The 48,159-nt window shown below is 39.4% G+C and carries 57 protein-coding genes and 4 pseudogenes; 6 read left to right on the forward strand and 55 right to left on the reverse strand.

Going from position 1 to position 48,159, the window contains the following annotated elements:
• Nucleotides 1–425: 425 nt before the first annotated feature.
• On the reverse strand, nt 426–1,469 hold the full coding sequence (locus LFLEISCH_RS06790) for an Mrp/NBP35 family ATP-binding protein (RefSeq protein WP_007474643.1): 1,044 nt from the start codon (nt 1,467–1,469) through the stop codon (nt 426–428).
• A 139-nt stretch (nt 1,470–1,608) separates the two neighbouring features.
• Here LFLEISCH_RS06790 and LFLEISCH_RS06795 point away from each other — a divergent pair, with 139 nt between their 5' ends.
• On the forward strand, nt 1,609–2,061 hold the full coding sequence (locus LFLEISCH_RS06795; protein WP_007474645.1) for a VOC family protein: 453 nt from the start codon (nt 1,609–1,611) through the stop codon (nt 2,059–2,061).
• A gap of 144 nt (nt 2,062–2,205) precedes the next feature.
• On the opposite strand, the gene LFLEISCH_RS06800 is transcribed toward LFLEISCH_RS06795, so the two are convergent.
• The 41 genes and pseudogenes from LFLEISCH_RS06800 to pplA all read right to left on the reverse strand — a co-directional run bounded on the left by LFLEISCH_RS06800 (nt 2,206) and on the right by pplA (nt 27,840).
• The gene (locus LFLEISCH_RS06800; RefSeq protein WP_007474647.1) at nt 2,206–3,126 is read right to left on the reverse strand and encodes a cation diffusion facilitator family transporter; all 921 of its coding nucleotides are present in this window, start codon (nt 3,124–3,126) and stop codon (nt 2,206–2,208) included.
• A gap of 353 nt (nt 3,127–3,479) precedes the next feature.
• Entirely contained in the window at nt 3,480–3,872 is a 393-nt protein-coding gene (rpsI, locus tag LFLEISCH_RS06805; RefSeq protein WP_007474648.1) for a 30S ribosomal protein S9, read from the reverse strand.
• Between the two features lie 22 nt (nt 3,873–3,894).
• The gene (gene rplM, locus LFLEISCH_RS06810; protein ID WP_007474651.1) at nt 3,895–4,332 is read right to left on the reverse strand and encodes a 50S ribosomal protein L13; all 438 of its coding nucleotides are present in this window, start codon (nt 4,330–4,332) and stop codon (nt 3,895–3,897) included.
• Between the two features lie 227 nt (nt 4,333–4,559).
• Nucleotides 4,560–5,306, reverse strand: a complete 747-nt coding sequence (gene truA, locus LFLEISCH_RS06815; RefSeq protein ID WP_007474652.1) for a tRNA pseudouridine(38-40) synthase TruA — start codon at nt 5,304–5,306, stop codon at nt 4,560–4,562.
• An 11-nt stretch (nt 5,307–5,317) separates the two neighbouring features.
• On the reverse strand, nt 5,318–6,115 hold the full coding sequence (locus LFLEISCH_RS06820) for an energy-coupling factor transporter transmembrane component T family protein (protein WP_040504795.1): 798 nt from the start codon (nt 6,113–6,115) through the stop codon (nt 5,318–5,320).
• Nucleotides 6,112–6,984 (reverse strand): energy-coupling factor ABC transporter ATP-binding protein, encoded by an 873-nt coding sequence (locus tag LFLEISCH_RS06825; protein ID WP_007474655.1) that lies wholly within the window; start codon nt 6,982–6,984, stop codon nt 6,112–6,114. The genes LFLEISCH_RS06820 and LFLEISCH_RS06825 overlap by 4 nt, the downstream gene beginning before the upstream one ends.
• Entirely contained in the window at nt 6,960–7,799 is an 840-nt protein-coding gene (locus LFLEISCH_RS06830; protein ID WP_007474657.1) for an energy-coupling factor ABC transporter ATP-binding protein, read from the reverse strand. Before LFLEISCH_RS06830 ends, LFLEISCH_RS06825 begins: the two co-directional genes overlap by 25 nt.
• Before the next feature lie 311 nt (nt 7,800–8,110).
• A pseudogene (rplQ, locus tag LFLEISCH_RS06835) lies at nt 8,111–8,524 on the reverse strand (50S ribosomal protein L17).
• Between the two features lie 23 nt (nt 8,525–8,547).
• Nucleotides 8,548–9,492: a DNA-directed RNA polymerase subunit alpha gene (locus LFLEISCH_RS06840; RefSeq protein ID WP_007474660.1), complete on the reverse strand. Its 945-nt coding sequence runs from the start codon at nt 9,490–9,492 to the stop codon at nt 8,548–8,550.
• A 102-nt stretch (nt 9,493–9,594) separates the two neighbouring features.
• Nucleotides 9,595–9,984: a 30S ribosomal protein S11 gene (rpsK, locus tag LFLEISCH_RS06845; RefSeq protein ID WP_007474662.1), complete on the reverse strand. Its 390-nt coding sequence runs from the start codon at nt 9,982–9,984 to the stop codon at nt 9,595–9,597.
• A 27-nt stretch (nt 9,985–10,011) separates the two neighbouring features.
• Entirely contained in the window at nt 10,012–10,377 is a 366-nt protein-coding gene (gene rpsM / locus LFLEISCH_RS06850; protein WP_007474664.1) for a 30S ribosomal protein S13, read from the reverse strand.
• A 21-nt stretch (nt 10,378–10,398) separates the two neighbouring features.
• Nucleotides 10,399–10,512, reverse strand: a complete 114-nt coding sequence (rpmJ, locus tag LFLEISCH_RS06855; RefSeq protein WP_003720928.1) for a 50S ribosomal protein L36 — start codon at nt 10,510–10,512, stop codon at nt 10,399–10,401.
• A 103-nt stretch (nt 10,513–10,615) separates the two neighbouring features.
• Nucleotides 10,616–10,834: a translation initiation factor IF-1 gene (infA, locus tag LFLEISCH_RS06860; RefSeq protein ID WP_003720929.1), complete on the reverse strand. Its 219-nt coding sequence runs from the start codon at nt 10,832–10,834 to the stop codon at nt 10,616–10,618.
• Nucleotides 10,835–11,180: 346 nt separating this feature from the next.
• On the reverse strand, nt 11,181–11,828 hold the full coding sequence (locus LFLEISCH_RS06865; protein ID WP_007474787.1) for an adenylate kinase: 648 nt from the start codon (nt 11,826–11,828) through the stop codon (nt 11,181–11,183).
• Nucleotides 11,829–11,892: 64 nt separating this feature from the next.
• Nucleotides 11,893–13,188 (reverse strand): preprotein translocase subunit SecY, encoded by a 1,296-nt coding sequence (secY, locus tag LFLEISCH_RS06870; RefSeq protein ID WP_007474789.1) that lies wholly within the window; start codon nt 13,186–13,188, stop codon nt 11,893–11,895.
• Nucleotides 13,188–13,628: a 50S ribosomal protein L15 gene (gene rplO, locus LFLEISCH_RS06875; protein ID WP_007474791.1), complete on the reverse strand. Its 441-nt coding sequence runs from the start codon at nt 13,626–13,628 to the stop codon at nt 13,188–13,190. The genes secY and rplO overlap by 1 nt, the downstream gene beginning before the upstream one ends.
• A 48-nt stretch (nt 13,629–13,676) precedes the next feature.
• A complete protein-coding gene (gene rpmD / locus LFLEISCH_RS06880) occupies nt 13,677–13,856 on the reverse strand; it encodes a 50S ribosomal protein L30 (RefSeq protein ID WP_007474793.1) in 180 nt (59 codons plus the stop codon).
• 16 nt (nt 13,857–13,872) lie between these two features.
• Nucleotides 13,873–14,376: a 30S ribosomal protein S5 gene (gene rpsE / locus LFLEISCH_RS06885; protein WP_007474795.1), complete on the reverse strand. Its 504-nt coding sequence runs from the start codon at nt 14,374–14,376 to the stop codon at nt 13,873–13,875.
• A 21-nt stretch (nt 14,377–14,397) separates the two neighbouring features.
• The gene (gene rplR, locus LFLEISCH_RS06890; protein ID WP_007474797.1) at nt 14,398–14,757 is read right to left on the reverse strand and encodes a 50S ribosomal protein L18; all 360 of its coding nucleotides are present in this window, start codon (nt 14,755–14,757) and stop codon (nt 14,398–14,400) included.
• A 34-nt stretch (nt 14,758–14,791) separates the two neighbouring features.
• Nucleotides 14,792–15,327 (reverse strand): annotated as a pseudogene (rplF, locus tag LFLEISCH_RS06895) (50S ribosomal protein L6).
• Nucleotides 15,328–15,356: 29 nt separating this feature from the next.
• Nucleotides 15,357–15,755 carry a 30S ribosomal protein S8 gene (rpsH, locus tag LFLEISCH_RS06900; protein ID WP_007474801.1) on the reverse strand — a complete coding sequence of 133 codons (399 nt, stop codon included), beginning with the start codon at nt 15,753–15,755 and terminating at the stop codon, nt 15,357–15,359.
• Between the two features lie 31 nt (nt 15,756–15,786).
• Nucleotides 15,787–15,972 (reverse strand): type Z 30S ribosomal protein S14, encoded by a 186-nt coding sequence (locus tag LFLEISCH_RS06905; protein WP_007474803.1) that lies wholly within the window; start codon nt 15,970–15,972, stop codon nt 15,787–15,789.
• Between the two features lie 28 nt (nt 15,973–16,000).
• Nucleotides 16,001–16,540, reverse strand: a complete 540-nt coding sequence (gene rplE / locus LFLEISCH_RS06910) for a 50S ribosomal protein L5 (protein WP_007474805.1) — start codon at nt 16,538–16,540, stop codon at nt 16,001–16,003.
• A gap of 26 nt (nt 16,541–16,566) precedes the next feature.
• Nucleotides 16,567–16,878 carry a 50S ribosomal protein L24 gene (gene rplX / locus LFLEISCH_RS06915; protein WP_007474807.1) on the reverse strand — a complete coding sequence of 104 codons (312 nt, stop codon included), beginning with the start codon at nt 16,876–16,878 and terminating at the stop codon, nt 16,567–16,569.
• Between the two features lie 35 nt (nt 16,879–16,913).
• Nucleotides 16,914–17,282, reverse strand: coding sequence for a 50S ribosomal protein L14 (gene rplN / locus LFLEISCH_RS06920; RefSeq protein ID WP_003723686.1), 369 nt, complete (start codon nt 17,280–17,282; stop codon nt 16,914–16,916).
• A gap of 60 nt (nt 17,283–17,342) precedes the next feature.
• Nucleotides 17,343–17,606: a 30S ribosomal protein S17 gene (gene rpsQ / locus LFLEISCH_RS06925; RefSeq protein ID WP_007474818.1), complete on the reverse strand. Its 264-nt coding sequence runs from the start codon at nt 17,604–17,606 to the stop codon at nt 17,343–17,345.
• Nucleotides 17,607–17,634: 28 nt separating this feature from the next.
• The gene (gene rpmC, locus LFLEISCH_RS06930; RefSeq protein ID WP_007474820.1) at nt 17,635–17,826 is read right to left on the reverse strand and encodes a 50S ribosomal protein L29; all 192 of its coding nucleotides are present in this window, start codon (nt 17,824–17,826) and stop codon (nt 17,635–17,637) included.
• Entirely contained in the window at nt 17,816–18,250 is a 435-nt protein-coding gene (gene rplP, locus LFLEISCH_RS06935) for a 50S ribosomal protein L16 (RefSeq protein WP_007474821.1), read from the reverse strand. The genes rpmC and rplP overlap by 11 nt, the downstream gene beginning before the upstream one ends.
• 2 nt (nt 18,251–18,252) lie before the next feature.
• Nucleotides 18,253–18,909, reverse strand: coding sequence for a 30S ribosomal protein S3 (gene rpsC, locus LFLEISCH_RS06940; protein ID WP_007474823.1), 657 nt, complete (start codon nt 18,907–18,909; stop codon nt 18,253–18,255).
• A 2-nt stretch (nt 18,910–18,911) separates the two neighbouring features.
• The gene (gene rplV / locus LFLEISCH_RS06945) at nt 18,912–19,268 is read right to left on the reverse strand and encodes a 50S ribosomal protein L22 (protein WP_007474825.1); all 357 of its coding nucleotides are present in this window, start codon (nt 19,266–19,268) and stop codon (nt 18,912–18,914) included.
• 20 nt (nt 19,269–19,288) lie between these two features.
• Nucleotides 19,289–19,567, reverse strand: coding sequence for a 30S ribosomal protein S19 (gene rpsS, locus LFLEISCH_RS06950; protein ID WP_007474827.1), 279 nt, complete (start codon nt 19,565–19,567; stop codon nt 19,289–19,291).
• Between the two features lie 89 nt (nt 19,568–19,656).
• Nucleotides 19,657–20,490, reverse strand: a complete 834-nt coding sequence (gene rplB, locus LFLEISCH_RS06955) for a 50S ribosomal protein L2 (RefSeq protein ID WP_007474829.1) — start codon at nt 20,488–20,490, stop codon at nt 19,657–19,659.
• Nucleotides 20,491–20,533: 43 nt separating this feature from the next.
• Entirely contained in the window at nt 20,534–20,818 is a 285-nt protein-coding gene (gene rplW, locus LFLEISCH_RS06960; protein ID WP_007474831.1) for a 50S ribosomal protein L23, read from the reverse strand.
• Nucleotides 20,818–21,441 carry a 50S ribosomal protein L4 gene (gene rplD / locus LFLEISCH_RS06965; RefSeq protein WP_007474833.1) on the reverse strand — a complete coding sequence of 208 codons (624 nt, stop codon included), beginning with the start codon at nt 21,439–21,441 and terminating at the stop codon, nt 20,818–20,820. Before rplD ends, rplW begins: the two co-directional genes overlap by 1 nt.
• Before the next feature lie 25 nt (nt 21,442–21,466).
• A complete protein-coding gene (gene rplC / locus LFLEISCH_RS06970) occupies nt 21,467–22,096 on the reverse strand; it encodes a 50S ribosomal protein L3 (RefSeq protein ID WP_007474834.1) in 630 nt (209 codons plus the stop codon).
• A 59-nt stretch (nt 22,097–22,155) separates the two neighbouring features.
• Nucleotides 22,156–22,464, reverse strand: a complete 309-nt coding sequence (gene rpsJ, locus LFLEISCH_RS06975; protein WP_007474836.1) for a 30S ribosomal protein S10 — start codon at nt 22,462–22,464, stop codon at nt 22,156–22,158.
• 528 nt (nt 22,465–22,992) lie between these two features.
• Nucleotides 22,993–23,667 (reverse strand): hypothetical protein, encoded by a 675-nt coding sequence (locus LFLEISCH_RS06985; protein ID WP_007474841.1) that lies wholly within the window; start codon nt 23,665–23,667, stop codon nt 22,993–22,995.
• A 296-nt stretch (nt 23,668–23,963) separates the two neighbouring features.
• Nucleotides 23,964–24,761 carry an FAD export ECF transporter transmembrane subunit FmnA gene (fmnA, locus tag LFLEISCH_RS06990; protein WP_007474843.1) on the reverse strand — a complete coding sequence of 266 codons (798 nt, stop codon included), beginning with the start codon at nt 24,759–24,761 and terminating at the stop codon, nt 23,964–23,966.
• Between the two features lie 21 nt (nt 24,762–24,782).
• Complete coding sequence (menA, locus tag LFLEISCH_RS06995) at nt 24,783–25,742, reverse strand: 1,4-dihydroxy-2-naphthoate polyprenyltransferase (RefSeq protein WP_007474845.1); 960 nt, start codon at nt 25,740–25,742, stop codon at nt 24,783–24,785.
• Complete coding sequence (locus LFLEISCH_RS07000) at nt 25,743–26,816, reverse strand: FAD:protein FMN transferase (RefSeq protein ID WP_007474847.1); 1,074 nt, start codon at nt 26,814–26,816, stop codon at nt 25,743–25,745.
• A 124-nt stretch (nt 26,817–26,940) separates the two neighbouring features.
• A complete protein-coding gene (gene pplA, locus LFLEISCH_RS07005; protein WP_007474849.1) occupies nt 26,941–27,840 on the reverse strand; it encodes an extracellular electron transfer flavoprotein PplA in 900 nt (299 codons plus the stop codon).
• Nucleotides 27,841–28,276: 436 nt separating this feature from the next.
• On the opposite strand from pplA, the gene LFLEISCH_RS07010 reads away from it, so the two are divergent.
• The 5 genes and pseudogenes from LFLEISCH_RS07010 (at nt 28,277) to LFLEISCH_RS07030 (ending at nt 33,648) form a co-directional block, all read left to right on the forward strand.
• The gene (locus LFLEISCH_RS07010; RefSeq protein ID WP_007474851.1) at nt 28,277–30,166 is read left to right on the forward strand and encodes an FAD-dependent oxidoreductase; all 1,890 of its coding nucleotides are present in this window, start codon (nt 28,277–28,279) and stop codon (nt 30,164–30,166) included.
• Nucleotides 30,167–30,292: 126 nt separating this feature from the next.
• A complete protein-coding gene (locus tag LFLEISCH_RS07015; RefSeq protein WP_007474854.1) occupies nt 30,293–30,721 on the forward strand; it encodes a NusG domain II-containing protein in 429 nt (142 codons plus the stop codon).
• A 28-nt stretch (nt 30,722–30,749) separates the two neighbouring features.
• On the forward strand, nt 30,750–31,292 hold the full coding sequence (gene eetB / locus LFLEISCH_RS07020; RefSeq protein WP_007474856.1) for a flavinylation system FAD exporter subunit EetB: 543 nt from the start codon (nt 30,750–30,752) through the stop codon (nt 31,290–31,292).
• A 15-nt stretch (nt 31,293–31,307) separates the two neighbouring features.
• Nucleotides 31,308–32,288, forward strand: a complete 981-nt coding sequence (locus tag LFLEISCH_RS07025; RefSeq protein WP_007474858.1) for a polyprenyl synthetase family protein — start codon at nt 31,308–31,310, stop codon at nt 32,286–32,288.
• Nucleotides 32,289–32,338: 50 nt separating this feature from the next.
• Nucleotides 32,339–33,648, forward strand: a pseudogene (locus tag LFLEISCH_RS07030) (metallophosphoesterase).
• Between the two features lie 22 nt (nt 33,649–33,670).
• Here the strand turns inward: LFLEISCH_RS07030 and LFLEISCH_RS07035 are convergent.
• The 13 genes and pseudogenes from LFLEISCH_RS07035 to LFLEISCH_RS16365 all read right to left on the reverse strand — a co-directional run bounded on the left by LFLEISCH_RS07035 (nt 33,671) and on the right by LFLEISCH_RS16365 (nt 47,889).
• Complete coding sequence (locus tag LFLEISCH_RS07035; RefSeq protein ID WP_007474859.1) at nt 33,671–35,131, reverse strand: right-handed parallel beta-helix repeat-containing protein; 1,461 nt, start codon at nt 35,129–35,131, stop codon at nt 33,671–33,673.
• A gap of 181 nt (nt 35,132–35,312) precedes the next feature.
• Entirely contained in the window at nt 35,313–36,311 is a 999-nt protein-coding gene (locus LFLEISCH_RS07040) for a DUF4003 family protein (RefSeq protein WP_007474862.1), read from the reverse strand.
• A gap of 177 nt (nt 36,312–36,488) precedes the next feature.
• Entirely contained in the window at nt 36,489–37,676 is a 1,188-nt protein-coding gene (gene tuf / locus LFLEISCH_RS07045; RefSeq protein WP_007474864.1) for an elongation factor Tu, read from the reverse strand.
• A gap of 134 nt (nt 37,677–37,810) precedes the next feature.
• Nucleotides 37,811–39,898 (reverse strand): elongation factor G, encoded by a 2,088-nt coding sequence (gene fusA, locus LFLEISCH_RS07050; protein WP_007474866.1) that lies wholly within the window; start codon nt 39,896–39,898, stop codon nt 37,811–37,813.
• A 78-nt stretch (nt 39,899–39,976) separates the two neighbouring features.
• The gene (gene rpsG, locus LFLEISCH_RS07055) at nt 39,977–40,447 is read right to left on the reverse strand and encodes a 30S ribosomal protein S7 (RefSeq protein WP_007474868.1); all 471 of its coding nucleotides are present in this window, start codon (nt 40,445–40,447) and stop codon (nt 39,977–39,979) included.
• A 37-nt stretch (nt 40,448–40,484) separates the two neighbouring features.
• Nucleotides 40,485–40,904 carry a 30S ribosomal protein S12 gene (gene rpsL, locus LFLEISCH_RS07060; protein WP_007474870.1) on the reverse strand — a complete coding sequence of 140 codons (420 nt, stop codon included), beginning with the start codon at nt 40,902–40,904 and terminating at the stop codon, nt 40,485–40,487.
• Nucleotides 40,905–41,330: 426 nt separating this feature from the next.
• Entirely contained in the window at nt 41,331–42,104 is a 774-nt protein-coding gene (locus LFLEISCH_RS07065; RefSeq protein ID WP_007474872.1) for a sugar phosphate isomerase/epimerase family protein, read from the reverse strand.
• The gene (locus tag LFLEISCH_RS07070; protein ID WP_007474874.1) at nt 42,101–43,063 is read right to left on the reverse strand and encodes an aldo/keto reductase; all 963 of its coding nucleotides are present in this window, start codon (nt 43,061–43,063) and stop codon (nt 42,101–42,103) included. Before LFLEISCH_RS07070 ends, LFLEISCH_RS07065 begins: the two co-directional genes overlap by 4 nt.
• A 59-nt stretch (nt 43,064–43,122) precedes the next feature.
• Complete coding sequence (locus tag LFLEISCH_RS07075; protein WP_007474876.1) at nt 43,123–43,845, reverse strand: glucosamine-6-phosphate deaminase; 723 nt, start codon at nt 43,843–43,845, stop codon at nt 43,123–43,125.
• Between the two features lie 13 nt (nt 43,846–43,858).
• Nucleotides 43,859–45,181 carry a PTS sugar transporter subunit IIC gene (locus tag LFLEISCH_RS07080; protein ID WP_007474879.1) on the reverse strand — a complete coding sequence of 441 codons (1,323 nt, stop codon included), beginning with the start codon at nt 45,179–45,181 and terminating at the stop codon, nt 43,859–43,861.
• A gap of 18 nt (nt 45,182–45,199) precedes the next feature.
• Nucleotides 45,200–45,535, reverse strand: a complete 336-nt coding sequence (locus tag LFLEISCH_RS07085) for a PTS sugar transporter subunit IIB (RefSeq protein ID WP_007474881.1) — start codon at nt 45,533–45,535, stop codon at nt 45,200–45,202.
• The gene (locus tag LFLEISCH_RS07090; RefSeq protein ID WP_007474883.1) at nt 45,532–45,861 is read right to left on the reverse strand and encodes a PTS sugar transporter subunit IIA; all 330 of its coding nucleotides are present in this window, start codon (nt 45,859–45,861) and stop codon (nt 45,532–45,534) included. Before LFLEISCH_RS07090 ends, LFLEISCH_RS07085 begins: the two co-directional genes overlap by 4 nt.
• A gap of 14 nt (nt 45,862–45,875) precedes the next feature.
• Nucleotides 45,876–47,889 (reverse strand): annotated as a pseudogene (locus tag LFLEISCH_RS16365) (BglG family transcription antiterminator).
• Between the last annotated feature and the right edge of the window lie 270 nt (nt 47,890–48,159).

The raw sequence follows: 48,159 nt of genomic DNA on the forward strand, positions 1-48,159 counted from the left end.
TTTGGTTTCGGTTCGACTTGCATGTATTAGGCACGCCGCCAGGCGTTCGTCCTGAGCCAGGATCAAACTCATCTTTAAAATGTAAATCGAATTTGAATACTTATTCAACACTGTGAATAAGTTTCCTTAGCATCACAAATTGACTTTGCTAGCTTCTTACTAGTTTTTTTGGAAACATCTTTTTGTTTCCTGTCCTATGAATTGATTGGTGAAACATCTGTTTCATCGCTTTTTCATCTTCGTTCTGTTCAGTTTTCAAAGGTCATTCTTTCTTTCGTCTCATGCGCGTTTAACGCATCAGCAACGTTTATAAATATACCAACTTTTTATGCATTCGTCAATAGTTTTTCAAAAGTTTTTCTATTTTATTTTAAAAAAGCTTTTTATTGTTGTATAAATCTATGAATACCAAGCTAGAATGCATATTATTTTTCCGGGACTTCATTGGTGGTGTGGAGAACTTTTTTTGCTAGCATGGTGTATTCGGCGTATAGAATGTCGTCTGGTTCATAGATGCCGTCAATATAGCCAGACGCGTTTTTTTGCGGTTGGGCCATCTCGAGTTGCGCAAGTAGCGGTGTTTTTAGGTCATTCGCTACTTTCTGGCCACCGCCTGCGCCAAATAATTGAATCGCCTGGCCACTGATATTTAGGGCTGTCATATTTTCAATGACCCCTAAAATGTGATGGCCATTTTTCTCGGCCATGTAGCCTGCACGAGACGCCACTTGGGCTGCTGCAAAATGGGGTGTTGTAATGATTAATTCATAGCAAGTCGGGAGAAGCGTATGGATATCAAGCGCAACGTCACCGGTTCCTGGCGGCAAATCGATTAATAAAAAGTCAAGTTCGCCCCATTTTACTTCTTCAAGAAACATTTTCACCATTTTACCAAGCATAGGCCCGCGCCAAATGACAGGCTCGCCTTTTTCTACAAAAAATTCCATTGAAATCATCTTGACACCATGCGTTTCTACAGGGATGATAAAACTTCCTTCTTTACGCGGGGCTGACATATCGCCGAATAAGACAGGCAGACTAAAACCATAAATGTCAGCATCTAGCACGCCCACTTTTTTCCCTTCTCTAGCAAGAGCCGTTGCTAAATTAGCCGCAACAGTGGATTTTCCGACCCCACCTTTCCCGCTTGCAATGGCTATAAATTTTGTTTTGCTTCCTTCAGCTAGAATATTATCACGCGCTTCTAGAATTCGTTCAATCGTCGCGGCTGGCAAATAATCAAGCTCTAAATCAATATTTTCAAAACTAAACTGCCCTAAAAGCTCTTTTATATTTTGGGTAAAAGCAGCTGTTTCAATTTCCGGGTCCGCTAACGCTAGCCGAATTCTAACGCCATCTGGTTTGACGACCTCTATTTCAACAATTCCATCTGTTTCTTCTAACGTCGCCTCCAAAACCGGATCTACTAGACGTCCTAATAACTTTCCAACTTGCTGCTCATTCAACATACTTTTCCCCTCCACCAAAATGTATACGATTACACTATTATACCACAGCCAAACTAGTACTTAAAATTTTTTACCTAAAGCGAGTTTTTCTTTGAATAAATGATGGACACAGGGTAAACTGATGGAAAGGAGTGATAAAATGGCACAAATTTATCCATATTTGTCTTTTGAAAATGCAAAAGAAGCTTTAGCATATTATGAAGAATTTTTCGGGGCAACAAACATCAGACGAGTAAAAGTAGAACCAAGTCAAGCAGAAGAATTTAACATTCCTCTTGAAAAGCTTGACGACACAACCATGCATGCAGAATTCACTGTTTTAGGCGCTGAGCTTTATTGTTCTGATTCATTCGGAAATGACGTTTCGCCGTCCAAACAAATTTCAATCATGCTCGATGTTAATTGGGAAGACGAACAAGCTTTAAAAGAATCAAACGAATTTTTTGAGAAACTAGAAAAATCTGGGCAAGTAAAAATTTCAATGCCTTACGAGGAACAATTCTGGGGCGGAAAAATGGGGCAATTCGATGATAAATATGGTATCACTTGGATGCTTCACGCACAACCTTATTCAGAAGTAGGAAAAGCATAAAAGCAGCGGGCACATGACCCGCTGCTTTTTTATGATATGACGCATCAAGGAATTGCACCCCGGCATTCTAATCTGTAGATTCTCGAATGGTTGCCACTAGGCTACGCCAAATATATTGTACCCCGCGAAATTTTTTTCTAAACATTAATTGCAATGTTCGTGGTTATGGCGCTGCTCCATTTGAATCGTACAATGCGAAATTTGAAAGCTTTCCGCTAATCCGGCCTGAATTTTTTCCAAAAGAAAATCTCTATCAACACCTTCTGCCACTTGCAAATGCACCGTAAGCGAAGGAAAATCCGAGGTAATCGACCATACATGCAAATCATGCACAGAGATAACACCTTTTTGCTCTTGTAAAAAAGCTTGAATTTGTTCAAAATCCACGTTTGCTGGTTTTCCTTCCATTAAAACATCAACGGAATCACGGAAAACACGAATACCACTAACTAAAATCAGTACCGCTACGATGACACTCGCAATCGGGTCCGCAATATTCCATCCGAAGAAAATGATGAGGAGTGCCGCAATAATCGCGCCGACAGAGCCAAGTAAGTCTCCTAATACGTGCAGAAATGCACTGCGCATATTTAAATTTTCACTTGTATCCCCACCTTTCATCAAAATAAAAGCAACTAAAATATTGATAATCAGGCCGATTACGGAAATTGTCATCATGCCCGCACCTACAACTTCCGGTGGCGCAAAAAAGCGATGATAGGCTTCATAAAAGATATAGAGTGAAATCACGATAAGCGTGAGACCATTTAAAAATGCGGCTAATATTTCAAAACGTTTATAACCATAAGTCTTCTCATTATTCGCCTTTTTCTCGCCAAATTTAAATGCGAGTAGACTAAGTCCCAGTGCAGCAGCATCGCTAAGCATATGCCCAGCATCTGATAAAAGAGCTAAACTATTGGTTAAAATCCCACCAATCACTTCCACAATCATAAAAGTTGCGATGAGAAGAAACGAAATAAAAAGTGTTTTTTTGTTGGCATTGTGCGCATGATTGTGATTATGACCATGGCTGTGGTCGTGTGTGTGGTTATGACTTGACATTAAATCACTTCCCTTTTTATTATATGTATATATTAGCATATAAACATTTTAGTGGCAAGAAAAACCTTGAAGTCTAAAAAGAATTTCAAGGTTTTATCTAAGGTTATTTTAGTTGGAATTTTTCAATGATACAATCTATTAAAAAATTAGTTCTTCTATCAATATCTGAAATGAGCCATGTATCTTTATTCCCAATCTCTTCCCCTTCCTCAATTAGTGACTCATTTAAAAATATTTTAGTCCGTAAACCTGTGAAATTATCATCGCCCTTATAATCTCTCTTATCGTACTACTATTTACCATACAAAAAACCCGCTCTCCTAAAATAGGAAGCGGGTTTAAAACGCATAAGATTAACGTTTTGAGAACTGTGGTGCACGACGTGCGCCTTTAAGTCCGTATTTTTTACGTTCTTTCATACGTGGGTCACGAGTAAGTAGTCCAGCAGATTTAAGAGCAGGACGGTACTCAGGAGCCACTTGTAATAGTGCACGTGCAACGCCGTGACGGATGGCACCAGCTTGACCAGTGTATCCACCACCGTGAACGTTTACTAATACATCGTAGTTACCTAAAGTTTCAGTTGCTACTAAAGGTTGTTTGATTACTTCACGTAGTGCAGCGAATGGGATGTAATCTTCCCAATCACGATTATTGATAACAACTTTGCCGTCGCCAGGTACTAAACGTACACGAGCTACTGAGCTTTTACGACGACCAGTTCCGTAATATTGTACTTCTGCCACTATAAATTCCCTCCTTTAATAATTAACCGCGTAGTTCGTATACTTCTGGTTGTTGAGCTGCATGTTCATGCTCGCTTCCACCGTATACGTGTAATTTTTTAAATTGCCCGCGCCCAAGAGAATTTTTTGGAAGCATACCTTTTACAGATAGCTCGATTAATTTCTCAGGATTGTTCGCACGCATTTCGCCTGCAGTACGAGATTTCAAACCGCCTGGATATTGAGAATGACGGTAATAAATTTTGTCAGTTGCTTTTTTACCAGTAAGACCAACCTTACCAGCGTTAATTACAATTACAAAGTCTCCAGTATCAACATGTGGAGTAAATTGTGGTTTAGTTTTACCACGAAGAATTGATGCTACTTCGCTAGATAAACGACCTAGTGAAACACCTTCAGCGTCGATCACGTACCATTTACGTTCTACTTCGCCTGGTTTCGCCATATAAGTTGTACGCATGAGTTACCCTCCTAATAAATTAAAAATTGCGCCCGGAACCGTTCCTTGTTCCGAAACTTGATTAAATTTTTCTTACTATTGTTTTATTCAACACAACAACCTTCCGGGGCATATTGTGGGGTAAACAATACCATAATCCATAATACAATTTTTATAGTTAAAAGTCAATAAATTTTCGAAAAAAAACGGCTGAAGAAACTTTCCTTCGACCGATTGTTACTTATTTACTATTTATAAAATACTTCTTGTAAATACAAGCCTTCCGGAGGTGCCGTTTTACTTCTGAGCGACTCGCGGTTTCGAGCTTCAAACGCTCGTAAAATATCTGGTTCCCCTAGCTTATTTTGGCCAACATCCAGAAGTACGCCAGTTAAAATTCGAACCATATTATATAAAAAACCACTTCCGCGATAGGCGATCATTAATGTCGTCTCATCCACTTCCGTTATTTCAATTTGATAAATCGTACGTACTTTGCTTTCTTGAACCGCTCTAGCAGAACAAAAACTAGTGAAGTCATGCTCTCCGATAAGCAATTTTGCAGCAGATTTCATTTTTTCCACATTTAGCTGATACGGGAAATGTAGCGCAAAATTCCTTTTAAACGGATTGAAAATTTTTGAGCGATCAATCATATAACGATATTCTTTCCCCGTTACATCAAAGCGAGCATGAAAATCATCCGCCACTTTTTCTACAGAATGAAAGCTAATATCTCGAGGCGTTCCCATTTGAAGAGCAATACGGAATTTTTCAGGCTCGATATTTAGCGGCGAATCAAAATGAATGACTTGTCCTACTGCATGTACGCCTGTATCCGTTCTGCCAGACGCTGTAATTCTCGAAAAATCGCCTTTATGCATCTTTTTAAGCGCCTTTTCGATTTCTTCTTGTACTGTGCGCCCGTTTGGTTGCACTTGATAGCCAACAAAACCACTACCGTCATACGCAAAAACCGCTTTATATCGCGTCACAAAAACGCCCCCTAATTTCTAAGTAATAGTAAAAGTCCTGTTAATACCACAAGCGAAAGCAGAAGTATCGTGTCAGAAAATCGCCATTTCAATAACCTGAATTTTGTGCGCCCATGCCCGCCGCGATAGCCACGCGCTTCCATAGCGATAGCCAAATCCTCTGCTCGCTTAAAGGCACTAATAAAAAGTGGAATAAGGAGCGGGACAATCGCACGAATTCGGTCACTAATTTTCCCGCTTGTAAACTCCACACCACGGGCTTTTTGCGCCTTCATGATTTTCTCCGTTTCATCCATCAGCGTAGGAATAAAACGAAGCGATATACTTAACATTAACGCCAGCTCATGGACCGGTAAACGTACAATCCGAAAAGGCGCCAAAATTTTCTCAAGACCATCCGTAAGCTCAATTGGACTCGTCGTAAGCGTTAGCAGTGTTGTCATAAAAACAATTAGCACAAAGCGGCAAAACATTTTAACCCCGTTCATAAGCCCGAGCATCGTAATTTTAATCGGACCAAACGAAAAGAGCACTTCTCCTCCTTGTGTAAAAAAAACTTGAAGTAATAATGTTAAAAGAATAAGCCACATAATCGGTTGCAAGCCTTTTAAAAAGAAGAGAAAAGGAACTTTCGAGGTCAAAACTAAATAGAGCACATAGACAAATAATATCGCATAGGTCATCCAATTATTCGCCAAAAAAACGATGACAATAAAAGCCATAACAGCCGTAATTTTAGCGCGCGGATCAATTTTATGCAGCCACGAATCGCCTGGAATATAACGCCCTAAAATCATTTTATCCATCATAAGCCAGACGCATCCTTACCTAAAAACGGTAAAATTTCATGCAATAATTCATCCATATTTAAACATATTTTAGACAATTTCACGTTAAATTTTCGTTCAAAATCCCGTTGAAACCTAACCACTTCCGGGACTAAAAGCCCCAAATTAAGTAGCTTTTCCGACTCCGCAAAAATTTCACGAGGCTCACCAATTTGATTAACCGTGCCGTCTTTCATGAGAACAATTTTCTCCGCATAACGCGCCGCATCTTCCATACTATGAGTGACTAGAATGGTCGTTAAATTTTTTTGCTCATGCAAATCATAAAACATCTCCATAATTTCACTTCGGCCATGCGGGTCTAGCCCTGCTGTCGGTTCATCTAAAACCAGCACTTCCGGATCCATTGCAAGTACACCCGCTATGGCCACACGCCGTTTTTGTCCACCCGAAAGTTCAAACGGCGAGCGCTCCAAAATCGCTTCTGACAGGCCAACTTCTTGAATAACTTCACGCGCACGTTTTTCAGCCTCTTCTTTGGTAGCCCCAAAATTAAGCGGTCCAAAAATAATGTCTTTTAAAACGGTCTCCTCAAATAATTGTGCTTCTGGGAACTGAAATACAATGCCTACACGGCGACGGATATCGCGTAATTTTTTTTGCTTTACACCGGCAATCATTTCACGATCAAAAAGCGTTATTTTTCCCTCAGTAGGGAGAAGAAGGGCATTTAAATGTTGGACGAGCGTTGATTTCCCGGACCCGGTATGTCCAATCACTGCTGTATAACTGCCTGTTTCAAAGGTCACATTCACATCCGTTAGCGCACGTTTTTCGAAAGGGCTATTTTTTTGATAACAGTATCCTACTTGCTCGAGTTTGATTCCCATAATAAATTTAACAGCTCTCCTTCCGATAAAACTGGCTCATCAATTGATATACCGTGACTTTTTAACTCGTCTTCTAACGAGACAATAAATGGCACGCCTAGACCTATTCGTTTCATTTCCTCAGTATCTTTAAAAATTTCTTTTGGGGTTCCTTCCTTGAAACGCTCCCCTTCATTCATCACAATTACACGATCAGCATACAGTACCTCATCTAGGTCATGCGTAATGGAAATAACCGTAATATCTTCCTTTTCTCTCAGCCTTCGAATGGTTTCCATCACTTCAGAACGACCTCTAGGGTCAAGCATGGAGGTAGCTTCATCAAGAATAATGACATCGGGTCTAAGGGCTAAAACGCCAGCAATCGCCACACGCTGTTTCTGACCGCCAGATAGTCGCGCCGGTTCGTGCAATTTATACTCTTCCATGCCCACTTCATGCAAAGCTTCTTTCACACGCTTCACCATATCATCATGTGGAATACCGTGATTCTCCAAACCAAAAGCCACATCATCTTGGACCGTTGCGCCAACAAATTGGTTATCCGGATTTTGAAACACCATCCCCACTTGTCTTCGAATGTCCCAAATTGTCTTTTCCGACAAAACATAATGCCCAATTTTAATTAAACCCTTTTCAGGAAAAAGCAGGCCGTTCAAAAGCCTCGCAAGCGTTGATTTCCCGGAGCCATTATGCCCAACAAGCGCCAACCATTCACCTTTTCCCACTGAAAAAGTGACATCATTCACCGCATAACTCGCCTCATCATCATATTTATAAAAAACGTGATCAATCTTCACAAAATCTTCTGCCATTATTCGCACCTCTCTTCTACAGGCTACACCTTATTCATTATAGTATAAAGCAGCACTTCACGCAAAGCCTCTTTTTGTAAAAAAGGGAGTCTTAAAAATCCGCCACATCCCCTACACCCCCGCCACTCTCCCGCCATCAAAATTGCTTTTTGGGAAAAACAAAAAAAACTCAAAGCGATGACTTTGAGTCCGGACAGAAATAAAAAAAAGCCTGCGCCCTCTTCGTTTTAAACAAAAGAAGGCGCACAGAGCTAGACAAGACAAGTTTCCTTGCTTATCATGACACTCTACTTGCTTTCATACATTTACTATTAAACTAACTCGATAATTACCATTGGTGCACCGTCACCACGACGAGGACCTTTTTTTATAAATACGAGTATATCCACCTTGACGATCAGCATAACGAGGTGCTACATCATCAAATAGTTTTTGAAGCGCGTATACCGCTTGGTTCTTGGTTTTTTCTTCACAGTTTCACCGTTTTTAGTTACGTCAACTTGTTTAACATCAGCAACTTCATGGCGAACAAAAGCAGCAGCTTGACGACGAGCGTGCAAGTCACCTTTTTTACCGGAAGTAATAAGTTTTTCAACAACTTTACGAATCTCTTTAGCGCGAGCTTCAGTTGTTTCGATACGTTCATGTACGATTAAATCCGTTGCAAGATCACGTAGTAACGCTTTACGTTGTGAGCTAGTACGGCCTAATTTTCTGTAACCCATGGAATTCCCTCCTTACTTTTCTATCAGTTTTCGTTTCTTAGACCTAAGCCAAGGTCAGCAAGTTTAACTTTAACTTCCTCAAGAGATTTACGACCCAAGTTACGAACTTTCATCATATCATCTTCTGATTTGTCAGCTAATTCTTGTACAGTGTTAATTCCAGCGCGTTTTAGACAGTTATAAGAACGAACGGATAGATCCAATTCTTCAATTGTCATTTCAAGCACTTTCTCTTTATGGCTTTCTTCTTTTTCAATCATGATTTCCGCTTTTTGAGCTTCATCTGTTAAGTTAACAAAGATACTCAAATGCTCAGAAAGAATTTTCGCACCAAGCGATACAGCTTCTTCTGGGCTAATGCTTCCATCTGTTAAAACGTCAAAAGTCAGCTTATCATAATTTGTCGATTGACCTACACGTGTATTTTCAACTTGATAATTCACGCGAATCACCGGAGAGAAAATAGAGTCTATTGGCAATACACCAATAGGCATACTTTCACGTTTGTTTTGATCAGCCGGTGTATAACCGCGACCACGAGTTGCATTTAAGCGTACGTGAAATTTAGCATTGTCGCTTAATGTTGCAATGTGAAGATCTGGATTTAAAATTTCAACATCACTGTCATAATTAATATCCCCAGCCGTTACGACACCAGGACCTTGCATATCTATTTCCAATGTTTTTTCTTCATCAGAGTAAACTTTAAGTGCAAGTTTTTTGATATTTAAAATCATTGTTGTCACATCTTCAACTACACCTTCAATAACAGAAAACTCATGCAATGCACCATCAATTTGAATCGAAGTGACTGCAGCACCTGGTAGTGAAGATAATAGAATACGACGTAAGGAGTTACCCAAAGTTGTACCATATCCACGCTCAAGTGGTTCTACAACAAACTTTCCATACTTGGCATCATCGCTGATCTCAATCGTCTCGATTTTTGGCTTTTCAATTTCGATCATTCAAATTTACCCTCCTTCAAAACGTCTTATTTCCTAAATCTAGTCGAACCTCTTTACAAGTTTAACAATCGAAGTATAAAGTGGCATAAGAAATACGACTACTTACACACGACGACGTTTTGGAGGACGACAACCATTGTGAGGAACTGGAGTTACATCTTTAATTGCTGTAACTTCTAGGCCTGCTGCTTGAAGAGCACGAATAGCTGCTTCACGACCAGCACCTGGACCTTTAACAGTTACTTCTAAAGTTTTTAAACCATGTTCTTGAGCTGATTTAGCTGCACTTTCAGCTGCCATTTGAGCTGCAAAAGGAGTAGATTTACGAGAACCTTTAAATCCTAAAGCACCAGCGCTAGACCAAGCTAAAGCATTACCATGTGTGTCAGTAATCATTACAATCGTATTATTAAATGTAGAACGAATGTGTGCAATACCGCTTTCGATATTCTTTTTCACACGACGTTTACGAGTATTTGTTTTACGTGCCATTCACTTACTACCTCCTTTACTAACTTATTATTTCTTCTTACCTGCAACAGTCTTAGAAGGACCTTTACGAGTACGAGCATTATTTTTAGTATTTTGTCCACGAACTGGAAGCCCACGACGGTGACGCATACCACGGTAAGAACCGATTTCAATTAGACGTTTAATGTTTAAGTTTACTTCACGACGAAGATCACCTTCTACTTTAATACGGTCAACAATTTCACGGATTTTACCTAATTCTTCTTCTGTTAAATCACGAGTACGAGTATCTTCTGAAACGCCTGCTTCTTTCAAAACTTGGATAGCAGTTTGTTTACCAATACCATAAATGTAAGTCAGGGAAATAACAATACGTTTTTCACGTGGAACGTCCACACCTGCAATACGTGCCATTTAGTCAAGCACCTCCTTATATTATCCTTGTTTTTGCTTATGTTTAGGGTTTTCACAAATTACCATTACTTTACCTTTACGACGAATAACTTTACATTTTTCGCACATTGGTTTCACAGATGGTCTTACTTTCATATTCCATATACCTCCTTGTTTATTAGAGAAAATGTCTCTATAAACCGATACTTACTAAGCTGGCGAACCAGACCGGTATATAAATTCAATTTCAGCGTGCAAATTATTTAAAACGATAAGTGATTCTTCCACGAGTTAAATCATACGGGGAAAGCTCAACTGTCACTTTGTCCCCAGGTAAAATACGGATGTAGTGCATACGAATTTTACCAGAAACAGTGGCAAGCACTTTATGACCATTTTCGAGTTCAACATTGAACATCGCGTTTGGTAAAGTTTCTTGAACAACGCCTTCCACTTCGATTACATCTTCTTTAGCCATATGTTCGCTACCTCCTTCTCGGTTACTAGACCACTTGGTTACTAATATTTTATCAGTGTAAAACTTGATTACATGAAAAAACGGTAAACAAGCCAAAACTCGTCGCATATTTGCAACGTTTTTGGTGTTTTTAGACAACCCACAAAGTGAATCCGTAATGCCGAGGTTTTGAGTAAACAAACTCAAAGTTAAAGCTCGATATAATCTTTCGGATGATCTTCAAATGGTTCTCTCGTTCATCATGATTTGCTATGATGCTTTAATTCCACTGCCAATTATCCATTATACTACAATCCAATTGAATTTGCACGTATTAATTGATAGCAGGGTCAAGCTCTTTCCACGCTTAGAAAGAAGCAAGAATTTTGTCCACATCCGCAAAAACGTCGTTGATATCTTGTTCACCGTTTACGCTGTGAAGCTTACCTGTTTCTTTGTAGAAATTAAGAAGAGGTTCAGTTTGTTTCATATTGACATTCAGGCGATTTTCAACAGTTTCTTTTTTATCATCTTCACGTTGATAAAGTTCGGTTCCATCTACATCGCATTTACCTGCAACTTTAGGTGGGTTATAAATTTCATGATACGTACGGCCACAAGTCTTACAAATCCAACGGCCTGTGAGGCGTTTCATTAAAATTTCTTTATCGACGTTAATATTGATAACTGCATCAAGTTCTGTTCCAAAATCTTTCAATATATTCCCTAACTCTTCAGCTTGAGCCACTGTACGTGGGAAGCCATCTAATAGAAAACCTTTTTTTGCATCATCTTGCGCTAAACGCTCGCGAACAATACCATTTGTTACATCATCAGGAACTAAATCACCTTTATCCATAAAAGATTTTGCTTTTAGTCCTAATTCTGTTTCATTTTTCATCGCTTGGCGGAACATATCCCCTGTAGAAATATGAGGGATATTATATTTTTCAACAATTTTCTCAGCTTGAGTACCTTTACCAGCTCCTGGTAGTCCCATTAATACTAATTTCAACTGTTTCGCTCCTCGGCTACGCGCAGGGGCCCTGCTAGGTCAATCCTAAGCAAGTGCCTGCGTGTTATTTGATGAATCCTCGATAATTCCGCTTAACAAGTTGACCTTCAAGTTGTTTCGTTGTATCAAGAGCTACACCGATTACAATTAGAAGACTTGTACCACCGATTGCGAGCGTTTGAGGAAGACCAAAAGCGGTCGTACCGATAGTCGGAATTACAGCAACTGCCGCTAGGAAAAGGGCACCAACAAATGTTAGACGGTACAGTACCGAAGTAAGATATGCTTGTGTCTCTCTACCCGGACGTTTACTAGGGATATATCCACCTTGCTTCTTCAAATTGTCAGCCACTTTTTCAGGGTTAACTTGAATGAAAGCATAGAAATAAGTGAATGCGATAATAAGTGCTACATATAAAATCATACCGATTGGTTTCGTATAATCAAAAACATTTTTAAGCACGGCTACAACTTGATTACTACTATCAAAGAAAGTAAGAATCGTTTGTGGTGTAATAATAAACGCACTCGCAAAGATTACTGGAATAACCCCAGCAGAGTTAAGTTTAAGTGGCAAATGAGTTGCCTGTGCACCAGCTTGTTTATTGCCTGCAACACGTTTTGAATATTGAATCGGGATTTTACGTAAAGCTTGTTGGAAGTAGATTACTACTACTACGATTAGAAGTGCAGCTAATGCAATTCCAGCAAGAACTAAAATATGAAGGAAAAGCTGATCGCCAGCCCCTTCGATTTGTTGTACATAAACTTGACGAACACCGTCAGGAATACGCGCAACGATACCTGCAAAGATAATAATGGATACACCATTACCAACACCTTTGACGGTAATTTGTTCCCCTAACCACATAAGGAACATTGTACCGGTTGTTAGTACAATCGCAATTGTGATGTACATTGGAATTGACGCATTAAAAATCAAAGTAGACCCAGAAAGTCTGTTAAAGCCATAAGCCATACCAAACGCTTCGACTAAACCTAAAATGATAGTTAAGTAACGAGTAAGTTGATTGAGTTTTTTACGACCCATTTCCCCTTGCTTCGCCCATTCCGTAAGTTTCGGAACAACATCCATTTGTAATAGTTGAACGATGATGGATGCCGTAATGTACGGCATAACACCCATTGCTAAAACGGAAAAGTTTTTTAAGGCCCCACCGTTAAAGGTATTTAGAAAGCCGAAAATCCCGCCTTCCATCGTTTGTTGCAATGCAGCAGCATTCACCCCAGGCACGGGTACGAATGTTCCTACACGGAAAATGATTAACATTGCAATTGTGAAAAGAATTTTTTTACGGATATCAGCTACTCTAAAGAAGTTGACTAACGTCGAAAACATTAGATCACCTCAGTTTTCCCACCAGCTGCTTCGATAGCTTCCTTAGCTGCTGTGGAAAATTTATTTGCTTTCACTGTAAGTTTTTTCTCAATTGATCCATTTGAAAGAATCTTGATACCAGATTTTGCATTACGCACAATACCAGTTTCAATTAATAATTCAGGTGTTACTTCTGTACCATCTTCAAAGCGATTTAAAACATCTAAATTCACAACTGCGAATTCTTTACGGTTGATGTTCGTAAATCCACGTTTTGGTATACGGCGGAATAATGGTAGTTGTCCACCTTCAAAACCTAAACGTACACCGCCGCCGGAACGAGCTTTTTGCCCTTTATGTCCACGACCGGAAGTTTTACCGTTACCAGAGCCTGTACCACGACCAACACGATTACGCTCTTTACGAGAACCTTCAGCAGGTTTAAGTTCGTGTAGTTTCATGTCAAGCACCTCCTCCTAATTCTAGTTTATTACAATAAAAAATTTCGCTTAAACTTCTTTAACGTCCAGAAGATGACTAACTTTGTTAATCATCCCACGAATTGCAGGATTATCTTCTTTAACGACAACGGAATTTGTTTTACCAAGACCTAAAGCTTGAACAGTTTTACGTTGTGGTTCGGGACGACCGATTAAGCTACGTTTTAGAGTGATTTCTAATTTAGCCATAATGATAATTCCCTCCTTATCCTAGCAATTCTTCTACAGTTTTGCCGCGAAGTTTTGCAACTTCTTCAGCTTTTTTAAGTTGTTTGATACCGTCAATTGTAGCACGAACCATGTTGATAGGTGTATTTGATCCAAGTGATTTGGATGATACATCTGCAACACCAGCAAGCTCAAGTACGGCACGAACAGGACCACCAGCAGTTACACCAGAACCGGCGCTTGCAGGTTTAAGAAGGATTTCTCCTCCACCGAAGTGACCTACAACTGTATGTGGAATTGTTGTATCAACAGTTGGTACGAATACCATGTTTTTCTTAGCGTCTTCAACAGCTTTACGAATAGCATCTGGAACTTCTTGTGCTTTACCAGTACCGAAGCCCACGTGACCGTTTTTATCACCAACAACAACAAGTGCTGTGAAGCGGAAACGACGACCACCTTTAACTACTTTAGCAACACGGTTGATTGTAACAACGCGTTCTTCTAAATCTAATTTGTTTCCATCAATAATTTCAGCCATGCAAGGTTTCCCTCCTTCTTATTAGAATTGTAATCCGTTTTCACGTGCAGCTTCAGCAAGAGCTTTTACGCGACCATGATATAAGTAACCTCCGCGGTCAAATACAACAGCAGAAATACCTTTTTCAGAAGCACGTTTTGCGACTAATTCGCCAACTTTGCTAGCAGCGTCAACTTTTGATTCGCTAGCTGCGAAATCTTTATCTAAATTCGATGCACTTACAAGTGTTACGCCATTTACATCATCAATTAATTGAGCATAAATGTTTTTATTAGAACGGAAAACGTTTAAACGTGGACGACTTTCAGTTCCAGTAATTTTAGCACGAACACGAGCATGTCTCTTTTTACGAACTTTATTTTTGTCGATTTTGGTAATCACACGACTCACCTCTTCTCTAATAGCCTATGCGGCATTATTTACCAGTTTTACCTTCTTTACGGCGTACATATTCGCTTCATAACGGATACCTTTACCTTTATACGGTTCAGGCGGACGTACAGCGCGAATATTAGCAGCTAATTCACCAACGTGTTCTTTATTGAAGCCTTTAACGATAATTTTCGTATTAGCAGGAACATCAATTTCTACACCTTTTGGCGCTTCGAATTCTACTGGATGAGAGTAACCTACGTTAAGAACAAGCTTTGAACCTTGTTTTTGTGCACGGTAACCGACACCGATTAATTCTAAAGTTTTTTCGTAACCTTCAGATACTCCGACAACCATATTATTTAAGATTGCACGAGTCGTACCATGAAGAGCACGATGAGTTTTATTATCAGATGGACGGGAAATATTAATTTCGCTTCCTTCAATATCAATTTTAATGTCTGGGTTAAACTCTTTAACAAGTTCACCTTTGGGACCTTTAACTGTAGCCTTACCTCCGTCAAGTGTAACAGTTACACCAGCAGGAATTGTAATAGGCTTTTTACCGATACGGGACATTTATCGCACCTCCTTGTGTTATATATTTCTTACCAAACGTATGCTAGAACTTCTCCGCCAACTTGTTTAGCGCGAGCTTCTTTGTCAGTTAAAACGCCTTGAGAAGTTGATACGATTGCGATACCAAGACCATTAAGGACTTTAGGCACCTCATTTGATTTAGCGTATACACGCAGACCTGGTTTACTGATACGTTTCAAACCAGTGATTACACGTTCGCCAGACGGACTATATTTTAAGAAAACACGAATAGTGCCTTGTTTGTCGTCTTCGATATACTCAACATCGCGTACAAAACCTTCACGTTTCAGGATTTCAGCGATTTCTTTCTTGATTTTAGACGCAGGTAATTCTAATTTATCATGCTTTACCATGTTCGCATTACGGATACGAGTTAGAAAATCTGCAATTGGATCTGTCATCACCATGTGTAATTACCCTCCTTCCTTAAACTTTAACTTACCAGCTTGCTTTTTTAACGCCGGGAATTTGACCTTTATAGGCAAGTTCACGGAAACAAATACGGCATAATTTGAATTTGCGAATAACGGAATGTGGACGTCCACAACGTTCGCAACGAGTATACGCTTGAACTGCGAATTTTGGTTCGCGTTTTTGCTTAGCGATCATTGACTTTTTAGCCACGTTTTCGCCTCCCTACTTTTATTATTGATTATTTTTGAAACGGCATTCCAGCAAGAGATAATAACTCGCGGGATTCTTCATCAGTTTTGGCAGTTGTAACAATAACTACATCCATACCTCGAACTTTAGATACTTGATCATAATCAATTTCAGGGAAAATTAATTGTTCTCTCACACCCAGCGTATAGTTTCCACGGCCGTCGAAAGCTTTTTTCGAAACACCACGGAAGTCACGTACACGTGGAAGTGAAACAGTAATTAATTTGTCTAAGAAATCATACATACGCTCACCACGAAGCGTTACTTTAGCACCGATTGGCATTCCTTCACGAAGACGGAAACCAGCGATAGAGTTTTTTGCTTTTGTGATTACAGGTTTTTGACCAGTGATTAAAGCTAATTCTTCAACAGCACTGTCTAAAACTTTAGCGTTTGCTACTGCGTCACCAACACCAGTGTTGATTACGATTTTTTCAATTTTTGGTACTTCCATTACGGAAGAATAGTTAAACTTGCTCATCATAGCAGGAACAATTTCCTTAAGATAGCGATCTTTAAGGCGATTCATGTAATGTTGCCTCCTTCCTCAAATACTTATTTATCGATTACTTCACCGGATTTTTTAGCTACACGTACTTTTTTATCGCCTTTTACTTCATAGCCTACACGAGTAGGTTCACCAGTTTTAGGGTCGATAAGCATTACGTTAGATACGTGAATTGGTGCCTCAACATTCAAGATTCCACCTTGTGGATTGATGTTGGAAGGTTTCGTATGTTTTTTCACCATGTTAATTCCTTCAACAATTACACGATCTTTTTTTGGAAATGCAGCAAGGATTTTGCCGGATTTGCCTTTATCTTTACCAGTAATAACTTGTACTTTATCACCTTTTTTGACATGCATAAGTCTTAGCACCTCCTTGGTTTGAAACTTGTTTTTTAAAGAACTTCTGGAGCTAAAGAAACGATCTTCATAAAGTTGTTTTCACGAAGTTCGCGAGCAACAGGTCCAAAAATACGTGTTCCACGAGGACTTTTATCATCACGGATAATGACACATGCATTTTCATCAAATTTGATGTAAGAACCATCTTGACGACGTGCTCCACTCTTAGTACGAACGATTACTGCTTTAACAACTTCACCTTTTTTGACAACGCCGCCTGGTGTTGCTTGTTTAACGGTACACACGACAACATCGCCAATGTTAGCAGTTTTGCGTCCTGATCCACCTAGCACTTTAATAGTTAGCACTTCACGCGCGCCAGAGTTATCAGCCACTTTCATACGACTTTCTTGTTGAATCATTAGGACACCCTCCTTCCAGAATAACGGGTAAGAAATAATTTCTTATTTTTATAATAAACGTTAGATAATTACTGCTTCTTCTACTACATCAATTAAACGGAAGCGTTTAGTTGCGGATAGTGGACGAGTTTCCATGATACGAACGATATCGCCAGCTTTAGCAGTGTTATTTTCATCATGCGCTTTGAACTTTTTCGAATACTTAACGCGTTTACCATACAAACCATGCTTTTTGTATGTTTCAACTACTACAGTGATTGTTTTATCCATTTTGTCGGATACTACGCGGCCTGTATAGATTTTACGTTGATTACGATCAGCCATGCATTAAAACCTCCTTACGATTTTCTTTTTAAGCAAGTTCTCTTTCTTTAACAATTGTTTTCATACGCGCGATAGACTTACGTACTTCTCTAATACGTGCAGTGTTTTCCAATTGTCCTGTAGCTAATTGAAAGCGCAGGTTGAAAAGCTCTTCTTTTAGCGCTTTTTCTTGATCTTTAATTTCGGTAGTGGATAATTCACGAATATCATTAGCTTTCATTTGCTTCACCACCAATTTCTTCACGTTTTACGATCTTAGTTTTGACCGGCAGTTTGTGTGACGCAAGACGTAACGCTTCACGCGCAACTTCTTCAGGTACACCTGCGATTTCGAACATAATTTTGCCACGTTTAACTGGACTTACCCAGCCTTCCGGAGCACCTTTACCTTTACCCATCCGAACCCCGATTGGTTTAGAAGTGTAAGATTTATGAGGGAAAATTTTAATCCAAACTTTACCGCCACGTTTCATGTAACGCGTCATAGCGATACGAGCAGCTTCGATTTGACGGTTAGTAATCCAAGAAGCTTCCACTGCTTGAAGACCATATTCACCAAATGCTACTTCAGTTCCGCCTTTTGCACGTCCACGCATGTTACCACGAAACTCACGACGATATTTAACTCGTTTTGGAACTAACATTATTATTTTCCTCCTTCCACATTGTTTTTCTTCGTAGGAAGGACTTCACCGCGATAAATCCAAACTTTAACGCCTAATTTACCGTAAGTTGTGTCAGCTTCTTCCCATGCGTAGTCAATATCTGCACGCAATGTATGAAGAGGTACTGTTCCTTCGCTATAGTGTTCAGCACGAGCGATATCTGCTCCGCCAAGACGACCAGAAACTTGAGTTTTAATTCCTTTTGCTCCTGCACGCATAGTACGTTGAATAGCTTGTTTTTGCGCACGACGGAAAGAAACACGTCCTTCAAGTTGTCTAGCAATATTTTCTGCAACAAGTTTAGCGTCTAAATCAGCACGTTTAATTTCAACGATATTGATGTGTACGCGTTTGCCTGTTAATTCGTTTAGTGATTTACGAAGTGCTTCAACTTCAGAACCACCTTTACCAATTACCATACCAGGTTTAGCAGTGTGAATTGTAATGTTTACACGATTAGCTGCACGTTCGATTTCAACGCGTGAAACAGAAGCATCAGCAAGACGTTTTGCGATAAAATCACGAATGCGTAAATCTTCATGTAAGAAGTCCGCATATTCTTTTTCAGCGTACCATTTAGAATCCCAGTCACGAATGACACCGATACGCATACCTATTGGATGTACTTTTTGACCCAACGTTATCCCTCCTTCACTTCTGATACCACAACAGTGATGTGGCTAGTACGTTTATTAATTGCACTTGCACGACCTTGTGCACGTGGACGGAAACGTTTAAGTGTTGGACCTTCATCTACGAAAGCTTCAGATACAACTAAACTATTCACGTCTAAATCATAATTATGCTCAGCGTTAGCCATAGCAGATTTTAATACTTTTTCAATAATTGGTGAAGCCGCTTTTGGAGTAAACTTCAAAATTGCGATTGCTTCGCCTACTTGCTTACCTCGGATTAAATCAATAACGATTCTCGCTTTACGAGGAGCAATACGTACCGTTTTGGCAACGGCTTTTGCGCTTGTCACTTCATTTGCCATTTAGATAGCCTCCTCTCGAATTATCGTCTAGTTTTCTTATCGTCTGCCGCGTGGCCACGGTAAGTACGAGTTGGTGCAAATTCACCTAATTTATGTCCTACCATATCTTCTTGGATATAAACAGGAACGTGTTTACGTCCATCATATACAGCGATTGTTTGACCTACAAATACTGGGAAAATTGTGGAACGACGAGACCAAGTTTTGATAACTTGTTTTTTGTCGCTTTCGTTAGCAGCTTCCACTTTCTTCATCAAGTGATCATCGACAAAAGGTCCTTTTTTCAAACTACGACCCATGACGGAACCTCCCTTCGTATAGTCAGGCAGCTCGGAGCATTTCTCCGTGCTGTCCTGCTAACTTTAATTTAGTCATATTAATCCAGATATTATTTACCTTTACGACGACGTACGATAAATTTATCGGAGTTATTGTTTTTCTTACGTGTTTTGTAACCAAGAGTTGGTTTACCCCATGGTGACATTGGAGATTTACGTCCGATCGGAGCTTTACCTTCACCACCACCGTGCGGGTGATCGTTAGGGTTCATAACAGAACCACGAACAGTTGGGCGTTTGCCTAACCAGCGGCTACGTCCAGCTTTACCAATATTGATAAGTTCGTGTTGTTCATTACCAACTTGACCGATAGTAGCACGGCAAGTAGCAAGAATCATACGAACTTCACCAGAATTAAGACGAATCAGAACGTATTTTCCTTCTTTACCAAGCACTTGTGCACTTGTTCCAGCAGAACGAACTAATTGTCCGCCTTTACCAGGTTTCAATTCGATATTGTGGATAACTGTACCCACTGGAATATCTTTTAATTCTAAAGCATTACCAACTTTGATGTCAGCTTCTGCTCCAGAGTAAATTGTTTGGCCTACTTCTAGACCTTTAGCTGCGATGATGTAGCGTTTTTCTCCATCAGCGTAGTTGATTAACGCAATATTCGCAGAGCGGTTAGGATCATATTCGATTGTTGCAACACGACCGGGAACGCCATCTTTATTACGTTTGAAATCGATCACACGGTATTGACGTTTATGGCCGCCACCGTGATGACGAACAGTTAACTTACCTTGGTTGTTACGACCAGCCTTCTTTTTCATAGGACGTAGTAAAGATTTTTCTGGAGTACTTGTTGTAATCTCAGCAAAATCAGAACTTGTCATATGACGGCGGCCGTTTGTGGTAGGTTTGTACTTTTTAATCGCCATTTTTTTCCCTCCTCGTTAGATTTTTTTATTCTAAACGTTCGTTTTAAACTTCAAAAAGTTGAATTTCTTTACTGTCAGCACTAAGTGTAACAATCGCTTTACGGCGTTTGTTTGTGTAGCCAACGTAACGACCCATGCGTTTCTTTTTACCTTTGTAGTTCATAACGTTCACTTTTACAACGTCAACTTCAAAAATTTCTTCAATCGCATGTTTAATTTGAGATTTTGTCGCGCGAGTGTCTACTTCAAAAGTATATTTCTTGTCATCAAGAATACTTGTAGATTCCTCTGTTACGACTGGGCGCTTAATGATATCGCGTGCATCCATTACGCAAGCACCTCCTCTATCTTTTGAACAGCTGCTTTAGTTACGATTAATTTATCGTGACTAGCAACTTCTAGTACTGAGATACTTTCAGCTGGAATAACTGTAATGCCTTGAATATTACGTGCAGATAATTCTACATTATCACTTTCAGAAGCAACTACAATCAGAGCTTTAGAATCTACAGAGATATTTTTGAGGAAAGCCGCAAAATCTTTTGTTTTAGGCGCATCAAACGCTAAGTTTTCAAGCACAACGATGTTCTCGTCTTGTACTTTAGAAGATAGGATTGATTTAATCGCTAAACGGCGAACTTTCTTCGGTAATTTATATGCATATGAACGAGGTGTTGGGCCGAATACGACACCACCTCCACGCCATTGCGGGGAACGAATCGAACCTTGACGGGCACGACCTGTACCTTTTTGACGCCATGGTTTACGTCCACCACCACGTACTTCAGAACGATTTTTTACTTTATGAGTTCCTTGACGCAAGGAAGCTCGTTGGCTCAAAATCACATCAACAACCACTTTTTCGTTCGGTTCAATACCGAAGATAGCATCATTTAATGTAATTTCGCCTGCTTTAGAACCATCTTGTTTAAGTAAGCTTAGTTTTGGCATTCGTTAGTCCTCCTTTCCAAATAAATTATTTTGCTTTAATAGCAGTTTTAATTTGAACTAATGATTTTTTCGCACCAGGAACGTTACCTTTAATTAAAAGTAAGTTCTTTTCTGCGTCTACTTTAACGATTTCCAAGTTTTGGATTGTGATTTGATTTCCACCCATACGACCTGGAAGTAGTTTATTTTTGAAAACACGGTTAGGTGCTACAGGACCCATTGAACCAGGGCGACGATGGTAACGAGAACCGTGAGCCATTGGCCCGCGTGATTGTCCGTGGCGTTTAATTACACCTTGGAACCCTTTACCTTTCGATACGCCTGTCGCGTCGATGATGTCACCTTCTGCGAATACGTCTACTTTTACTTCAGAACCAATCTCATACTCGTCTAAGTTAACATCGCGGAATTCGCGAATGAAGCGCTTAGGAGTAGTATTGGCTTTTGCTACATGACCTTTTTCGGGTTTGTTTGATAAAACTTCACGCTTGTCTTCGAAGCCGATTTGAACTGCTTCGTAGCCGTCAGTTTCAACAGTTTTCTTTTGAAGTACAACATTGTTAGCCGCTTCAATTACTGTTACTGGAATTAATTCTCCATTTTCAGTGAAAACTTGAGTCATCCCTACTTTTCTACCTAAGATTCCTTTGGTCATGAGTCACACCTCCTGTTAATAGTTAATTTTTTTGTCGGGCAATCTTGCCCAAGTGTTTATTAAAGTTTAATTTCGATATCTACACCGCTTGGCAAGTCTAAACGCATCAAGCTATCCACAGTTTGTGGTGTCGGATTAACGATGTCGATTAAACGTTTATGCGTACGCATTTCGAATTGTTCGCGCGAATCTTTATATTTGTGAACCGCACGTAAAACTGTGTATACAGATTTCTCTGTCGGAAGTGGAATCGGACCAGATACAGAAGCACCAGAACGTTTCGCAGTTTCCACAATCTTTTCAGCTGATTGATCTAAAATACGGTGATCATAAGCCTTTAAACGAATACGAATTTTTTGTTTTGCCATTATTTTCCCTCCTTCTCGCCTACTTTTAAAATAGACATTCTCCGTAGAAATTACCTGAGTACCCGCCATGGCAAAGCGGCCGGGTGTGTCAGCAACCTTCCACTTCATCACATCTTGCGCCCCAACAGATTAGGGGTGCTCACACAAAAGGGCAGACGGATGCCTACTCATTTGCACTTTATCTATTATACACGGGTTCCCCCTTGATATCAACCGCTTTTCGAAAAAAGTTTGACTTTATTTTCATAGCGAAACAGGCGTTCGTTATATGGGCCATTAAAATGGGAGGGTGCACAAAAGAACAAGCAGGTAAAAGCGCCGCAGCAGGTATAATTTAAATATCGTTTAATTTTAATATTATATAGAAGAAACTGGAGGGATTTGTACTCCGGGTGTGGATACAAGGACAGATTTTTTTGGCATCGTTTACGCTATACAAAGCAAAATAGAGCTATTCAAACGGGCAAGGAGGATGATTAAAAAAAGAGCCAAAACGGCTCTTTTTGCGGAGTTTGGGTGATTATTTTTTTATAAACCTAGAGGATCCATGATGCTATACGTTGTTTTCGCATCATTGTCTGAACCGAATAGGACATTCCAGTTGATTAAGTTTGTGTTTTGCACATTTTGACCCATAAAGCGGTAGCGGCTTGCTGTATCTTTCGCACGAGGAATGTGCATGCCTGTTTCATTAATGACTTTCCCAAGATCAATATTCACATCCACTAGAATACGTGATTCTACTATGTAAGAAAAGCGCGGATTTTTGAAGATTAATGTGTTATCTTCTACATAAAAATCTTGTTGCATATAGTTGTATTTCTTCATAGTAATCCCTGTTGCTTTCTGTCTAAACTTGGCTGTAACAGCTTTTTTAAAAGAATCTGTTTTACTAATTTGTTCAAACTCTTGCGGTAGTTTTAGCGTGTAGTAGGTTTGGTCAGCCAGTCCCCCACCAAAACCATATTGCGCATAATAATTAAGTGATAAAACGCCAATTGCGTTATTTTTCGCATCATATTTAATACCAGATGTCGCTGCCGTCCCGTTGATTTTTAGAACCCCGCGTTCATATACTGAAATACCACGTGATTCGACTTTCTCTACTGCTTCTGCTTGTGTTCCAGCAGGTAACGCCATAACCATCATACCCGCAACAAGTACAGGCGTTATCATCATTTTTGCTAATTTCTTTTTATTCATCTTTTTTAACACTCCTTCTTTTTTTGCCCCTCATCCTCCGCAAAAACATTATACTTTAAACCTATAACCATGGCAATAGACCCTATTTTTCTGATTATTATGCGGAATTTTGTGAAATCGTACACATAAAATTCATAAAGCTACTGCTTTTAGAGTTCTAAACTGTAGCTTTACATACTCAATTTTAGAAACGTATACGTGTTACCTAGCGATATTGCACAATAAAATACCGCATTGCGTGCAATACAAACTAAAAAAAAATCTAAAAAACCTTCAAAAAGAAAGATTTTTAGATTTTATGCGCGCAATATGACAAGTAGTGCAGTTAGTAAAACAAGAACTAATAAGGCCACAACATCTATCCAGTGAAAATGTAGTATTTTAAAGCGCGTTCTTCCCTCATCACCGCGATATCCACGCGCTTCCATAGCATCCGCGAGCTCCTCCGCCCGGTTAAACGAACTTACAAAAAGGGGAATAAAAATCGGAACGACTACCTTCATCTGCTCAAATAAATTTCCTTCTCCAAATTCGACACCTCTTGCGCGCTGAGCTTTCATAATTTTATCCGTTTCTTCCATTAATGTTGGAATAAAACGCAAAGCGACAGATAGCATAAGCGCAATATCCTGAACAGGCATTTTAAGATACTTAAATGGTTGTAAAAGATATGCTATCGCATCGGTTAAATCCATAGGGGTAGTGGTAAGCGTGATAGCTGTAGATAAGATGATGATAAGCGTGAAGCGGATAAACACATAGATTCCATTAATAATACCAAAAGACGAAATCGTAATCGGACCAAAATCTAAGTAAATTACACCACCGCTCGTAAATAGCATTTGCATCATGACAGTGAACAAAATAAGCCAAATGAGCGGTTTTACACCTTTGATAAAAACTTTAATTTTGATTCCCGTCATCATAATGACCATTAGCGTAAATAAAATCATTAGGGCATACGTTGCTATATTATTGGCTAAAAATAGGATACCAATAAAATAAAAACCTGCCACAAGTTTTGTTCGCGCATCTAGCGCGTGGATGAGTGACTGCCCTGGAACAAAACGGCCAAATATCAGTTTATCGATCATTTATCTTCACTCCCCTTCTAATCACACAAAATAATTTATCAAAACACTAACAGCCATTAAAACGGTGAGCGTCGCGTTTATCATGACAAAATTTTTAATACCGATTACAAACGTTTTCGCCTTTACCTGTTCTTTGTTGAATTTTTTCAAATTGTTGTATACTGGTACAATGACAATAAGAGAAAGAAGCATAACTGGGTGTAAGTAACCTAAAGCTACGGCTACCACTACAGCTAAAAATGAAGCGTAATAAAGCACGTTGAACAAGAGGACACCCATTTTTCTTCCAATATAATAAGGAAGTGTATAGCGGTGGTTGCGAATATCTTCATCGAGATCGCATAAATTATTGGCGAGCATTATGTTCGCAATTGTGAACATACAAGGGATTGAAACGACTGCAATTTGAATGATTTCAAGCAAATTGACCCGAATATCAACCCATTCCCCGCGAAGTAGCAAATTCGCAATTCCGGCATCATAGGCGTTCACGTAAACAGCGAGGAAAAAAATGCCAAACCCCATCGTAACTCCAGAAAAAATTTCGCCAAGTGGCATACGCGAGAGCGGCACTGGCCCGAAAGTGTACAAAATCCCAATACAAAAACAAACAAAACCAATTAAAAGAACGAGCAAATCCGTTCGAAACACAAGCCAAACCCCTAAGCCTGTTGCGATGAAAAACATCGCAAAAATCAAAATGATGACCGCGAGTTCCGGGATTTCCTTCTGCCCAATTATATTACTTGTTTTTCGAAAATCATAGTCATGGTTATTCGTCGCCTTTCGGTAGTCCATGTAATTATTGATTGCCGTTGTAGTTAAATCAAAAATCAGCATGGCTAGGAAAAAAATAATTGTATTTTCCAAGTTAAAAACATGATACTCATAAAGCACGTATAGCGTTCCAAGCATAAACGGATATACGCTCGCAATTTTCGTTCGAATCTCTACAAGTTCTAAAAACGTTCGAAAAGACAATTATTTCGCCCCCTTTTCATCTAACTCCGCCATTTTAAACGACTTATCTGTAAGTTTAAATTGATCTTTCAAGCCGTCCGTGACGTAAACTTTTTTATCTTTAGTGACAAAAATAGCTTCCACATCCGAGAATGTATCCACATAGTCCATGCCACCTTTTACACCCTTAATGAAAACAGCCGTTGAGAGTCCGTCCCCATCAATCGATTTTTTCGAGACAATACTAACGCCAGCAAGTTCATTGTTAAATGGATAGCCTGTAAACGGACTTAAAATGTGATGGTATTTTACTCCGTCAAGTTCTAAATAACGTTCATAAATGCCCGATGTCACAACTGACACATCCGAGCCAGGCAACTTCCCAATTGATTTCCCGCGAGCTTCAAACGGATTTTGAATGCCAATCGTCCAATCGCCACCTTTAGGATTATCCCCACGCACAAAAATATTTCCGCCTAAATCTATAATAGCAGAAGTAACACCTTGCTTTTTCATCACCTTATTGACCTCATCAGCAATATATCCTTTTGCAATACCGCCAAGATCAAGCGCCATTCCTTTTTCAGGTAAATAAATCGTTTGATTCGCCTCATTCATTTCTACTTTTTTATAGTCAATGAGCGGTAATACCTGCTTAATTTCAGCTTCTGTTGGTTTTTTTGCATCCGGAAAACCAATATGCCATAAATCTGTCAGCGGCCCTACAGTAATATCAAAATCCCCAAAAGAGGCCTTGCTATATTGAATACCTTCCTTAACAAGATAAAACATATCGGGTGTGACCTCAACAGGTTTTATCCCAGCATTTTGATTCACCTTATCAATTTCCGACTTCCCCGCGTCACTAGTCGTAATTTCAGCAGCCAGCGTCTTTATGCGATCAAAACTTTTATCGATGGCCTGTTCTTTGCCTTTATCGTAAACTTTTAGCGTGACCACTGTCCCCATTAAAAATTCAGTTTTTGAATAGGGTTGGTCGAGCAATTCCACTTGCCCCTCTTTATTCGAGCATGCACTTAATAATAAAATAAAAATAAGTCCTATAAAAAAACGTTTTTTTTCATGTGCGAACACCTTTCAAAACTTTCTATCGCCTTTAACTATAGCGCAAAATCAATTCTAGCGCTATACTAAAACACCCTTAAAGTTTGCATAAACTTTAAGGGTGTCACAGTCATTTAACATCGTTTACTAAAATTTATTCTTCATCAACTTTGTTATAAACTTTAATTGTATCAGTGTCGCCATTTTGAGCGGCATTTTCAAGTTGTGCAGCGTAAATTCTGAATTGGTTAGAAGAATTTGTAGCACCAGAAACAGTATCTACTTCAGCAGGACTTTGTTTGTCAACTAAAGATTTATTTAATGCTGGAATATATTCTTTTGGACCAGTACCGGATTTTTCTTTCATATTCTTTTCATAGTCAGCATCGTCTGTTTTCTTTTGACCATCTTTATTTACATAGTTATAGTCAGAAGTTGCGATTTTACCATCTTTAACTTCCATCGCGAAAACAACGCGGTATCCGTGTGCATAATTTTGTTCTTCAAGATTATATTTACCGTCTTTCATATCAGCACCATTGTTGATAGAAATAGTAGTAGTATCCGCGCGTTGTGCAGCTTGGATTAATTGGTTAGCGTAATTAATGAATGTTTCAGAAGAATGAGTTGCTCCTGTTACAATATCAACGCCAGATGCAGATTGAGATTTAACTAATGCATCGCTTAATTGTTTTAAATATTCTTGCGGGCCAGTACCCACTTTGTCTTTCATTGCTTTTTCATAGTCAGCGTCTTCAGATTTCAAATCGCCATCTTTATTTTTGTAGTCATAGCTAGCTTTTGTAATTTTGCCATCTTTAACTTCGATTGATGCAAAAGCTTTCCAACCTTTATCATCAAAATTCTTTTCTTCTAGTTTGTAAGTTCCATCAGTCATTGTACCGTCAGTTTTAGCTTCGGTTTTTTTCGTTTCAGACTGCTTAGGCTCCTCACTAGATTTTTTGTCAGAACTATTATCGTTCCCACAAGCCACCAATAACATACTGGACGCTACAACAGCTGTAATGCCCATAGCCACTTTTTTCAATTCCATAATTTGCTCCCACCTTTTGGTTTAATTAAAATGTTTGTGATATCACGAGCAATATAAAATACACTGCGAAAGCGATATCACGATTACATACAAATAATAACATCTGGTACGCTATTTGTCTAGACTAAGTAAAATTACTTAATTCCATAAATTTTCAAAAAATGACATTAGTCTTATATTTTAATTCAAATTTGTTCATTCAATTGTCTAAAAAAAACAAAATAGACCTTTCGCCTACAAAAAACGAGGAATTTTTAACCATAAAAAGTGGCTTTTTTATATGAAAGAACTATTTTTGGTTTTCATGCCAATATTCCTATATATAGTGTAGACAATCCCCCCCTTTTTCTGGTACACTATGTTAGGTTATTACTATATTTGGTTATTGAACTAATACTATTTTTGTGAAAAAATAAACAAGGAGTTGAGAAAGCATATGCCTGAAAAAAATATTGTTCTAATAGGGGCAGGATATGCAGGTGTACATGCAGCTAAGAAGTTAGCGAAAAAGTACAAGAAAGATAAAGATGTTAAAATCACTCTCATCGATCGTCATTCTTATCATACAATGATGACAGAGTTGCATGAAGTTGCGGGTGGTCGTGTTGACCCAACTGCTATTCAGTATGATTTACGTCGTTTGTTCAACCGTACAAAAGTGAATCTTGTAACGGATAATGTAACAAATGTTGATCATGACAAAAAAGTGGTTGTAACAGAACATGGGAGTTATCCATTCGATTACCTAGTATTAGGTATGGGTGGGGAACCAAATGATTTCGGTACTCCTGGCGTTGCTGAAAACGGATTCACGCTTTGGTCTTGGGAAAACTCGGTTCGCTTACGTACTCATATTGAAGAAACTGTAACAAAAGCAAGTCGTGAACAAGATGTTGAAAAGCGAAAAGCAATGTTGCGTTTTGTAGTCTGTGGTTCAGGCTTTACAGGAATTGAAATGGTCGGAGAACTCCTTGAATGGAAAGACCGTCTTGCAAAAGATAACAAAATCGACGCTTCTGAAATCGAATTAATGGTTGTCGAAGCGGCTCCAACAATTTTAAATATGCTTGAACGCCGTGATGCTGATAAAGCTGAAAAATACATGGTGAAAAAAGGAATTAAAATTCTTAAGAGCGCTGCGATTGTTGAAGTGAAACCTGAAAGTATTGTTTTAAAATCAGACGAAGAAATTCCAACTCACACTTTAATTTGGACTGCCGGTGTTCGTGCTAACTCTGATACAAAAGATTATGGCATGGAAACAGCTCGTGCTGGGCGCCTTAAAGTTAATCAGTACATGGAAGCTGAGAAATTCGAGAACACATATGTCATTGGTGACCTTGCTTACTTCGAAGAGGAAGAAGGAAAACCAACACCTCAAATCGTTGAAGCAGCTGAACAAACTGGTATGACTGCTGCGAAAAGCATTATTGCTGAAATTAGCGGCGGGCAAAAAGAAGCTTTCCACGGTAAATATCATGGTGTCATGGTATCTATCGGTGCTAAATACGGTGTTGCTCACCTAGGTAGCATGCACTTATCAGGTTGGTTCGCCATCTTTATGAAACATATGGTTAACTTATATTACTTCTTCGGGATTCGCAGTGGGTACTACATGTGGCAATATATTGTCCATGAATTCTTCCACATTCGTGATCATCGTAATATTTTCCGCGGCTGGACTTCTCGCTACGGAAATGTACTTTGGAGCTTACCACTTCGTATTTATTTGGGTTGGTTCTGGGTTGACGAGGCACTTGCCAAAATTTACGGTGAAAGTACATGGGATAAAGTGAGCCTTACAAACTTAAAACCATTGTTCCAAGGTTTAGGTCCTGACTCTTGGTTAACTGCTGAAACATCGAAAATGCCATTCTCTTGGTTGCAAACTGCGGCAACTTCTGGCGCAAGCCAAGCTGCTGGGGATGCTGCTGGAGATGCAGCACAAAATGTTACAACACCAATTTTCAGCCATATGCCTGGCTGGTTTGAATGGATTATGAAACTTCTTATGCCAAACCAAGATGTTGCTGTATTTATGCAAAAAGTTGTTCCTTTCGTGGAATTAGCTATTGGTCTTGCACTTGTTGTTGGCCTATTCACTTGGCTTGCAAGCGCAGGAAGCATTGGTTTCCTAGCAATGTTCACACTAAGCGCTATGCTTGGTTGGGACAAATTCTGGGCGCTACCTGCTTCTATCGCCATGTTAAACGGTGCTGGACGCACATTTGGTTTAGATTACTGGGTTGTTCCTTGGTTCCAAAAACACCTTGGACACTGGTGGTATGGTAAACCTCGCGCCATTTATCGCGATTCAGGCAAATAACGATTATTACTCGAGATAAGCGAAAGGCTCGTCCTTTCGCTTATCTTTTCTTTTCATTTAAGGTATATTTTTTAAAGAAAATCCTATACAATAAGGTTAGAAAAAATATTTAGAGGGGGCAAAGATGTGAAACCATATTTAAAGATGATACGTCGGTGGGATGTTGTGATTATCATTACACTAAGTCTGCTCTCTTTTCTGCCTCTAGCTATTTTTTCTTACGTACAAGCTAACGCGCCAAATAACGGGGCTGACAAGACGCTCGTAGCCGTGATTACGGTTGACGGGAAAGAATATAAGCGCGTTAATTTGACGGGTCATTCTGGGACGGATACTTTTACGATTACGCAAGATGATGGCGATTATAATACGGTGGAAGTTAAGGATGAAAAAATCAGAATCAGCAAAGCCAATTGCGGGGATCAAGTTTGCGTCCGAACAGGACAAGTCGGAAAACTAGGCGAAACCATTGTTTGTTTGCCGCATAAGGTGGTTATTGAGGTTAAAGCGACTGACGGCACTTCAAATGATGACGACATGATTATTTCTTCTTAATTTTTATAAAAAAGGATTGTGAGCGTGAATGACTAAAAATAAACGTCTCGTTTATATCGCGCTTTTGGCGGCACAAGCGGTTGTCATTAGTCTTTTAGAGCGGGCGATTCCCTTCCCATTTGCTTTTGCGCCTGGGGCTAAACTCGGACTATCTAATATTATTACATGTATTTCACTTTATACGTTATCGACAAAAGATGCTTTTATGATTGTCTGCATAAGGCTTGTACTATCCACGCTTTTAGGGGGAACCATTTCGACCTTTTTATATAGCGCGGCTGGAGCTCTTTTAAGTTTCGTTGGTATGTGGGCGGTGCAAAAGCTAGGTCCAAAACGCGTTAGTATTATTGGCGTTAGTACAACCGGCGGTATTTTGCATAATGTTGGACAGCTCGTTGTGGCAAGTTGGATTGCCGGTTCTTGGAATGTTATGCTCTACTTGCCTGTTCTTTCATTTATTGGGATTTTATCTGGGATTGCAATTGGGATTGCAGCGAACTATTTACTTCAGAATGTGCAAACGTTACGTACGTTTTTAGATGCTAAAGAAGAACGTGCTTTTAATAAATAAAAAAGGAGTTTCATCATGCAACTTCATTCCATGTGGGCTTCGTACCCTGATTTAGAAAAGGATTTAAAAGATGTTTTAAAGACGATTGAAAAGAATATTCAAATTCGCGATAAACGGGTCAATCAAAACGTTCATTCGCTTATTCATGCGGGTGGCAAGTTGCTGCGTCCTGCGTATGCCCTTTTGATGGCTGAAATTGGTCCGGACTACGAACGTGAACGGGCCGTCTCGGTTGCGGCAGCACTTGAAGTTCTGCATATGGCGACGCTTATTCATGATGATGTGGTAGACGAATCGCCACTTAGACGGGGAGAGCCGACGATTCATTCGCGCTACGGTAACCATTACGCGGTTTATACAGGAGATTATTTATTTACGGTTTGCTTTAAGATTTTATCGAAGCACTCTGATTCTATTCAAAATATTGAGTTCAGCAGTCGTAACATCGAAAAGATTTTGATGGGCGAGCTTGATCAAATGCGGATGCGCTACAATCTTAATGTGACGGTGAAGGAATATTTATCTCGCATTTCTGGAAAAACGGCCCAGCTTTTTGCGCTCAGCTGCTATTCCGGTGCGACGGCAAGCAAAGCGCCGCGTCATATGGCGATAAAAGCTTGGAATATTGGCCATTATTTGGGGATGGCTTTCCAAATCATTGATGATGTCCTAGATTACACGAGTACGGATTCAGGCCTTGGAAAACCTGTTTTAAACGATGTGTTACAAGGAGTCTATTCTCTCCCGCTCATTTACGCTATGCGTGAACAAAAACCTGCATTTGCCCCTCTTTTGTCTAAAAAAAGCGAGATGTCAGATGCTGATTTAAACTTACTACTCGAACTGATTGAGCAACATCAAGGCGTTGAAAAGGCCTTTGAGTTAGCCCAAAAATACACTAAAAAAGCGCAAAAAGAAATTTCAAAATTGCCGGAGGGTGACTACAAAGAAATTCTTGAGCGCCTAACAAATGAAATCCTTACGCGGAAAATTTAATTTTTCTGCACAAACGTGCTTGTGAATATTTTATCAAAGGAGGAAGTTGCATGAAACGTTTTACACTTATTATATTATTACTTGGCGCATGCACTTACCTTGCTGCATGTTCATCTAGCGAGGCGAAACAAACCATTCACCCGATTAAAAATAAAACGGATATTTCTATTCGAGTGGCCACAGATATTCATTATTTGGCGCCGGAACTAACGGATTTCGGTTCGGCATTCGAAACCTATGTGGCTTCAGGCGACGGAAAAGCCCTTCAAGTGAGTGATGAAATGACAGATGCTTTTTTGGCTGATACCGCGCAAAATAAAACGGATATTTTAATTTTAAGTGGCGATTTAACGAATAACGGTGAACGAAAAAGTCATGAAAATTTAGCGAAAAAGCTAAAAACCATTGAAAAAACCGGTACCGATGTTTATGTAATTCCAGGCAACCATGACATTAATAACCCTTGGGCAAGAAGTTTTAAAGCAGATAAGCAGTATAAAACAGACAGTATCACAGAGCAAGATTTCGCCAAAATTTATGAAGATTTCGGCCTAAAAGAAGCCATTTCCAAAGATAAATTCTCACTTAGCTATCTAGCGCCAGCGTCAAAGGATGTTTGGCTGCTCATGCTTGATACTAATCATTATAAGAGCAATATGCAACTTGGTTCTCCGCAAACTGACGGCGGGCTTACAACTGGAACGCTTGAGTGGATTTCTGAGGCTGCCGCTTTAGCAAAAGAAAATGGGGTTAAAGTTATTCCTGTTATGCATCATAATTTACTCAACCATAGCGAGGTTCTAAGGCAAGGCTACACCATCAATTACGCAGAAGATGTCCAAAACGCTTTTAAAAAGGCAAACTTCACTTTCGCCTTAAGCGGCCATATTCACACGCAAAACATCGCGTCAGAAGGCTCTCTAACCGATATTACAACGAATGCGCTCTCTGTTTACCCTCATAAATACGGAAAAATAACTTATACGGGGGAAAACGCTCTTTTCATTATCAAACAGGGAAAGTGAATTTGGAGGCGTACGCGAAACAAAATGGACTTACAGGCGCCAAATTTGCTTCTTTTAACCAAAAAGATTATGACCAATTTTATATGAGCGGTTACGGAAAAGCGATGGAGGACCTTACAATGAGTGATGATTTTGAAAACTATTCCGATCTTGAAAAGGAAAAAATGGCTGATACAATGGCACTTAATAACTTATCTTACTTTGCTGGCGTAGCGCCGCCCAAATCAAGCGGCCTTGCATTATGGGAAAAAGCACCCACTAGTTTTTTAAAAACCTATGTTTTAAGCACAAGTGGCAAGCCCACACATTCTAATGATGAGTGGACTGGCAAATAAAAAAGAGCCCGTGGGCTCTTTTTTATTGCACTCTTTTCATACGAAACTCACCACGGACATCACGCCAATTTTTTCCGTTACGTGTATTTTTTGTAAGCCATAATTCCTTCAACGGCGCGGGGGCTGAGACAAGATAGCGTAATTTTTGACCCCTGTCCTCTATTCGATTTTCACGCAGATTCAATTTTTGACTAGCGAGGCGCACTTCGACAAGGGCGCGATAATAATTGGTTATTTGGCTGTTTTTAGAAAATGAAAATCTATTTTTCGTTAGCTCAAAACCGCGTTTATTTATGATTTGCCCGTTAAATAATCGGATTGGATAAGCAACCATACCATCCGCATAAAACGCATTATTTTGAACTAAAATATTTCCTGGTTTTGTGGTCTGCCCGCCTTTTGCTCGGCTATTAGACGTAAAGAAGCTGAAAATATCTTTCCCTTTTAACCGAACTGTATTATTCGTGACTACTGCATTTTTCGCACCAGATAAACGAATCGCTGTAAGTAACACTCGGCTACTTGGATAAGCTTTTTTTCCATATTTTTTTAAAAGCGCTAGATTGTCTGGTAATGATTGGTTGATTTTCCCGGCGCTAAGCGTATTATTTTGAATATAAACGTTTTGATTATTAGGACCATAGCTATCAATGCCTGCATCGCTCATAATATCAGGCGTTATATGGTTTACTTTACTTTTTTCAAAATTATATTTTCCGAATCGCTGCATCCAATTCGTTACCGTATTCCCTTCAATCACAATTTTATCTGATTTTTTAGGGCTTCCATTTGACCGATAAAGTTGAATGCCGCTTCGTCCTACATTATCAATGATATTTCCTTTAAAAAGGGCATCATTGGTAAATTCCACACTAATACCGTTTTGTAAACCACTATTTTTTACCTCATTATTTTTCACAATAAGGTGCTCTATTCGCCCTAAATTTATGATGCTTGAGCCTTTCTCTTTCATATCTAATTTATTATTTTGAATCGTGATATTTCGAAAAGCTTTGTAGTTTTTATAATTTTGCTCATCAAACTTTGGCGAAACTTCAATTAAACTTACGAAAGAGGCTCCTTTTAGCTCTGGTTGAAAACGAATATTTAAATTTTCAATCGTGACATTTTCCGCCTGAATGCCTCCCTCCCCTACATTTTTATTTTCCTCTACCTTTAAACCTGTTACTAATTTTGAAAATACGATATTTGATTCCTTTGCATTTATTCCTGAAAGCTTGATGTGGCTTGGTACGTTTAGCGTGGCATTAAAATAGTATGTCCCTTTTGGAACGACAACCTTTTTGATTCCTGGCTGCGTTTTGAGCTTTTTCATTGTATCCTGCCATATTTTAACATTATAACTTGCTTCTAGGCTTCCTTGTTTTAAAGGCATTTGAACATCTGCTTTTGCATGTAATGGTAAAACGCTTATCATCCCTAAAAATAAAAGGCCACAAGCAACACTTATCCATTTTTTCATTCTATTCCCCTCTTTAACGAGGAAGTGACATTTTCGTTTGCCTGTGACAATAAACAACCCTTGAAGCGGTTTTATCCCTGCTAATTCACTTACTCTATAAAATTAAAGACAGCGAGAAAGTAATGGATTACCTCCTCGCTGTCTTTTGTTATTCATTTCCCGCAAAATAGGAGATTAAACGCTACGAACTACTGGCAGCCGCGGCACTGGCAGCAGCTGTAGCCGCTACTGCACTCGCTTGTTCCATAGCAATAAGCACATGCACACTTACCATCAAGTTTTCCACTTGTTCTTGGTTCATTTGCCCCGTAATTTCTTCAGTGTACAAACTCATCGCTAAAGCTGTTGCAAAGGTTTTTCCGAAAAATTTCAAGCCCGGCAATTCACTAAGTCCTGCTACTAGTTCAAAAAAGCGTGAATCAAGCTTTTTGCCATCTAACACATAGGCTAAAATTCCAATTGTATTATAGTATAATTCCTTTACTTTCATGTCGTTTTTGTCTAGTTCGTTTAAAAGCGATCTAACACGCGCAACGAAAGTCCGATCTTTTTTCCCATAAAGAAGCGCCGAAGTGGCCGCCAGTGCTTGTAAACCATTATTTTTATGAAAATCAAGATCTGCAAACTCTTGGAAATAAAATTCCACAATATCTGCTATCTCCTGAGGTGAGAGCTTAGCGTCTAGTGTCGCAAGCATAACACTTGAAGTAGCATCTTCTGGCCCAGTTAAAAAAGGATGGAATTTCTTTAAACATCTATGGATTTCCTTTGCCCGTTTTGCTATTTCTTGTACATCCTCATTTTTTTGCTTTAAAAGTAAATAAGCTGCAAAATAGGTGAACTCTGATCGACTAAATTTCACATCAATGAGTTCTTGATAATATTTGATTAGTTGTTTTACGACCGCGGTATCCTCTGTTTCATCTGCCAGTAAAAGACCTGAAAGTGACGCGCGAACATTCCCATTTAAAGCTGTGAAAAAGCCTAGTTCACTTTTAATTAAACCATTTAGCTCAAAAAAGCGCTTTGCGTCGACCACTTCATTTTTCCCAGTAAATAGCCTAGCAATTAAAAAACGGATTCGCTTATCCACAAAGTTTACCTTGCTTTTCCGAACAAGCTCATAATTTTCTGAAAGTAATTGTGTAAGTCCGTCTACATAGCTTTGTTCTTTTTCCAAATCGCTACAACTCCTTCATTTTTCTCTATTATATCAAAAAAGCAGCAAGCATTGTATACGCCTGCTACTTTTAATTTTCTAGATTTAATATTGATAAAAGATATGTCTCATGCCTTTATTTTATGCACAAAAAAACCAACAGAACTTTCGTTCTGTTGGTTTTGAAATAACGATTAATTATTTTTGGATGCTGGAAACAACGCCAGCGCCTACAGTACGTCCACCTTCACGGATAGAGAATTTAGTACCGTCTTCAATCGCGATTGGCGCGATTAATTCAACAGTTAATTCTACGTTATCGCCAGGCATAACCATTTCAGTACCTTCTGGTAAAGTAACGATACCAGTTACGTCAGTTGTACGGAAATAGAATTGTGGACGGTAGTTGTTGAAGAATGGAGTATGACGTCCACCTTCTTCTTTAGATAAAACATAAGTTTCAGCTTTAAAGTTAGTGTGCGGAGTAATCGAACCTGGTTTAGCTAATACTTGACCACGTTGGATTTCTTCACGGGATACACCACGAAGTAATGCACCAATGTTATCGCCAGCTTCAGCATAATCAAGAAGCTTACGGAACATTTCTACACCTGTAACAGTTGTTTTGGAAGTTTCAGTTTCGATACCGATGATTTCGATTTCATCACCAACACGAACTTCACCACGTTCAACACGTCCAGTTGCAACTGTACCACGACCAGTGATTGAGAATACATCCTCAACTGGCATCATGAATGGTTTAGCTTTATCACGTTCTGGAGTTGGGATATAAGAATCTACTGCATCCATTAATTCGTAGATTTTTTCTTCCCAAGCTGCGTCACCTTCAAGAGCTTTAAGTGCAGAACCTTTAATTACAGGAATATCGTCACCAGGGAATTCGTATTCAGATAATAGATCACGAACTTCCATTTCAACTAATTCTAATAATTCTTCATCGTCAACCATGTCGCATTTGTTTAAGAATACAACGATGTAAGGAACACCTACTTGACGAGAAAGTAAGATATGCTCACGAGTTTGTGGCATTGGGCCATCAGCAGCAGATACTACTAAGATACCACCATCCATTTGTGCAGCACCAGTGATCATGTTTTTAACATAGTCAGCATGTCCTGGGCAGTCAACGTGTGCATAGTGACGGTTTTCAGTTTCATACTCTACGTGTGCTGTAGAGATTGTAATTCCACGTTCACGTTCTTCTGGAGCACCATCAATTTGGTCATATGCAGAAGCTTGTGCAAAACCTTTTTTAGATAAAACAGTAGTGATAGCTGCTGTTAAAGTAGTTTTACCATGATCGACGTGTCCAATAGTACCAACGTTAACATGGGGTTTAGAGCGGTCAAATTTTTCTTTTGCCATTTTATAAAATCCTCCTCATTGTTTAAAAAAATGATATTTAAGTCACTAAATGAATTTCATTTAGTAGATACTTCTAACTAATGTTATACAAGAAATGGAGCAAAAATGCAATCATTGCGTAAAATCAGAAGAAATTACTCTTCGTCTTTGTTGCCACCATTTTTCTTGATGATGTCTTCTGCAATAGATTTAGGCACTTCTTCATAGTGATCAAATTGCATTGTGTAAGTACCGCGACCTTGAGTTGCAGAACGTAAGTCAGTTGCATAACCGAACATTTCAGCAAGTGGAACAAAAGCACGAACAACTTGAGCGTTACCGCGAGCTTCCATACCATCTACACGTCCACGACGGCTTGTGATGTTACCCATGATATCACCAAGATATTCTTCTGGAATAACAACTTCAACAGACATGATTGGTTCTAAAATAACTGGATCACATTTTTTAGCAGCATTACGAAGCGCCATGCTTGCAGCTACTTTAAACGCCATTTCGTTGGAGTCAACGTCATGGTAAGATCCGTCATATAATTTCGCTTTGATATCAATTAGCGGATATCCTGCAAGTACACCATTATCAAGTGCGCCTTCAAGACCTGCTTGAACAGCTGGAATATATTCACGAGGAACAACCCCACCGACAATTGCATTTTCAAATTCGAAACCTTTACCTTCTTCGTTAGGAGAGAACTCAATCCAAACGTGACCATATTGTCCACGACCACCAGATTGACGAACGAATTTACCTTCGACTTGCGCTGATGTGCGGAATGTTTCACGGTAAGATACTTGTGGTGCACCAACGTTAGCCTCAACGCGGAATTCACGTTTCATACGGTCAACTAGGATATCCAAGTGAAGTTCACCCATACCGGAGATGATAGTTTGTCCAGTTTCCGTATTTGTTTCAGTACGGAAAGTTGGATCTTCCTCTGCTAACTTAGCAAGAGCTTGACCCATTTTATCTTGGTCCGCTTTTGATTTTGGCTCAATCGCAACCGAGATAACTGGTTCAGGGAATTCCATGGATTCTAAGATAATTTGATTCTTTTCATCACAAAGAGTGTCCCCTGTTGTAGTATCTTTAAGACCTACAGCAGCAGCGATGTCTCCAGAGTAAACGATATCGATTTCCTCACGGTGATTCGCGTGCATTTGTAAGATACGACCTACACGTTCACGTTTACCTTTTGTAGAGTTTTGTACGTAAGAACCTGAGTTCAAAGTACCAGAGTAAACGCGGAAGAAAGTTAAGCGACCTACATAAGGGTCAGTCATAACTTTAAATGCTAGAGAAGAGAATGGTTCCTCATCGCTTGCATGACGTTCTGATTCTTCGCCATCAGGTAAAACACCTTTGATAGAAGGAACGTCAGTTGGAGCTGGAAGGTAATCGATAACAGCATCAAGCATTGGTTGAACACCTTTGTTTTTAAATGCTGTACCACATACTACTGGATAAAACTCAACAGCAAGAGTTCCTTTACGGATTGCCGCTTTAAGCTCATCTTTCGTAATTTCTTCACCTTCAAGGTATTTCATCATAAGTTCTTCATCAAGTTCAGCAACTGCCTCGATTAGTTTACCATGATATTCTTCAGCAAGATCTTTCATATCTTCAGGAATTTCTTTGATATGAGGATCGTTACCTAAATCATCTTCATAATAAAGTGCGTGCATTTCAATTAAATCAATGATACCAGTGAAAGTATCCTCAGCACCGATTGGTAATTGAATTGGATGCGCATTTGCATCAAGACGATCGTGCAAAGTACCTACAGAATATAGGAAGTCTGCACCAATTTTATCCATTTTGTTGACGAATACTACACGGGGAACCCCGTAAGTAGTAGCTTGACGCCAAACGGTTTCTGTTTGTGGTTCTACACCAGATTGTGCATCTAGAACCGCAACAGCACCATCAAGTACACGAAGCGAACGTTCAACTTCAACTGTGAAGTCTACGTGTCCTGGTGTATCAATGATATTTACGCGGTAGCCATTCCATTGTGCTGTTGTCGCAGCAGAAGTGATTGTAATACCACGTTCTTGCTCTTGCTCCATCCAGTCCATTTGGGAGGCACCTTCATGCGTTTCACCAATTTTGTGAATACGCCCTGTATAGAAAAGAATACGCTCAGTAGTAGTAGTTTTACCAGCATCAATATGCGCCATAATACCAATATTACGAGTCTTTTCTAAGGAGAACTCTCTTGCCATGTTTTCTTTCTCCTTCCATAAAACGTTTTTTAGGCGATTAGCCATTTCGAGTTTAGTTTAGGCTGGTAAGAAAAGAAATTACCAACGATAGTGAGCGAATGCTCTGTTTGCATCTGCCATTTTATGAGTATCTTCACGTTTCTTAACGGAAGCACCCGTATTGTTAGCAGCATCCATAATTTCGCGTGCAAGACGAAGTTCCATCGTTCTTTCACCACGAAGACGTGCATAGTTTACTAACCAACGAAGACCAAGAGTAGTACGACGATCTGGACGTACTTCGATTGGAACTTGATAGTTTGCACCACCGACACGACGAGCTTTTACTTCAAGAACAGGCATGATGTTTTTAATCGCTTGATCAAAAACTTCCATTGGATCATTACCAGTTTCTTCTTTAATGATGTCAAAAGCAGCGTATAAAATCGCTTGGGATTTTCCACGTTTACCATCAACCATCATTTTATTAATTAAGCGAGTTACCAATTTCGAATTATAAATAGGATCTGGCAACACGTCACGTTTAGCAACAGGACCTTTACGAGGCATTGGATATCCTCCTTTCAAAAAGAATAAGATTTTTTAATTATTTGCTTGCTTTAGGTTTTTTCGTTCCGTATTTAGAACGGCTTTGTCCTCTATTTTCAACACCAGCAGTGTCAAGAGCACCACGTACGATATGGTAACGTACCCCTGGTAAATCTTTTACACGTCCACCACGAATAAGAACAACGCTGTGCTCTTGTAAGTTGTGTCCGATACCTGGGATATAAGCAGTTACTTCGATACCGTTACTTAAGCGCACACGAGCATATTTACGAAGCGCGGAGTTAGGTTTCTTAGGAGTCATTGTACCAACACGAGTACAAACACCACGTTTTTGCGGAGAATTCACGTTAGTAAGTTCACGCTTAAAAGTGTTTAGCCCCTTGTTAAGTGCTGGAGAGTCAGATTTTTTAGATTTAGATTGACGCGGTTTGCGAACTAATTGGTTAATAGTAGGCATTGGATGGGTTCCTCCTTTCTAGGTTTAGTAGTTCCACACATCCAGGTGGTTCATTTTTCGAAAAAATAAAACTGCTGTAGTTTCTTCCTACAACATTCATTATTTCAAGACCTCTATAGGTGAGGCACCTTGAATATAGTAACACTTACCGGATTTTGTGTCAAGTGATTTATGTCTAAAATCGCACTGTAGGACACACCCATTAGGTGAGTCCTACAGTACGCTCAAAGCTGATCTTGAAAATACATATTTTCGTTTCTTTCATCAAATTTATAAGCTCGCATCTCAATTTGTTTCCGCTTATTTTCCTCTTGGATTAGCGGGTAAGCTGCAAGTAGTAGTACTGAGAAGCTAGTAAGATCAGCTTGTAGAAGATTTCATAAAAAAACACGCGCATTAGAAAGTCAATTTGCGCGTGTTTCGGTTTTAAATTTGAATATTTTTTAAAGCGGCGATACTAATCTTTAAACTTTCGAACATATCTAACTTACTTCGGTCTTGTTCGATGCAGTAATATTCCACTCCGTTTTGTTCGCCCCATTCGATGACACTTTTAAAATCGACCGTGCCAGAACCGATTTCCGTTAAATTGTTATCCATATCGGTCAAATCAAAACCAGGAATGTAGTCTTTCATATGGATGATTGGTGCGCGTCCGGAGTATCTTTTTATATATTCAACTGGGTCAATGTCGGACGCTGAAATCCAATACGTATCTGGCTCCGCGTAAATCGAAATGCCGTTTTCGGGGTCGGTCACAAAATCCATCATCATGCGCCCATCAATTTCCGTTTTAAAATCGTATTCGGGGTTATGCAGGCCAACTCGAAATCCTAGCGGCGAAAGTTTGTAAGCAACCTCCAGTAAAGCGCGCTTTGTTTTGCGATATCCAACTTCATTTTGGTCTTCTTCTTCGATGTATTTATCGTAGATTGTCTTACAATCGAACAGGTAGGCTTCTTCGATAATGCCGTCTAAATCGTTAAAGAAACGATCATGTTTGATATGCATACCAACCACATTCAAATCGTACTTTTTAAGTAATCGCGCAACTTCAAGGGGCGGGTTTCCTCGCATGCCGTCCAGTTGAACATTTTTTATGCCCAGTTCGCTCAAAAGACGCAGTGTTTCTTCCAAATTAGCTTCCATTTCTTTTCGCACGGAATAGAGCTGAACAGCGATTTTTTCATGAAACTTCATCGCGCGTCCCTCCTTAAATCAAGCCAGTCAACCTCACTTTGGGTTAAATGAATAGTTGCGGCTTGGATGGAGGAATTTAGTTCATTTTGGGTTTCAGGCCCGATAACTGCTGCGGTTTGGAACGATTGATGCAAGACATAGGCGAGTGAAATTTGGATGGGCGTGACATTTTTTTCTGCTGCTAGCTGCTTCGCCCGGTCATAACGCTCCCAATTGTTTTCACTGTAGTATACTTCAACCATTTCGGCATCCTCTAAATTATCTCTTGTGAATTTTCCTGAGAAGAAACCTCCTGCTTGGCTTGACCAAGAGAATAATGGTAACCCTGTTTCTTCGTGCCATCTAATCATCGCATCATCTGCTGAAACACAGTTCTCCCAACGCGGACGATTGACTTTAGGCAAACTTAAATTCGGGCTATTAAAACTAAGTTCGGTTATTCCGTGTGCTTTCGCATATTCATTTGCTTCAATGATTCTTGGTAGTTCCCAGTTAGAAACACCAATCGCATAGACACGTCCTTTTACAACTTCTTCATGCATGGCTTCCATTAACGGCCCAACTGGAACGGTTTCATCATCACGGTGTAAGGCAAAAAGTTCCACATGGTCTGTTTGTAGCATGTCTAAACTGGTTGAAATATCTTCATGAATAGCACTAGGCGTCACACGAGGTACATCAAGCGCGCCACGCACTGGGTGGCAGCCTTTTGTTTGGATAACCACTTGGTCGCGGTTGTTCCGCTCCTTCATCCAAATGCCAATGGCTTTTTCGCTATGTCGGTAATGTCTCGCTGTATCAAAAACATTGCCGCCACATTCAAAATAGTGGTCTAAAATGGGGGCCGCCACTTCCATATTGTCCGCTCTCAAAAAATCGCCCGCTCCCATGACAAGATTTGAACATGGGATTAAAATGTTTGTTCCATCTTTTTTTCCGTTTACTTCTATTTGTTTCAATTTTATCGCCACCTGTTTCTTTTCTTTTGTTTAAAGCGCGCTCCATTTCGTGCGTAAGATTAAACGCGCGCGCCTGCTTCCTGATCCACAAAAAACTGAGTATTTGGTGCGTTTTTAAGCAGAGTTGCAGGAATTTCCGTTGTTGGTTCTGACTGGATGGTCCGTTCTATTATTTCGGCTTTTTTAGCGCCGGTTGCTGCGACTACGATTTCTTTCGCCTGTTCAATTTGTTTCATGCCGAGTGAAATTCCGTTTGTAAGTGGCAAATCCTGGTCAAAGTATTTACTCATCACTTTTTTTGTCACATCATCAAGATCGACCACGTGAGCATTTACATCGACTGGCACGCCTGGTTCATTAAAGCCAATATGGCCGTTCATGCCAACGCCGAGTAAAATAAAGTCAATTCCGCCTCTTTCTTCGATGAACGTATCAATTCGTTTGCATTCAGTATCTAAATCGCTTGCTTTTCCATCAAAAAAGCAGATGTGGTCTGGCTGAACATTGTCGAGTTGATCGTAAAAATAATCATATAGTGTTTGGCGGCAACTGCCTTTTGTTTCGCGGCCTAAACCAACCCATTCGTCTAAGCCAACAAAATAGGCCTTACTAAAATCAATTTTGCCTTTTTTATTCCTGCGGACGAGTTCGGCCATTGTTTTCAGTGGCGTTTCTCCTCCTGCAATGCAAATGAGTGCATCTGGTTTTTTTTGTAATAGGCTTTCAATTTGGTCACTGACTGCCTCGGCTAGCGTTTCGTCATTTTGAAATTTCTTTAACATTTATTTTTTCCTCCTAAAAATCAAGGTCTAGTGCATCATGTGCCGCCTGGCGAGCAGAAACTTCTGATTCCTGTTTCACGAGGCTTCTTTCGTACATTTTAAAGAATGGATAATACATTAATGTGGCTGCTGCGAGCACGAAAATGATTAGAACGATTGCTCGCCAGTCCATTGTGGCTAAATATTGGGCAAGCGGAATTGGTGTCCCGCCTACGTTTGCAATCGGCGGACGAACCCAGCCAAGGTGGAAAACAAACCACTGGCCCACTGCGATAATCGGTGTTCCAAGTACAAACGGGATAAATAAATATGGGTTATAACAGATTGGTAAACCGAAAACGACTGGCTCTGAAATGGTAAATACGGCTGGAACAACCGATGCTTTTCCGACTGCTTTTAGTTCTCTGGAACGGCTAAATAGCGCGAGTAAGACGAGCGCACCTGTGATACCTGATCCTGAAAAGCCCATGAAATAATCCCAAAAATTGGGGGCAAAAACGTGCGGAATGGGTTCACCTGCTGCATAAGCCGCGGCATTTGCACCTAAATATTGAGTCATAAACGGCATAACAAAGCCGACTAAAATGGCATATCCGTTTAAACCGATAAACCAAAACAGCATTTCAAAGAAACAAATTAAGAAGACCGCGTATGGCGTGTCAATACTATTTATCGCTGGAGCAAGCATGGTTGTAAAGGCTTCCGGAATAATTTGCCCTTTTGTAATCGCTTGCATTGAAAGGCTTACTATGACAGATAAAAACAGGATGACAACGAGTGGCACGATAGCTTCAAACGTTTGAGCAATCCCATCTGGCAAGCCTTTGATTCGAATCGTGACTTTCTTTTTTATAAAAAAGTGGATAATTTCAACGGCAAGTAACGAACCAAAAATGGCGATGAACAAGCCGCGTGAATCGAGAAACTCCGTGCTTAATTTTCCGTCAATAAACTTTGTGTTTAAAGTGATAGTTGTCATTACAGCGCCTAGAATACTATGTAAGATAGGCACCTTGAGTTGTTTTGCATGGTTGTATGAAATGGTGACGGCTGCATAAAGCGATAGTAACCCAAATGTAAACTGAAATGGTAAATTTAAGATTTCAGCATTATTTACAAAAAACGTTTTAACAGCTGTCCCTTCTGGGAACATATTCCCGATTGCTGAAATAATCAGTGAAAAGGAGCCAATGATAAGGACTGAAATAAGGGCAATCATCCCATTTTTGATGGACTGAATATGTCGTTGTTTCTCAATTTTAGCTGCTATCGGTTCAAAATACTTTTCCATGAAAGCAATGAAACGCTCCATGACTGATGTCTTATTCTTATTCATGACTTTTCCTCCTAAATTTTAATGGCTAGTTTTGAGAATGATGGCGTCTTTTAAAATATTAGCGCCATTAACTGTGCCATAATCTTTTGTGTCAATAACTTGAATTGGCTTTCCGGATGCGTCTGCAATTTCTTTTAGCATTTTAAATTGGTGTTTAATTTGAGGTCCTACCATTACAACATCAAAATCCTCAATATATTCGCGTAACTCGCCTGCTGGATGGGCTTCAATTCGGATGTCTGTATTTTTCAACTTTTCGCTTCCTGCTGCGACTTCTTTCATTTTGGTTACCATGACGCCTGTGGAAGCTCCTAAGTTACAAACTAATAGAACGTGCAATCTGTCGAAATTCATTTTTTGTCTCCCCCTTGGTTTTCTTTTAATTCGATGTACATATCAATCATTTCACGGATTAGTGTCGATGCTAAAATCGTATTCATTAATGTATCTTGTGCATGGATAAGTAGAACTGAAATGTCCGTTTTATCCCCGCGAATCTCTTCCACCATTAATTCTGTTTGAACCTTATGTGCCTCATTCATCAATCTGTCAGATTCCGCTAATTTTTCTTCCATCTCACTTTTCTTATTGGCTTTTGCACATTGTAAAGCCATGATAAGCTGTGAAAATGAATCTCCAGCAAGTGAAATTAATGAAAATGCGATTTCTTCTGTTTTCATAAAACTACCTTCTCTCATTCATAAATTGCAGATTTCGTATAATTGTAAATATCTTTGTGGCTTTTTGCTGAAAGAATACGGCTAACTTGTTCCTCATTTAGCACGACTTTCATAAGCTGCTCGACTAAACGTCTCGCTTCCTTCGATTCAAAGGCTAGCGTAAAAATCAAACGAACGGGTTCGCCGTAGCGGTCAAAGAAGGAAATGCCTTCTTCTAAAACGGTCACTGCCATACTATCTTTTAAAACACCATCTTTTGGGCTCGCGTGAGCTAACACAATTCCGGGAGCAATAACCATATACGGACCGAACGCCTTTAAATTCTGGATGATTTTCTCCGTATAACGTTTTTCAATACAACCTGTTTGGAATAAAACTTCTGTTCCGAGCCTTATAGCTTGCTGCCAAGTGTTCACATGCTTTTTAGTGACGATTAGCTGCTCTTTGAACTCGATTTCAGGTAGTTCGATATGTTCTTTTTTAGGCTGTTTAGTTAATACGTCTAATAAATCCAGTTCTAACTTGCTAAGATTCGTGATTTGCGTATTTTCACTGATGATATTCATGATTTCGCTAAACTTATCAATCGCTTGTTTTCGATTTGTTACTAGTTTCATTTGAAAATGTTCTTGTAAGACTTGCATATCTTCTTTTTGTAAATAACTGTGGATGCGAATTATCTTTTTGGATGTCATATCAGGAATTTTTATCGTTGTGAGCACATAATCAAACTGATTCAACATTTTTTGATTAAATTTTCTAAGGGAAGTGGTTGAAATAGATGAAAACTCAAAAAGTTGATTTAACTGAACTTGGAGCATATTTGAAACGGCCATTCCTTCTGCACAAACAATGAGTAGTGTAGGACGATTTCGTTCAACAGCAACGTTCCGCTCAAGTTCAGAAGCGAAATAAATAGCCAGAAACGAGACTTCTTGGGCGCTTGCTGAAAATTCAAACTCTTCTTCCAGTTCCTCACAAATTCGTTTTGTTGCCAAAAATAGCTCTTTATTGTCGCGCATAAAATCGAAAAAAATTAGGATTTTCTACACTAATACCGCTACGAATTCGCTTAATCATTAAACTAATGTGCGAAGTGATTTGATTAAAAAACACTTGATTGTTTGTTAAAAAATCAGTGTGATACAACTCACCCATTTTGATACAAAGCCGTTTTGAAAAACCAATGACATGCTCAATTTGACTGGCATCTTTAAATTGCTTCACTGTATTAATTATCATTTCAAGCCCAAGATCATATTTGCTACCGGCATTTTGCCACGTTTCATAACGGAACTCAGGATTCGCACTACGCATTTTAAGAAGCATGACCAAAATGGTAAGGTAGAGCTGGTCGTCCACATTCCTTCTTAAATTTTGCGTCATCGCATCCACTTCCGAAACCGCTTCTTTTAAAAGCGAAAGATCAAAAAGGTTATAAAAAAAGAGCTCTCCTTTTTTGGATAAACTTTGTTCAGATTCGAGAAACTGATAAAATTCGCGCATATTCATGAATTTAAGTAGCTTTCTAGCAAAAAGCGTGCATTTTGAAACAAGATCACCCTCAATTTGATAGCCAATACGCGTTTTATGCACGATGGTCATATCATTTAAAAATACATCACCATCAATCGCGCGCAAATGATTGAGCACGGTCGACCTCGATATAAACAAGATGTCTTGAAAATACGGGACGGAAACAGGTTCCTCTTCTAAAAGGAGTTTGAGTAATAAAAACTGTTCCATCTCCTCAGCATCATATTTATATTTCTCCGGCGTCATTTGCTGCTTAAACTTTTTAAAACTTTCACTGATTTTGTTACGATTTCCAATCAAAACACCTTTTTTAGGATGACGTGTTAGTTTTTCACCACCTAGCTCAATTAAAAAAGCATCAATTTTTTCAAGGCTGTAGCGAATTGTTCTTTCAGAAGTTTTAAAAATAAGCGCGAGTTCTTTCACTTTCAAATAATCATCACGAGTCAAAAGTAAATCAAGCACATCAATACATCGTCTGTCTAGTTTCAACTTTAATCCCTCACCAACTCTTTAAATTAAGCTTATACGTAAATTAAAACGCTTTCAATTACGCATATAACTTCTTTTGTCACGAAGTCCGAACAAGAAGTTTTACTTTCATTTTACGGGGAAAAGCGCAGCAGATGAATAGGTCTTCCGTCTTTCAATCTATAATTACATAGCGAATTGTATACCTATTATCTTTACAAAAAAGGATAAAGTTTGAATAAAATGAAGTAACGAAAAAGTAAACAGGAGGTTCTTAATGACTAAACATCG

The sequence above is a fragment of the Listeria fleischmannii subsp. fleischmannii LU2006-1 genome, from assembly GCF_000344175.1.
GTDB classification, from domain to species: Bacteria; Bacillota; Bacilli; order Lactobacillales; family Listeriaceae; genus Listeria; species Listeria fleischmannii.

Bases quoted from the DNA above. Each gene is read 5' to 3' on its own strand.
- LFLEISCH_RS07010 (WP_007474851.1), top strand. From the start codon at position 28,277: ATGCCTGAAAAAAATATTGTTCTAATAGGGGCAGGATATGCAGGTGTA.
- rplM (WP_007474651.1), bottom strand. From the start codon at position 4,332: ATGCGTACAACTTATATGGCGAAACCAGGCGAAGTAGAACGTAAATGG.
- fusA (WP_007474866.1), bottom strand. From the start codon at position 39,898: ATGGCAAGAGAGTTCTCCTTAGAAAAGACTCGTAATATTGGTATTATG.
- tuf (WP_007474864.1), bottom strand. From the start codon at position 37,676: ATGGCAAAAGAAAAATTTGACCGCTCTAAACCCCATGTTAACGTTGGT.
- LFLEISCH_RS06985 (WP_007474841.1), bottom strand. From the start codon at position 23,667: ATGAATAAAAAGAAATTAGCAAAAATGATGATAACGCCTGTACTTGTT.
- LFLEISCH_RS06840 (WP_007474660.1), bottom strand. From the start codon at position 9,492: ATGATCGAAATTGAAAAGCCAAAAATCGAGACGATTGAGATCAGCGAT.
- rpsH (WP_007474801.1), bottom strand. From the start codon at position 15,755: ATGGTGATGACAGATCCAATTGCAGATTTTCTAACTCGTATCCGTAAT.
- rplP (WP_007474821.1), bottom strand. From the start codon at position 18,250: ATGTTAGTTCCAAAACGAGTTAAATATCGTCGTGAGTTTCGTGGTAAC.
- rplD (WP_007474833.1), bottom strand. From the start codon at position 21,441: ATGCCAAAACTAAGCTTACTTAAACAAGATGGTTCTAAAGCAGGCGAA.
- rpsS (WP_007474827.1), bottom strand. From the start codon at position 19,567: ATGGGTCGTAGTTTGAAAAAAGGACCTTTTGTCGATGATCACTTGATG.
- rpsL (WP_007474870.1), bottom strand. From the start codon at position 40,904: ATGCCTACTATTAACCAATTAGTTCGCAAACCGCGTCAATCTAAATCT.
- rpmJ (WP_003720928.1), bottom strand. From the start codon at position 10,512: ATGAAAGTAAGACCATCTGTGAAACCAATGTGCGAAAAATGTAAAGTT.
- rplX (WP_007474807.1), bottom strand. From the start codon at position 16,878: ATGCATGTCAAAAAAGGTGATAAAGTACAAGTTATTACTGGTAAAGAT.
- rplB (WP_007474829.1), bottom strand. From the start codon at position 20,490: ATGGCGATTAAAAAGTACAAACCTACCACAAACGGCCGCCGTCATATG.
- rpmD (WP_007474793.1), bottom strand. From the start codon at position 13,856: ATGGCTAAATTAGAAATCACTCTAAAACGTAGCTTAATCGGTCGTCCC.
- LFLEISCH_RS07075 (WP_007474876.1), bottom strand. From the start codon at position 43,845: ATGTTAAAGAAATTTCAAAATGACGAAACGCTAGCCGAGGCAGTCAGT.
- secY (WP_007474789.1), bottom strand. From the start codon at position 13,188: ATGTTTTCGACGTTAGTCAACTTCTTTAGAGTAGCTGATATCCGTAAA.
- LFLEISCH_RS06790 (WP_007474643.1), bottom strand. From the start codon at position 1,469: ATGTTGAATGAGCAGCAAGTTGGAAAGTTATTAGGACGTCTAGTAGAT.
- LFLEISCH_RS07085 (WP_007474881.1), bottom strand. From the start codon at position 45,535: ATGAATTTCGACAGATTGCACGTTCTATTAGTTTGTAACTTAGGAGCT.
- LFLEISCH_RS07065 (WP_007474872.1), bottom strand. From the start codon at position 42,104: ATGAAGTTTCATGAAAAAATCGCTGTTCAGCTCTATTCCGTGCGAAAA.
- fmnA (WP_007474843.1), bottom strand. From the start codon at position 24,761: ATGATCGATAAACTGATATTTGGCCGTTTTGTTCCAGGGCAGTCACTC.
- LFLEISCH_RS06800 (WP_007474647.1), bottom strand. From the start codon at position 3,126: ATGTCAAGTCATAACCACACACACGACCACAGCCATGGTCATAATCAC.
- LFLEISCH_RS07025 (WP_007474858.1), top strand. From the start codon at position 31,308: ATGCAACTTCATTCCATGTGGGCTTCGTACCCTGATTTAGAAAAGGAT.
- eetB (WP_007474856.1), top strand. From the start codon at position 30,750: ATGACTAAAAATAAACGTCTCGTTTATATCGCGCTTTTGGCGGCACAA.
- rplW (WP_007474831.1), bottom strand. From the start codon at position 20,818: ATGGATGCACGCGATATCATTAAGCGCCCAGTCGTAACAGAGGAATCT.
- LFLEISCH_RS07090 (WP_007474883.1), bottom strand. From the start codon at position 45,861: ATGAAAACAGAAGAAATCGCATTTTCATTAATTTCACTTGCTGGAGAT.
- rpsM (WP_007474664.1), bottom strand. From the start codon at position 10,377: ATGGCACGTATTGCAGGTGTGGACGTTCCACGTGAAAAACGTATTGTT.
- rpsJ (WP_007474836.1), bottom strand. From the start codon at position 22,464: ATGGCAAAACAAAAAATTCGTATTCGTTTAAAGGCTTATGATCACCGT.
- rpsE (WP_007474795.1), bottom strand. From the start codon at position 14,376: ATGGCTGAAATTATTGATGGAAACAAATTAGATTTAGAAGAACGCGTT.
- rplN (WP_003723686.1), bottom strand. From the start codon at position 17,282: ATGATTCAACAAGAAAGTCGTATGAAAGTGGCTGATAACTCTGGCGCG.
- LFLEISCH_RS07035 (WP_007474859.1), bottom strand. From the start codon at position 35,131: ATGAAAAAATGGATAAGTGTTGCTTGTGGCCTTTTATTTTTAGGGATG.
- rpsK (WP_007474662.1), bottom strand. From the start codon at position 9,984: ATGGCACGTAAAACAAATACTCGTAAACGTCGTGTGAAAAAGAATATC.
- rplV (WP_007474825.1), bottom strand. From the start codon at position 19,268: ATGGCAAATGAAGTGACAAGCGCAAAAGCCGTTGCCAAAACGGTACGT.
- rplC (WP_007474834.1), bottom strand. From the start codon at position 22,096: ATGACCAAAGGAATCTTAGGTAGAAAAGTAGGGATGACTCAAGTTTTC.
- LFLEISCH_RS06820 (WP_040504795.1), bottom strand. From the start codon at position 6,115: ATGATGGATAAAATGATTTTAGGGCGTTATATTCCAGGCGATTCGTGG.
- rplO (WP_007474791.1), bottom strand. From the start codon at position 13,628: ATGAAACTACACGAACTTAAACCTGCTGAAGGTTCTCGTAAAGAGCGT.
- infA (WP_003720929.1), bottom strand. From the start codon at position 10,834: ATGGCTAAAGAAGATGTAATCGAAGTGGAAGGCGTTGTTCAAGAAACT.
- rplE (WP_007474805.1), bottom strand. From the start codon at position 16,540: ATGAATCGCCTTAAAGATCGCTATCTTAAGGAAATTGTTCCTGCTATG.
- rpsG (WP_007474868.1), bottom strand. From the start codon at position 40,447: ATGCCTCGTAAAGGTCCTGTTGCTAAACGTGACGTGTTGCCAGATCCT.
- LFLEISCH_RS06830 (WP_007474657.1), bottom strand. From the start codon at position 7,799: ATGGCAGAAGATTTTGTGAAGATTGATCACGTTTTTTATAAATATGAT.
- LFLEISCH_RS07080 (WP_007474879.1), bottom strand. From the start codon at position 45,181: ATGAATAAGAATAAGACATCAGTCATGGAGCGTTTCATTGCTTTCATG.
- LFLEISCH_RS06825 (WP_007474655.1), bottom strand. From the start codon at position 6,984: ATGGGAATCAAACTCGAGCAAGTAGGATACTGTTATCAAAAAAATAGC.
- rpsQ (WP_007474818.1), bottom strand. From the start codon at position 17,606: ATGGCTGATCGTAATCAACGTAAAATCTATACAGGCCGCGTAGTATCC.
- pplA (WP_007474849.1), bottom strand. From the start codon at position 27,840: ATGGAATTGAAAAAAGTGGCTATGGGCATTACAGCTGTTGTAGCGTCC.
- LFLEISCH_RS06795 (WP_007474645.1), top strand. From the start codon at position 1,609: ATGGCACAAATTTATCCATATTTGTCTTTTGAAAATGCAAAAGAAGCT.
- rpmC (WP_007474820.1), bottom strand. From the start codon at position 17,826: ATGAAAGCTAATGATATTCGTGAATTATCCACTACCGAAATTAAAGAT.